At 63.7% G+C, this 56,331-nt stretch carries 57 protein-coding genes and 1 pseudogene (1 of these 58 only partly in view); 39 read left to right on the forward strand and 19 right to left on the reverse strand.

Features of this window, described 5'->3' with window-relative positions:
* From AC1DMA_RS19020 to AC1DMA_RS19030, 3 genes and pseudogenes are all read right to left on the reverse strand, one after another.
* Positions 1-1,877: autotransporter-associated beta strand repeat-containing protein (locus tag AC1DMA_RS19020; protein ID WP_478145394.1), on the reverse strand; the 1,877-nt coding region annotated here is incomplete at its 3' end.
* 459 nt (positions 1,878-2,336) lie between these two features.
* Positions 2,337-2,465, reverse strand: a pseudogene (locus AC1DMA_RS19025) (ESPR-type extended signal peptide-containing protein); the annotation flags it as partial.
* Between the two features lie 343 nt (positions 2,466-2,808).
* Entirely contained in the window at positions 2,809-3,477 is a 669-nt protein-coding gene (locus AC1DMA_RS19030; RefSeq protein WP_478145202.1) for a Crp/Fnr family transcriptional regulator, read from the reverse strand.
* Positions 3,478-3,709: 232 nt separating this feature from the next.
* Here AC1DMA_RS19030 and AC1DMA_RS19035 point away from each other — a divergent pair, with 232 nt between their 5' ends.
* From AC1DMA_RS19035 to AC1DMA_RS19115, 17 genes are all read left to right on the forward strand, one after another.
* A complete protein-coding gene (locus tag AC1DMA_RS19035; RefSeq protein WP_478145203.1) occupies positions 3,710-5,005 on the forward strand; it encodes an aromatic ring-hydroxylating oxygenase subunit alpha in 1,296 nt (431 codons plus the stop codon).
* Positions 5,006-5,019: 14 nt separating this feature from the next.
* Complete coding sequence (locus AC1DMA_RS19040; protein WP_478145204.1) at positions 5,020-5,718, forward strand: aromatic-ring-hydroxylating dioxygenase subunit beta; 699 nt, start codon at positions 5,020-5,022, stop codon at positions 5,716-5,718.
* 115 nt (positions 5,719-5,833) lie between these two features.
* Entirely contained in the window at positions 5,834-6,880 is a 1,047-nt protein-coding gene (locus tag AC1DMA_RS19045; protein ID WP_478145205.1) for an AI-2E family transporter, read from the forward strand.
* Between the two features lie 105 nt (positions 6,881-6,985).
* Positions 6,986-8,341, forward strand: a complete 1,356-nt coding sequence (locus tag AC1DMA_RS19050; RefSeq protein WP_478145206.1) for a tetratricopeptide repeat protein — start codon at positions 6,986-6,988, stop codon at positions 8,339-8,341.
* Positions 8,342-8,450: 109 nt separating this feature from the next.
* On the forward strand, positions 8,451-9,563 hold the full coding sequence (locus AC1DMA_RS19055; RefSeq protein ID WP_478145207.1) for an efflux RND transporter periplasmic adaptor subunit: 1,113 nt from the start codon (positions 8,451-8,453) through the stop codon (positions 9,561-9,563).
* Complete coding sequence (locus AC1DMA_RS19060) at positions 9,560-12,649, forward strand: efflux RND transporter permease subunit (protein ID WP_478145208.1); 3,090 nt, start codon at positions 9,560-9,562, stop codon at positions 12,647-12,649. Before AC1DMA_RS19055 ends, AC1DMA_RS19060 begins: the two co-directional genes overlap by 4 nt.
* 16 nt (positions 12,650-12,665) lie before the next feature.
* Positions 12,666-13,193 (forward strand): Na+/H+ antiporter subunit E, encoded by a 528-nt coding sequence (locus AC1DMA_RS19065; protein WP_478128854.1) that lies wholly within the window; start codon positions 12,666-12,668, stop codon positions 13,191-13,193.
* A complete protein-coding gene (locus tag AC1DMA_RS19070) occupies positions 13,186-13,515 on the forward strand; it encodes an MrpF/PhaF family protein (protein WP_478128855.1) in 330 nt (109 codons plus the stop codon). Before AC1DMA_RS19065 ends, AC1DMA_RS19070 begins: the two co-directional genes overlap by 8 nt.
* A complete protein-coding gene (gene mnhG, locus AC1DMA_RS19075; protein WP_478145209.1) occupies positions 13,512-13,841 on the forward strand; it encodes a monovalent cation/H(+) antiporter subunit G in 330 nt (109 codons plus the stop codon). The genes AC1DMA_RS19070 and mnhG overlap by 4 nt, the downstream gene beginning before the upstream one ends.
* A complete protein-coding gene (locus tag AC1DMA_RS19080; protein WP_478145210.1) occupies positions 13,838-14,779 on the forward strand; it encodes a hydrogenase subunit MbhD domain-containing protein in 942 nt (313 codons plus the stop codon). Before mnhG ends, AC1DMA_RS19080 begins: the two co-directional genes overlap by 4 nt.
* Positions 14,776-15,120, forward strand: coding sequence for an NADH-quinone oxidoreductase subunit K (locus tag AC1DMA_RS19085; protein WP_478145211.1), 345 nt, complete (start codon positions 14,776-14,778; stop codon positions 15,118-15,120). The genes AC1DMA_RS19080 and AC1DMA_RS19085 overlap by 4 nt, the downstream gene beginning before the upstream one ends.
* Positions 15,121-16,668, forward strand: a complete 1,548-nt coding sequence (locus AC1DMA_RS19090; RefSeq protein ID WP_478145212.1) for a complex I subunit 5 family protein — start codon at positions 15,121-15,123, stop codon at positions 16,666-16,668.
* Entirely contained in the window at positions 16,665-18,323 is a 1,659-nt protein-coding gene (locus tag AC1DMA_RS19095; protein WP_478145213.1) for a proton-conducting transporter transmembrane domain-containing protein, read from the forward strand. The genes AC1DMA_RS19090 and AC1DMA_RS19095 overlap by 4 nt, the downstream gene beginning before the upstream one ends.
* A 52-nt stretch (positions 18,324-18,375) precedes the next feature.
* Complete coding sequence (locus tag AC1DMA_RS19100) at positions 18,376-19,833, forward strand: efflux transporter outer membrane subunit (protein ID WP_478145214.1); 1,458 nt, start codon at positions 18,376-18,378, stop codon at positions 19,831-19,833.
* A gap of 158 nt (positions 19,834-19,991) precedes the next feature.
* A complete protein-coding gene (locus AC1DMA_RS19105; protein ID WP_478145215.1) occupies positions 19,992-21,437 on the forward strand; it encodes an NAD-dependent succinate-semialdehyde dehydrogenase in 1,446 nt (481 codons plus the stop codon).
* A 108-nt stretch (positions 21,438-21,545) separates the two neighbouring features.
* Positions 21,546-22,409 (forward strand): hypothetical protein, encoded by an 864-nt coding sequence (locus tag AC1DMA_RS19110; protein WP_478128863.1) that lies wholly within the window; start codon positions 21,546-21,548, stop codon positions 22,407-22,409.
* An 84-nt stretch (positions 22,410-22,493) separates the two neighbouring features.
* Entirely contained in the window at positions 22,494-22,829 is a 336-nt protein-coding gene (locus tag AC1DMA_RS19115) for a hypothetical protein (protein ID WP_478128864.1), read from the forward strand.
* Positions 22,830-22,849: 20 nt separating this feature from the next.
* On the opposite strand, the gene AC1DMA_RS19120 is transcribed toward AC1DMA_RS19115, so the two are convergent.
* Complete coding sequence (locus AC1DMA_RS19120; protein ID WP_478145216.1) at positions 22,850-23,242, reverse strand: hypothetical protein; 393 nt, start codon at positions 23,240-23,242, stop codon at positions 22,850-22,852.
* A 387-nt stretch (positions 23,243-23,629) separates the two neighbouring features.
* Between AC1DMA_RS19120 and AC1DMA_RS19125 the strand changes: the two genes are divergently transcribed.
* The 4 genes from AC1DMA_RS19125 to AC1DMA_RS19140 are packed head-to-tail and all read left to right on the forward strand — an operon-like array spanning position 23,630 to position 25,768.
* Positions 23,630-24,031, forward strand: a complete 402-nt coding sequence (locus AC1DMA_RS19125) for a hypothetical protein (RefSeq protein ID WP_478145217.1) — start codon at positions 23,630-23,632, stop codon at positions 24,029-24,031.
* Positions 24,032-24,061: 30 nt separating this feature from the next.
* The gene (locus AC1DMA_RS19130; protein WP_478145218.1) at positions 24,062-24,700 is read left to right on the forward strand and encodes a hypothetical protein; all 639 of its coding nucleotides are present in this window, start codon (positions 24,062-24,064) and stop codon (positions 24,698-24,700) included.
* 49 nt (positions 24,701-24,749) lie between these two features.
* Positions 24,750-25,325 (forward strand): hypothetical protein, encoded by a 576-nt coding sequence (locus AC1DMA_RS19135; protein ID WP_478128868.1) that lies wholly within the window; start codon positions 24,750-24,752, stop codon positions 25,323-25,325.
* On the forward strand, positions 25,325-25,768 hold the full coding sequence (locus tag AC1DMA_RS19140; protein ID WP_478128869.1) for a glycine zipper 2TM domain-containing protein: 444 nt from the start codon (positions 25,325-25,327) through the stop codon (positions 25,766-25,768). Before AC1DMA_RS19135 ends, AC1DMA_RS19140 begins: the two co-directional genes overlap by 1 nt.
* Before the next feature lie 46 nt (positions 25,769-25,814).
* Here the strand turns inward: AC1DMA_RS19140 and AC1DMA_RS19145 are convergent, their stop codons facing one another.
* The gene (locus AC1DMA_RS19145) at positions 25,815-26,540 is read right to left on the reverse strand and encodes a MarC family protein (protein WP_478145219.1); all 726 of its coding nucleotides are present in this window, start codon (positions 26,538-26,540) and stop codon (positions 25,815-25,817) included.
* Positions 26,541-26,568: 28 nt separating this feature from the next.
* The gene (locus AC1DMA_RS19150; protein WP_478128871.1) at positions 26,569-26,937 is read right to left on the reverse strand and encodes a DUF1622 domain-containing protein; all 369 of its coding nucleotides are present in this window, start codon (positions 26,935-26,937) and stop codon (positions 26,569-26,571) included.
* 125 nt (positions 26,938-27,062) lie between these two features.
* Between AC1DMA_RS19150 and AC1DMA_RS19155 the strand changes: the two genes are divergently transcribed.
* On the forward strand, positions 27,063-27,533 hold the full coding sequence (locus AC1DMA_RS19155; protein WP_478128872.1) for a YidH family protein: 471 nt from the start codon (positions 27,063-27,065) through the stop codon (positions 27,531-27,533).
* 33 nt (positions 27,534-27,566) lie between these two features.
* On the opposite strand, the gene AC1DMA_RS19160 is transcribed toward AC1DMA_RS19155, so the two are convergent.
* From AC1DMA_RS19160 to AC1DMA_RS19170, 3 genes are all read right to left on the reverse strand, one after another.
* Positions 27,567-28,499, reverse strand: coding sequence for a formylglycine-generating enzyme family protein (locus AC1DMA_RS19160; RefSeq protein ID WP_478128873.1), 933 nt, complete (start codon positions 28,497-28,499; stop codon positions 27,567-27,569).
* A 39-nt stretch (positions 28,500-28,538) separates the two neighbouring features.
* Positions 28,539-29,210, reverse strand: coding sequence for a response regulator transcription factor (locus AC1DMA_RS19165; RefSeq protein ID WP_478128874.1), 672 nt, complete (start codon positions 29,208-29,210; stop codon positions 28,539-28,541).
* A gap of 165 nt (positions 29,211-29,375) precedes the next feature.
* Positions 29,376-30,272, reverse strand: coding sequence for an SMP-30/gluconolactonase/LRE family protein (locus AC1DMA_RS19170; protein ID WP_478145220.1), 897 nt, complete (start codon positions 30,270-30,272; stop codon positions 29,376-29,378).
* A gap of 56 nt (positions 30,273-30,328) precedes the next feature.
* Here AC1DMA_RS19170 and AC1DMA_RS19175 point away from each other — a divergent pair, with 56 nt between their 5' ends.
* The 5 genes from AC1DMA_RS19175 to AC1DMA_RS19195 all read left to right on the forward strand — a co-directional run bounded on the left by AC1DMA_RS19175 (position 30,329) and on the right by AC1DMA_RS19195 (position 34,783).
* Positions 30,329-30,718: a YkvA family protein gene (locus AC1DMA_RS19175; protein WP_478128876.1), complete on the forward strand. Its 390-nt coding sequence runs from the start codon at positions 30,329-30,331 to the stop codon at positions 30,716-30,718.
* Positions 30,719-30,838: 120 nt separating this feature from the next.
* Complete coding sequence (locus tag AC1DMA_RS19180) at positions 30,839-32,311, forward strand: DUF1254 domain-containing protein (protein ID WP_478145221.1); 1,473 nt, start codon at positions 30,839-30,841, stop codon at positions 32,309-32,311.
* A 951-nt stretch (positions 32,312-33,262) separates the two neighbouring features.
* Positions 33,263-33,613: a hypothetical protein gene (locus AC1DMA_RS19185; protein WP_478125295.1), complete on the forward strand. Its 351-nt coding sequence runs from the start codon at positions 33,263-33,265 to the stop codon at positions 33,611-33,613.
* An 81-nt stretch (positions 33,614-33,694) separates the two neighbouring features.
* Positions 33,695-34,282 (forward strand): hypothetical protein, encoded by a 588-nt coding sequence (locus tag AC1DMA_RS19190; protein ID WP_478125296.1) that lies wholly within the window; start codon positions 33,695-33,697, stop codon positions 34,280-34,282.
* 63 nt (positions 34,283-34,345) lie between these two features.
* Entirely contained in the window at positions 34,346-34,783 is a 438-nt protein-coding gene (locus AC1DMA_RS19195; RefSeq protein WP_478145222.1) for a VOC family protein, read from the forward strand.
* A gap of 54 nt (positions 34,784-34,837) precedes the next feature.
* On the opposite strand, the gene AC1DMA_RS19200 is transcribed toward AC1DMA_RS19195, so the two are convergent.
* Positions 34,838-35,719 carry a LysR family transcriptional regulator gene (locus tag AC1DMA_RS19200; protein WP_478145223.1) on the reverse strand — a complete coding sequence of 294 codons (882 nt, stop codon included), beginning with the start codon at positions 35,717-35,719 and terminating at the stop codon, positions 34,838-34,840.
* A 150-nt stretch (positions 35,720-35,869) separates the two neighbouring features.
* Between AC1DMA_RS19200 and AC1DMA_RS19205 the strand changes: the two genes are divergently transcribed.
* Complete coding sequence (locus AC1DMA_RS19205; protein WP_478145224.1) at positions 35,870-36,256, forward strand: carboxymuconolactone decarboxylase family protein; 387 nt, start codon at positions 35,870-35,872, stop codon at positions 36,254-36,256.
* 85 nt (positions 36,257-36,341) lie between these two features.
* On the opposite strand, the gene AC1DMA_RS19210 is transcribed toward AC1DMA_RS19205, so the two are convergent.
* On the reverse strand, positions 36,342-37,247 hold the full coding sequence (locus AC1DMA_RS19210; RefSeq protein ID WP_478145225.1) for a LysR substrate-binding domain-containing protein: 906 nt from the start codon (positions 37,245-37,247) through the stop codon (positions 36,342-36,344).
* A gap of 87 nt (positions 37,248-37,334) precedes the next feature.
* Between AC1DMA_RS19210 and AC1DMA_RS19215 the strand changes: the two genes are divergently transcribed.
* Genes AC1DMA_RS19215 through AC1DMA_RS19240 form a run of 6 tightly spaced genes read left to right on the forward strand, consistent with a single transcriptional unit; the run spans position 37,335 to position 43,430 of the window.
* Positions 37,335-38,141, forward strand: a complete 807-nt coding sequence (locus AC1DMA_RS19215; protein ID WP_478145226.1) for a hydroxypyruvate isomerase family protein — start codon at positions 37,335-37,337, stop codon at positions 38,139-38,141.
* A gap of 9 nt (positions 38,142-38,150) precedes the next feature.
* Positions 38,151-39,485, forward strand: a complete 1,335-nt coding sequence (locus AC1DMA_RS19220; protein WP_478145227.1) for a Rieske 2Fe-2S domain-containing protein — start codon at positions 38,151-38,153, stop codon at positions 39,483-39,485.
* A gap of 24 nt (positions 39,486-39,509) precedes the next feature.
* Positions 39,510-40,493: a Bug family tripartite tricarboxylate transporter substrate binding protein gene (locus AC1DMA_RS19225; protein WP_478145228.1), complete on the forward strand. Its 984-nt coding sequence runs from the start codon at positions 39,510-39,512 to the stop codon at positions 40,491-40,493.
* 28 nt (positions 40,494-40,521) lie between these two features.
* On the forward strand, positions 40,522-41,370 hold the full coding sequence (locus tag AC1DMA_RS19230) for a fumarylacetoacetate hydrolase family protein (protein ID WP_478145229.1): 849 nt from the start codon (positions 40,522-40,524) through the stop codon (positions 41,368-41,370).
* Entirely contained in the window at positions 41,367-42,329 is a 963-nt protein-coding gene (locus AC1DMA_RS19235; protein ID WP_478145230.1) for a PDR/VanB family oxidoreductase, read from the forward strand. Before AC1DMA_RS19230 ends, AC1DMA_RS19235 begins: the two co-directional genes overlap by 4 nt.
* A 24-nt stretch (positions 42,330-42,353) precedes the next feature.
* On the forward strand, positions 42,354-43,430 hold the full coding sequence (locus AC1DMA_RS19240) for a tartrate dehydrogenase (protein WP_478145231.1): 1,077 nt from the start codon (positions 42,354-42,356) through the stop codon (positions 43,428-43,430).
* 46 nt (positions 43,431-43,476) lie between these two features.
* On the opposite strand, the gene AC1DMA_RS19245 is transcribed toward AC1DMA_RS19240, so the two are convergent.
* The gene (locus AC1DMA_RS19245) at positions 43,477-43,914 is read right to left on the reverse strand and encodes a GlcG/HbpS family heme-binding protein (protein WP_478145232.1); all 438 of its coding nucleotides are present in this window, start codon (positions 43,912-43,914) and stop codon (positions 43,477-43,479) included.
* Between the two features lie 54 nt (positions 43,915-43,968).
* On the opposite strand from AC1DMA_RS19245, the gene AC1DMA_RS19250 reads away from it, so the two are divergent.
* Positions 43,969-44,919: a LysR family transcriptional regulator gene (locus AC1DMA_RS19250; RefSeq protein ID WP_478145233.1), complete on the forward strand. Its 951-nt coding sequence runs from the start codon at positions 43,969-43,971 to the stop codon at positions 44,917-44,919.
* 17 nt (positions 44,920-44,936) lie between these two features.
* Here AC1DMA_RS19250 and AC1DMA_RS19255 read toward each other — a convergent pair whose 3' ends face one another.
* Positions 44,937-45,329 carry a nuclear transport factor 2 family protein gene (locus AC1DMA_RS19255; protein ID WP_478145234.1) on the reverse strand — a complete coding sequence of 131 codons (393 nt, stop codon included), beginning with the start codon at positions 45,327-45,329 and terminating at the stop codon, positions 44,937-44,939.
* Entirely contained in the window at positions 45,326-46,219 is an 894-nt protein-coding gene (locus tag AC1DMA_RS19260; protein ID WP_478145235.1) for an SDR family oxidoreductase, read from the reverse strand. The genes AC1DMA_RS19255 and AC1DMA_RS19260 overlap by 4 nt, the downstream gene beginning before the upstream one ends.
* Positions 46,220-46,347: 128 nt before the next feature.
* Between AC1DMA_RS19260 and AC1DMA_RS19265 the strand changes: the two genes are divergently transcribed.
* Both AC1DMA_RS19265 and AC1DMA_RS19270 read left to right on the forward strand, forming a co-directional pair.
* Positions 46,348-47,223, forward strand: coding sequence for an RNA polymerase sigma-70 factor (locus AC1DMA_RS19265; protein ID WP_478145236.1), 876 nt, complete (start codon positions 46,348-46,350; stop codon positions 47,221-47,223).
* A gap of 98 nt (positions 47,224-47,321) precedes the next feature.
* On the forward strand, positions 47,322-47,753 hold the full coding sequence (locus AC1DMA_RS19270) for a glycine zipper 2TM domain-containing protein (protein ID WP_478125312.1): 432 nt from the start codon (positions 47,322-47,324) through the stop codon (positions 47,751-47,753).
* Positions 47,754-47,756: 3 nt separating this feature from the next.
* On the opposite strand, the gene AC1DMA_RS19275 is transcribed toward AC1DMA_RS19270, so the two are convergent.
* The 4 genes from AC1DMA_RS19275 to AC1DMA_RS19290 all read right to left on the reverse strand — a co-directional run bounded on the left by AC1DMA_RS19275 (position 47,757) and on the right by AC1DMA_RS19290 (position 53,672).
* Complete coding sequence (locus AC1DMA_RS19275; protein ID WP_478125313.1) at positions 47,757-48,548, reverse strand: SDR family NAD(P)-dependent oxidoreductase; 792 nt, start codon at positions 48,546-48,548, stop codon at positions 47,757-47,759.
* A gap of 18 nt (positions 48,549-48,566) precedes the next feature.
* Positions 48,567-49,925, reverse strand: coding sequence for an alpha/beta fold hydrolase (locus AC1DMA_RS19280; RefSeq protein ID WP_478145237.1), 1,359 nt, complete (start codon positions 49,923-49,925; stop codon positions 48,567-48,569).
* 45 nt (positions 49,926-49,970) lie between these two features.
* Positions 49,971-50,708 carry a response regulator transcription factor gene (locus AC1DMA_RS19285; RefSeq protein ID WP_478145238.1) on the reverse strand — a complete coding sequence of 246 codons (738 nt, stop codon included), beginning with the start codon at positions 50,706-50,708 and terminating at the stop codon, positions 49,971-49,973.
* 177 nt (positions 50,709-50,885) lie between these two features.
* Entirely contained in the window at positions 50,886-53,672 is a 2,787-nt protein-coding gene (locus AC1DMA_RS19290) for an ATP-binding protein (RefSeq protein ID WP_478145239.1), read from the reverse strand.
* Between the two features lie 190 nt (positions 53,673-53,862).
* Between AC1DMA_RS19290 and AC1DMA_RS19295 the strand changes: the two genes are divergently transcribed.
* Positions 53,863-54,627 (forward strand): SDR family oxidoreductase, encoded by a 765-nt coding sequence (locus tag AC1DMA_RS19295; RefSeq protein WP_478145240.1) that lies wholly within the window; start codon positions 53,863-53,865, stop codon positions 54,625-54,627.
* A gap of 18 nt (positions 54,628-54,645) precedes the next feature.
* On the opposite strand, the gene AC1DMA_RS19300 is transcribed toward AC1DMA_RS19295, so the two are convergent.
* Complete coding sequence (locus tag AC1DMA_RS19300; protein WP_478125318.1) at positions 54,646-55,605, reverse strand: LysR family transcriptional regulator; 960 nt, start codon at positions 55,603-55,605, stop codon at positions 54,646-54,648.
* Positions 55,606-55,693: 88 nt separating this feature from the next.
* Between AC1DMA_RS19300 and AC1DMA_RS19305 the strand changes: the two genes are divergently transcribed.
* Positions 55,694-56,331: the start of an aldehyde dehydrogenase family protein gene (locus AC1DMA_RS19305; protein WP_478125319.1), read on the forward strand. Its footprint extends 814 nt past the window's final position; only the first 638 of its 1,452 coding nucleotides appear in the window; its start codon is at positions 55,694-55,696; the stop codon falls past the right edge of the window.

Genomic DNA, 56,331 nt, shown 5'->3' on the forward strand with positions numbered 1-56,331 from the left:
TTGGTCTGTGTGCCGATCAGCGCACTGGCCGAGGTCGGCGCGCTCGCACCGAAGCCGGTGATGTTGAGCGTGCCGCCCAGATCAGCCGTCGCCGCCGAGATGACGGGCTGCGCGCTACCGAGCGCGACATCGAGCGTGCTGGTGGCCGCTTGCGTGAATGCACCACCTACGGACAGACTGGAATCGGCGGCGATCTGCGTGGTCGCACCCGCGGCCGTCGTGTAGGCGCCCGTGGTCGTGAAGGCGCCGGCGTGCGCCAGATCGAGAGTGCCGACCGCGACGTTCACGCTGCCTACTGAAGAGCCGGTGCCGGTCAGCGTGGTCGTTCCCGTGCCGGCCTGCGTGAGCGAACCACTGCCGGTGATCGTGCCCGCGAAGGTCAGCGCATCGCTGCGGTTAAATGCCAGCGTGCCGTTGTCCACCACATCGCCAACGATTGAACCGCTGGTGCCGCCATTGCCCAGCTGCAGTGCGCCCGCCGAGATCGTCGTGCCGCCGGTGTAGGTGTTGTCGGCCGTCAGCGTCGTCGTCCCTGCGCCGATCTGGTTGACTGCGCCGGTGCCCGTGATCATGCCCGCAAAAGTCGAGGCATCGCTGCGGTTGAACGACAGCGTGCCGTTGTCCGTAACATTCCCGACGATGCTACCGGTGGCGCCCCCATTCCCCATCTGCAGGGTACCGGCGTTGATCGTCGTGCCACCCGTGTAGGTGCTGTCGCCCGTCAGCGTAGTGGTGCCGAAGCCGATCTGCGTGACGGTCCCGGTGCCGCTGATCGCCCCTGGGAGAGTCCAGGGACCTCCGTGACCCAAAGCCAGCGTGCCGTTATTCGTGACGTCGCCCGCAATCGAGCCGGTGAGGCCACTGACGGTGCCCAGTTGCAGGGTGCCCGCCAAGATCGTCGTGCCACCGGTATAGGTGTTGTTGCCGACGAGCGTCAATGTGCCAGTGCCCTGGTGCGCGACAAACCCGCTGCCGCTGATAGTTCCGGAATAGGTGATGTCGTCGCTATGGTCGAATCCCAGGACGGCGTCGTTGGCAACGTTGCCACTGATGTAGCCGCCGGTGCCGACGCCGCCATCACCCACCAGAAGAACCCCGCCCGTGATCGCCACGTTGTTGGGGAACGGTGTAGGGCCTGTCAGATAGGTCGCCCCATCCGTCTGGAGCAACGTGCGGCTTCCGAAGGTTGCACCTGAGTCCAGAATCAGCGAGTTTGCATTGAACGGGCTCGACAAGGTGACGCCTACTCCGGTGCCTACCAGCGCGCCCGAGATCCGAATCGTCACGAGGCCTGTGGCATCGGACGCGCTCTCGATCGCGCTGCCCTGCTGCAACGATGCGCCGCTTGCGAGTTGCAGTGTTCCTTGCAACACCCGCCAGTTCTGCGCTTGGGAACTGCTGCTTCCAGTGAGTGTCCAGGTGCCCGCTTCCCGCTTCTCGAAGTTCTCGATGGCGCGGTACTGCTGTGTCGGCCCCACGGCGCCGAGATCGAAGCTGCCGTTCCCAGCCCCTGCCAGCGCCAACGTGTCTGTACCTGCGCCCGCATCGACATAGCCTGTGATCACGGAGGTAGGCTCCAGAATGAGCGTGTCCGCGTTGCCGCCGAAGGTGATCGCCGCCCCGCTGACGCCTCCGCCTCCGGAGATCGTGCCGCTGTTGCGGACCGTGTTGACTCCGCTGCTGTTGATCGCGGCGCCGCCGGACAAGTTCTGGATAGCGCCTTCATTCGTGAGATTCAGAACGCCGGCTCCCACCTCGATGGCCGGCACCACGGATGACGCGATCGTGCCTGAGGGCCGGTTATCGATGGTGAATGTGCCTCCGCCTGCGAGGTTGACGGCTGCGCTCGCATTGGCAGATATGTTTCCGTTGTTCATAAGCTGAACATTGGTACCGGCCGCGACACTTTCGATCGCGCTTGATCCAGCAGTTAGCGAAGTCGTAATGATGGAACCGTTGTTAACGAGAGAGTAGTTCCCGGCCGTGCGGATCCCGACGAGGTCCCAACCGTTTTCGAGTGCCTCCGAAATCGTCCCTTCATTGGTAAGGCTCCAACCGGATCCACCGGCAGTGATAACACTAAAGGTCACGTTTCCCGGAACAGTATCGGAGGCGATGAATTGCCCTCCTGAATAGATGATCAAAGAGGAATCGATTCCGGTGAAATTCAGCCATCCCTCGTATATTCCCGAGCCCAGAACGGTGACTGTGCTGCCCGCGCCCGTCACAGTGCATCCGTAATTGACAGGGCTACCAATCGTCCCACCTGTTGCCGACAGACTGCATTGCGCAAACGCCTGAGATATGAACATGGGCGAAAGCACGATCGCGGCGACTGCGATGGACCGCCTCGAGCGCACTGCGCGTTGCGCGCTCTTGGACTTGCCGCGGGCAGTGGTCCGCTCGCTGACGGCGACGCACGTTTGAGAGACCTCATCCCAGATGGAACAAAACACTTGATTCATACGCGTCTCCGCTTCGCCAATTTGGCCGGGGGGGCTCGGGGCGAGCCTCCTAACTCGACTTCTAAGTGGGGCAAAGTGGTGGAGTCAATCTGAACGTTTATGAGTCGCGGCGTGATCGGCCAGTCTCCCCGCCTTGAGACAGAGGCCAATCCGGAGACCATGCTGTCCATTCAAGTTAGCTGGACATCTAAGGACGCGCTCTTGCTTATGCGCGCACTGTTCGAAGAGTCAACGCCTGCTCCAACTCCCCGGTACGTTGCCCGAAGAAGTCCGCAAGCACCGCACCAAAGGCGTCAGCTGTCGACGACCCGGCACCACCAGCTGGAGAACTGGGGCTGAAGCATCAGGCAGCGGGGGGAGCGGCGGCGAGCCGTTCCTCCAGCCGCTGCCGATCGGCCAGCAGCCGTCCGGCGACCATCGTCACAACCTCGAAGCCGAACGCCGGGTTCTGGTAGTACAGCTGCCTGAACGTCGTCTCGTCGATCCGCAGCACGAGGCAATCCGTGGCGCAGCGCGCGGTGAGGGTGCGGCGCTTGTTCGGCGCAAAGAAGGCGATCTCGCCAAACAACCGGCCGGGTTCCATCGTCTCGCCGATCTCGACGAAATCGATGCGGCCCTCGGCAAGAAAATACAGGTGAGTCGCCGCGTCGCCCTTGCGGAACAGCACCTCATGCGCCTTCAGGCGCTGTTTGCGCATGTAGGGTCGAAGCCACACGCCGGACAGGTCGCTCGACTCGGACGCCGCTCGCACACGGCGCGTCAGGCGCACCATCTCCGCCGTCCGATAGATGTTGATGGGCAGCAGCGTGCCGTGCAGCAGCACCATGATCAGCGAAGGATGCAGCGCGCCGTAGATCAGGAAGCCCAGGTTGCCGCCGACCGCCAGGCAGCGCAGCGGGATCATCGTCTTGACGAACGAACTGACGATCACCAGCGCCCCCGCGACAGCGGCCGAGCAGACGGCGATGATGCCCGCCGGGGTCGACAAGCTCGAGCTCAGCGCGGCGGTCACGGAGTCGAACAGTGCAAGCGATGCCGATGCCATGGAGGCTCCTAGAAGGGTCTGCGCCACATTGCCGGAATGATCGCCGAGCATCGCAGGTTCGGGGCCACTGGACAAACAGGTCGTGCGGGTAAATCTGAGACCTTCCTTCCCTCGGCCGGGAGCAAACTGCGCCCAGGAAGCCGCGCGCAAGCCAAAGTCATGGTGCGGCGATCCTCGCCCCAAGAATGAAGGGAAGCCGATGATGAACCTCAATTCGCTGGTCGAACCCGACCGGGTCCACAAGACCGTCTACACCGACCCGGAGATCTTCAATGCCGAAATGGAGAAGATCTGGGAACGCATCTGGGTCTACTGCGGCCATGTGTCGCAGGTGCCGAATCCGGGCGACTACTACGCCGTGACGATCGGCCGTCAGCCGATGATCATGGTCCGCCAGGCCGACGGCTCGGTGCAGGTGCTCTACAACCGATGCCCTCACCGCGGCGTTCAACTGGTGGGCAACCTCAAGGGCAACACCGGCAGCAGCTTTGTCTGTTCGTACCATGCGTGGAGTTTTCATCTTGACGGCAAGGTGCGTGCCATTCCATTGGCGCAGGGCTACGAGGGCACGCGCATGACCCGCGACAACCCCGATTGCAGCGTGAAGCGCGCAGCCCGCGTCGACAGCTACCGCGGCTTCGTCTTTGCGAGTCTGGTCGGCGAAGGGCCATCGCTGGTCGATTTTCTTGGCGAAGCACGAATTGCCTTCGACGACATGTGCGACCGCTCGCCCGTGGGCGAGGTGGAGGTCGTGCCGATCTGCCATCGCGTGATCCAGCAATCGAACTGGAAGTTCTTCATGGAGAACCAGCTCGACGCGCTGCACCCGTCCGTGACGCACCAGTCGACCGGCATCGCCGCCGGCAGGGTCGAGAAGCGCCTCAAGGCCGAGCGGGGTTCCGCGCCGCTTTACTACCACTACCTGTCGACCTTCGCGTCGAGCTTCGACCAGTGGAATTCGGTGCAGACCATCAACTTCCCGCATGGGCACGGCATTCTCAAGGCCTACATGGGATTGCGTCCCCAGGACCCGGACACGCTCGAATACGAGGCGCTGCTCAAGCAAGCCTATGGTGAACAACGCACCGAGGAATACCTTTCCCGCAGCATTCATCATGTGCTGATCTATCCCTACCTGTCGGTGCAATCGCCGCTGCAGCAGTTGCGATGCCTGCGGCCGATCTCGGCGGACAAGACGCTGTCGGAGATCTGGCACTTCCGCCTCAAGGGCGCGCCGGAAGCCATCTACCGCCGCAGCCTCTGGTACTACAACCTCGTGAATTCGCCCGCCACGATGATCAATGCCGATGATCTCGAGAACTGGACGAAAGGCCAATGGGGACTGGGATCGAACGGCGGTGACTGGGTCAGCTTTCATCGCTATTTCGGCGATGACCGGGAGGAGGGCGGCGTGACCTACTCCAACCACGGTACGTCAGAAGCGGTAATGCGCAGCCAGTTTCGTGCATGGTCGGCCTATATGCTGGCCGCATAGCGCAGGAGTACGCCATGAGCACACAGCGCCCACAGGGCACACGAGACCCAGCCATTCCCAACGCCGGCCCCGACTTCGAGCACCTTCTCGCACAGGAGGTCGTGATCGAGGCGACCGCAGGGGAAGCGCACACCGGCGCCCAAGTGATCGCGCCGGATCATTCGCCGCGCATGCCTTCGAATAACAACGCCGCCGCTTTGCCGCGCGCGGGTCTCCTCACCGCTACCGGCGCGAGCGTTGAACTGCAGCGAGAGGTCGAGCAGTTGCTCTACCTGCAATCCGAGCTGCTGGATGGCAAGCACTGGCAGGCATGGATGGACCTGTTCGACGACCGCGGCGTCTACTGGATGCCTGCATCGCCGGAGCAAACCGATTGGGAAGGCTCGCCATCGATCTTTGCCGAAGACAAGCTGATGATGGAAATTCGCAAGGGTCGCGTGTCGCACCCCAATGCGTGGTCGCAGGCGCCGATGTGGGAGACGAGTCATGTCGTCGGCAATGTCGCGCTCGAATCCGTTGACGGCGCGACGATCCAGGTGCGCTCGCGCTTCCAGATGATGGAGTTGCGGCGCGACACCATCCGGCACTTCGGCGGCACCTACCGGCACACGCTGGTGCGCGATGCGGGCGGTGCGCTGCGCATTGCACTGCAGCGCGTGGACCTGTTCAACGGACAGGCACCTTTCGACTACGTGCTGCAGATCTGGGTCTAGCAAGAAGCAAAGAAGCAGCTTTGCCGCGTTTGCGTTGGGGTGGCGGGATGGATCGCGGGCCGCATAAGATCGGCGCGCCGTCGTTTCCGATCCATTCCACGGAGTTGCATTCAAGATGAACCACCGGTTCCAAACGTTCGTGTATGGCACAGCCATTGCGTTGATGATCGGTTGGGTGTTCTACATCGGCCGGGATGTGTTCGTCCCGATCATGTTCAGCGTCTTCGTCGTCTACGTGGTCCTTGGGCTTTCAAGGCTCATCAGCAGAATCCCCCTGCTGGGGCGCGTGCTGCCGCAGACGGCCGTTTCACTCCTGTCGGTGCTGATCATCACTTTCGGCCTGTGCATGGTGGTCTACACGATCCTCGCGAGCAAAGACAGCGTGATCGCCCAGGCACCGCGCTATCAGGAGTCGCTCCTCGCCGGGGTCCAGAAAGTGGCCGTGTTCCTGCGCTTCGAGGGGGAACCCACGTGGACTACGCTGCGACGGGACTTCCTCGCGCAGGTGAGCCTTCAAAGAGTCGTGGGCTCCGCGCTGTCGTCGGTGTCCTCGCTCTTCGCGAGCGTGGGCGTGGTGGCGCTCTATGCCTGTTTTCTGCTGGTCGAGCGGACCCATCTGGACGCGAAGATCGCCGGGATCGCCCGCAGTCCGCAGCATGCGCTGCGCATCAAGCAGGTCATCTCGGACATCAACGCGCGGGTCGGCGCTTATCTGGCGCTCAAGACTTTCCTCGGCGTGCTGCTGGGCGCGCTGAGCTGGGTGGTCATGCGGTACAAGGGACTGGAGTTCGCGCCGTTCTGGGCCGTCACGATCGTGCTGCTCAACTTCGTGCCTTACGTCGGTTCGGTCCTGAGCATCCTGTTGCCGAGCGCCATGGCAATGGCACAGTTCGGCGCGACGGGCGACGTCGTCTCAATTGCACTGTGGCTCACTGTCATCCAGTTCGTGATCGGCAACTTCCTCGACCCGATCGTCATGGGAAGCTCGCTCAATCTGAGCCCCTTTGCCATACTGGTCAGCCTCGCGGTTTGGGTGGCACTCTGGGGTGTTCCCGGTGCGTTTCTTGCCGTGCCGATCACGGCCATGATGACGATCATCTTCTCGGAGTTTTCGGGGACGCGGCCTTTCGCGGTACTGCTGTCGCGCAACGGCAAGCCCTAGCATCCGCGCCTTTCGGCCCCGCGACCGTTCACGTTGCGCATGATGTATACGACGTGTTAAATGCCCTCCACCCGCGAAGAGGTTCGCTGGAGGAGACGTTCGACCATGACCGAGTTTCGTGCCGAGGGTCGCGGCAACGCGCATCCACCGTGGCGCCTTGCCTGCCGGATATGGGTGGCTTCCATCGCCGTGCTGTTCGCGAGCGCCGCGTTCGCGGCCGATCCGGACGTTGCACGCGCTCGGCAGCTCGTGGGCGAGGCCAGGTACCAGGAGGCCTATGACCTGCTCGCGCCCTTCGAAGCCGCTGCTGCGGGCGATGCCGATGTCGGGTATCTGCTTGGCCGCGCCGCACTTGGCCTGCAGCAGGGCGAGAGGGCGAAGGTGCTTTTCGAGCGCAGCCTGGCAACGCGCCCCGACTTTCCGGCGGCGCATCTTGGCTTGGGCCGCGCCTATTCAATGCTTGGGCGCTATGCGGAAGCGAAGATCGAATTCGAGACCGTGCTGCGTTTCGACAACGTGCCGCAAGATGTTCTCTCGCAAGTCCAGATCTATGACCAGGCGGCACGGCAGTCGCTCGACCAGAACGAGGCGCTGACGCACTTCGGCTATGCGGAGACGGGCGTCGGCCAATACCGCGTGAACAACACCGTGGGCACCAACGCGCTCGGCGGCGGCGACCGCCGTGACACCTTCTTCAACGCGCGGGCGGGCGGCGGTGTGAACTACGCCCTGGACAAGGGCTATTCGGTCGACGGCACGCTGGACTATCGCTACCGCAACTACGACAACTCCAACAGCAGGAACGACTCCGACCTGCGGTGGAACCTGGCCGGCAGCAAGTCCTTCGGCGAAAACAATCTCGCCGCCGGCTTCAGGGGCCGCACCAGCTATCGCGGCGATGGCGACTACCGCAACGATGTGTCCATCTACACCAACTACCGCATGCGCTACGACCCGGACAATCAGTTCAACGTCGGGGCGGACATCCGCCGGCGGCGTTACCCGGAAGGTCCTTTGCGCGACTTGAGCCGCACCACCGCGCTCGTTTCCGCGGGCTGGGTCCGCTCGTTCATGGAGGGAGACGGAAGTCTGTCGGTGACCGGGCACGCAGGCCGCAACTACGCAACGAGCCGGCCCGACGGCGATTCGGACGTCTTCGGTGCGACCGTGGCGCTGGACTTCACCGTCAGCAGCAAGCTCGCTTGGGGCACATTCCTGTGGTGGGAGCGAGATCAGTTCAATGCCGACAACATCGAGCACTTTCACCCGGACACGCTCGACAACACCGTGCTCCTGCGTCGCCGCGACAACCTGTACGAAGTCGGCGCTTATCTGGTCTGGGACTTCGCGCCGAGTTGGTCGCTGCGGCCGGAGATTCTCTGGATCCGCGACCAGAGCAACTCGATCGGCTTCAACTACAGCTCGACCGAATACTGGATCAACGTGCGCAAGAGCTTCTAGCTGCCTTGTGTCGACTTGACAAACATTCGAGTGCCCCGGATGCTGACTCAAGCACTCGCAGGTCCGCCTGCAGTTGTCGGTCTCAACCGCATCCATAGGACGTCACCTCGTGCCAGCGAAATTCGCATTTCAAGACCTTGGTCGCATCCCTGGAACGACGACGTTCCTCTCACTCACCGCATTGCTCCTGTTGTCCGCGTGCAAGCGCGCCGAGGAGGCGCCAGCCCCGGAGATCCGGCCAGTGCGCGTGATGAAGATAGAGACGCGGGTCGCAGGCGACACGGTCACCCTGACGGGCAGCGTCCAGGCGCAGACCGAGATCAACCAGTCGTTCCGCATCGACGGAAGGCTCATCGAGCGCCGGGTCGAGGTCGGTGATCTCGTCAAGCCCGGTCAGCTTCTGGCACGCCTCGATCCGCTGAACGAGGAAACAGCCCTGCAGGCGGCGCGCTCGCAGTTGGCGGCAGCGCAGGCGCAGAACGTCGAAGCCCGTACCCAACAGGGGCGACTGCGCGATTTGCTCAAGGAAAACGCGGTGTCACGCGCCTCTTTCGACCAGGCCGATGCGTTGTTCAAGGTCACGCAGTCGCAAGTCGAGACGGCGCAATCGCAAGTGACGCTGGCGCAGAACAGGGTGAACTACACACGCCTCAGTGCCGATGTCGCGGGCGTGGTGACAGCCCGGGGCCCGGAGCCCGGCGAAGTGGTGCAAGCAGGCCGGATGGTCGTCCAGGTCGCGCGGGAAGGCGCACGCGACGCGGTCTTCGACGTGCCTGCGGCGGTGAAGAACAGTGCGCCTTCGAATCCCTCCATCACAGTTTGGCTGACCAGCGACCCGAGCACCACGGCCACAGGCCAGGTGCGCGAAGTGTCGCCGCGTGCCGATCCCGTGACGGGCACTTTCAGTGTCAGAGTCCGGCTCGTCAACCCGCCTGCGGCGATGCGGCTGGGCTCGACGGTCACCGGGCGCATGAAGCTCGACACGGCACCGGCGATCGATATCCCTGCATCGGCCTTGAATCGTTCCGGCAAGAGCGCTTCGGTGTGGGTGGTGGACTCGAAGACCGGCACCGTCTCGGCGCGCCCGATCGAGGTCCGCGCTTATGACGCGGCGCGCGTCCAGGTCACGTCCGGCCTGTCGCCGGGCGACCTCGTCGTCACCGCGGGCGTGCAGGCACTGCGGCCGGGGCAGCAGGTCCGCATGCTCGAGGCCACGCAGTGATCGGCCCGAATCTGTCGGAGTGGGCGCTTTCCAAGCGCTCGCTGGTGCTGTTCCTGATGATCATCGCGGTCGTGGCCGGAACGCTGTCGTTCCTTCGCCTCGGCCGCGGCGAAGATCCGGCATTCACTTTTCGCACGATGGTCGTGGCCGCCGGTTGGCCGGGCGCGTCTGTCGATGAAACCATCAAGCAGGTCACCGAGCGGCTCGAACGCACGCTGCAGGAGACCAACCACCTCGACCGCATCCGCAGCTACACGGTCGCTGGCCAGACGACGATCTTCGTCGACCTGAAGCAGTCGACGCCGCCCGCCGAGGTGCCGGACGTCTGGTACCAGGTGCGCAGGAACATCGGCGACATGCGGCAGACGCTGCCCTCGGGCGTGGTGGGCCCTTTCTTCAACGACGACTTCGGCAGCACCTTCGGGATCATCTACGCGTTCACGGCCGATGGCTTTACGTTCCGCGAACTGCGCGACTACGTCGAAGCGGCGCGATCGCGTTTGCTCCAGGTTCCGGACGTCTCCAAGATCGAAGTGCTCGGTGCGCAGGACGAGCAGATCTACATCGAGTTCTCGACCGAACGCCTCGCCGGGCTGCGGCTCGACTATCCAACGATCGTCAACGCGCTGCAGGCGCAGAACGTGATCCGGCCGGCCGGCACCATCCAGACCGAGCAGGAGCGCGTCTTCGTGCGCGTGACCGGCTCCTTTGACTCCGAGCGCGACATCGAGGCCGTCAATCTCGTGCTCGGCAATCGCATGATCCGGCTGGGAGACATCGCCACCGTGCGGCGCGGCTTCGTCGATCCGCCGCAGCCGATGTTCAGGGTCAACGGCAAGCCCGCGATCGGCCTGGCCATCGCGATGCGCGACGCGGGCGACATCCTCGCGCTCGGACGCAACATCAAGCACGAGATGGACGACATCACGGCCAACCTGCCGCACGGCATCGAGCCGACGCTGGTTGCCGACCAGGCCGTGACGGTCGACGTCGCGATCAACGACTTCATGGCCTCCTTGTGGCAGGCGATCATCATCATTCTGGTGTGCAGCTTCGTGAGCCTGGGCGTGCGGCCCGGCGCGGTGGTTGCGTTGTCGATTCCGCTGACGCTGGCGGTCGTGTTCGCAATCATGGATCTCCTGCACATCGACCTGCACCGGGTCTCGCTGGGGGCGCTGATCATTGCGCTGACGCTGTTGGTGGACGATGCGATGACCACGGTGGACGCGATGATCAACCGGCTCGCCGCGGGCGACACCAAGGACCAGGCCGCGACCTTCGCGTACAAGACTCTCGCAGCGCCGATGCTGGTCGGCACGCTGGTCTCCATATCGAGCTTCGTGCCGATCGGCTTTGCGCGGAGCTCGGCGGGCGAATACACGTTCTCGATCTTTGCGGTCGTCGCCATTGCGCTTCTGGTGTCGTGGCTCGGTGCCGTGATCTTTTCGCCGCTGGTGGGCAAGGCGATCCTCAAGGCTCCCAAGCGGGACACCGCGCCGGCCAAGCCGGGCAAGATGCTGGTGCTCTACGGGCGCTTCCTTGAGGCAGCGATTCGCGCGAGGTGGATCACCATCGCGGTCACGCTGGCAGCTTTCGTGGCCACCATCTTTCTGCTTCGCCTGGTACCGCAGCAGTTCTTTCCGGCATCGGACCGGCCCGAGCTGACCATCGACATGACCTTGCGGCAGAACGCGTCGATTCATGCGACCGAGGCGCAAGCCGAACGCTTCGAGGCGCTGCTCAAGGACGATCCGGACGTGGACCACTTCAGCACCTACGTCGGGCGTGGTGCCGTCCGCTTCATCCTCACGCTCAACGTGCAGTTGGCCAACCCCTTCTTCGCGCAGTTCGTGGTGGTCGCCAAGGACATCGACGCGCGCGACAGGCTCCAGAACAAGCTGGAGAAGGCGCTGGCGGAGCAGTTTCCCGACGTGGTCGCTCGCGTGTCGCCGCTCGAACTCGGCCCGCCGGTGGGATGGCCCCTGCAATACCGGGTGAGCGGCCCCGACCAGAACGAGGTGCGCAAGCACGCGCTCGAGTTCGCCGAAATCCTCGGGTCCGACGCGCGTGTTCGGCACGTCAACTTCGACTGGATGGAGCCGGCGCGCCAAGTCAAGGTGCGCATCAATCAGGACGAGGCGCGGCAGCTCGGTGTCAGCACCGCGACCTTGTCGGGCATCCTCAACGCAGCGATCACCGGATCGGCCGTGACGCAGGTGCGCGATGACATCTACCTCGTCAACGTGGTGGCCCGCGCGACGGATGAACAGCGGGTGTCCTTCCAGACCTTGAGTTCGCTGCAGGTGCCGACGCCCACGGGCCGGATGGTGCCTCTGAGCCAGTTCGCCACCTTCACCGAAGAGCAAGAGTTGCCGCTCATCTGGCGGCGCGACCGTGTGCCGACGCTCACCGTGCGCGCGGACGTCCTGCACGGCGTGTTGCCTGACACCGTGGTCGAAACGCTGGCGCCGCGGATCAAGGAATTCAACGCGAAGCTGCCGAGGGGCTACAGGGTGGAGACCGGCGGCCTCTTCGAGGAAAGCGCCGCGTCGAGCGCATCGGTGTTTGCCGTGGTGCCCTTGATGATCGTGCTCATGCTCGTGAGCATGATGCTCTTGCTGGTGAGCTTCCGGCGCTTGGCGATGGTGGTCTGCATCATGCCGCTGGGGCTCATCGGCGTGGTCATCACACTGCTGATCTTCAACCGCCCGCTGGGCTTTGTCGCGATCCTGGGCATCCTGGCGCTGATCGGCATGATCGCGAAGAACGCCGTGATTCTCATCGTGCAGATCGAGACTTACCGCTCCGAGGGGCAGAGCGTCTACGACGCCGTGGTCGCCGCGGGCACCTCGCGATTGCGGCCGATGATGCTGACTTCGATCTCGACCGTGCTGGGCCTCATACCGATCGCGCCGACTGTGTTCTGGGGTTCGATGGCCTTTGCCATCATGGGCGGCCTGCTGGTGGCGACGCTGCTGACGCTGGTGTTCCTGCCGACGGTGTACGTGGCGGTATTCGGCAAGGAAAAGCCGACGCCACTGGACGAGCCCGCCGAGCCCGCGAACCCCATTGCCGAGACCGCCTGATCGCCGGAGGCTTTGCGTGACTCCCGATTCACCTGATCGCATCGAGGCCCGCACGCCGACGCTGGCGCGCGCGGCATTGGAGCGCGGCATGATGTTCCTCGCGATGTGGGTGGTGCTGATGCCGAGCGCGAAGCCGGGCGATCTCGCCATCGGACTGGTCGCCACCATTGCGGCAACCTGGACGAGCGTGCGGCTTCTGCCGCGCGAGGCCGGGCACGTGCGCTTTCGCTCGCTGCTTGTCTTCATTCCGCACTTTCTCTGGCAGTCGGTGGTCGCGGGCGTCGACGTGGCGCGCCGCGCACTTGACCCACGCATGCCGCTCAAGCCGGGGTTCGTGGACTGCCCGGTGAGCTTCCCGCCCGGTCTGGCGCGAAACGAATTCGCTTCCATCATGAGCCTCATGCCGGGGTCCGTGCCTGTCGGAGAATCCGATTTCGCGATCGTCTTCCATTGCCTGGACGTCACGCAGCCCCTCGCACAGCAGATGGCCGAGGAAGAAGAACTTCTCACGGATGCCCTTGTGACGGGGGAGAGCCATGGATGACTTCCTTCTCGGCGCTTGCGCCTTCGTCTTCCTGATGGTGGCGGCCGGGCTGGTGTGCGTCCTTCGCGGCCCGGGCAATGCCGACCGCATGATGGCGGCGCAACTCTTCGGCACAGGCGGCATCGCGGCGCTGCTGTTGCTGGGTGCGTTGCACGACATCGAGGATGTCGTCAACGTGGTGCTGACGCTGTCGATCCTGGCTGCCTTCAGTGCCATCGCGTTCGTGAAGGCGGGGTCCGTGCTTGTGGACGCGGATGCGGATGCGGATGCGGATGCGCAGTCGCACGCAGATGCAAGGGCCGCTGCGGGGGACAAGCCTTGAGCATCGTCGCCGACATCTTCACCGTCGTTGCCATTTCGGTCGGCGCTTTCTTCTTCTTTGCCGGCACGGTCGGACTGGTGCGCTTTCCAGATTCATACACGCGCCTGCATGCGCTGACCAAGGCCGACAACCTGGGCTTGGGCCTTGTGGTGCTGGGCTTGCTTCCGCAAGTGGGCAGTGCGCTGCTCGGATTCAAGCTGATCCTCATCTGGTTCCTCGTCCTGCTGGCGTCGGCGGTGTCGTCGCAGCTGATCGCGCGAGCGATTCAACGCAGCGAACAAAGCGGCGCTCCGCGGACGGCCGAATCGCGACAGGTGCCGCCATGAGCCTGACATTGAACATCGCGCTGGTGCTGCTCTTTCTCGGACTCGCGACGTGGACCGTCTTTGTGCGCGACACGTTTTCAGCGGTCGCCGGTTTCATTCCGTACGGATTGCTGCTGACCTCGGTGTGGCTGCGGTTGTCGGCGGTCGACGTCGCGATGACGGAGGCAGCGATCGGCGCTGGCCTCACGGGCGCGCTGCTCGTCGGTGCGGCGGCGCGTCTGCGCGCGAGCGAAGCACAGTCCGCCGCACGACAGCCTGGGGTGTTGACGCGTGTCGTGGCCGCGATCGTCTCCATTGCAGTAGCCGCCGCGATCGCCGCTTGCGTGCTGCTGCTGCCCGAGCCGGCGCCCACGCTCGCGCAGGAAGTCGCGGACAACATCGCATCGACAGGCGTGGGCAACCCGATCACCGCCGTTCTGCTGTCGTTTCGCGCGATGGACACGCTGCTGGAAGCTGTCGTGCTGCTGTTCGCGCTGGTCGGCGTGTGGTCGCTCGCGCCCGACCGCGCATGGGGCGGCCGGCCCGGGCCGGTGCCTGCCTCCGATCCCAACGGCATCCTGGCGTACTTCGCGCGCGTGCTGCCGCCGATCGGCATCGTCATCGCGGTCTACATCCTGTGGGTCGGCGCGGACAACCCGGGCGGCAAGTTCCAAGGTGCGACCATCCTCGCCGCAATGTGGTTGCTGGTGATGATGGCCGGCCTGGTCGACGCGCCACCGGTGGGTAGCAGATCGCTGCGGATCGGGCTGTCCGTGGGGCCGGTGGTGTTCATCCTCATCGGCTTGGCGGGCGTTGGCGCTGCCGGTGCGTTCCTCGGCTATCCAGAAGGCCATGCCAAGCCATGGATCCTCGTGATCGAGTTCGCGCTGCTGCCGTCACTCGCGCTCACGCTGGGCTTGCTGTTGGCGGGCGCACCGCAACGGGCGGAGCCGAAATGAGCGCGGCGACGCTCTTCGGACTTTGCGCCGCGGTGCTCGTCGGGCTCGGGCTCTACGGATTGATCGTGAGTCCGCAGCCGTTGCGCAAGATCCTGTCCTTCAACCTCATCGGCAATGGCATCTTCCTGGTGTGCGCGGTGATCGCGCGCCGCGGTGCAGGCGCGGGGATGGGTGGCGATCCGGTGCCGCAGGCCCTGCTCATCACGGCGATCGTCGTGGCCTTCGCCGCTTCGGCGCTGGCCGTGGCCTTGCTGCTGCGCCTGTTCGAGGAGACGGGGTCGGCAACACTGACCGTCGAGGATCCCGAGCCCGGCGGGCCGGACGCCCACGGAGCCCACTAGGTGCAGGTTTCCCCCGCAATCGACCCGACCACGCCCGCCGGCCTGTTGCTCGTGCTGGCAGTGCTCGTGCCCTTTGTCGGCGTGCTGCTCGGACTCGTGCTCGGCGGGCGCAATGCGCAACGGGTGACGATGGCGACGCTCCTCATCGGACTGGGCATTGCGATCGCCATCGCCGATGCGCTGGTGGAATCGGGCGGTGCGCTGGTGTATCCGCTGGGCGGGTGGAGCCCGCCGCTCGGCGTCGCTCTGCGCGCCGACGGCCTCTCGGTGGTGATGCTGGTTGCTGTGGCGGTGGTCATCGGCGTCATCGGCATCTACGCGCGCGGCGATTTCGGCACGCCGTCCGGCGCGAAGGAGGCACGCGCGCCGTTCATGTTCTGGTTGCTGCTGCTCGCCGTCTGGGGCTCGCTCAATCTCGTCTTCGTCAGCGGCGATGTGTTCACCCTCTATGTCGCGCTTGAACTGCTGACCTTTGCGGGCGTTCCGCTGGTCAGCCTCGACGGACGCGGCGAGACGTTGCAAGCGGCGCTGCGCTATTTGCTGTTTGCACTCCTGGGTTCAATGTTCTATCTGCTGGGCGCGTTTCTGCTCTACGGCGCCTACGGCACGCTGGACATTGCGCTCCTGGCATCGCGCATCCAGCCCGAGCCCATCGCGTGGGCCGCGGCCGCGTTGATGACAGTCGGGCTGATCGCCAAGACCGCGCTCTTCCCGCTGCACCTGTGGTTGCCGCCCGCGCATGCCGGCGCGCCCGCGGCGGCCAGCGCCGTGCTTTCCGCGCTGGTGATCAAGGGCGCGTGGTTTCTGGTGGTTCGCCTGTGGCTCGACGTCTTTGCCGGTGTCGTGACGCTGCCGTCGACGCAACTGCTCGCGACACTGGGTGCCGCGGCGATCCTGGTCGGCAATGTCGTGGCGCTGCGCCAGGCCCGGCTGAAGCTGCTGATCGCCTATTCGACAGTCGCGCAGATCGGCTACTTGTTCCTGATGTTTCCCCTCGTCGCCGGGCTGGAGGCTGCGCAGATCGACAGCGCTTCGGCCGTGTCCGGCGGCATGCTCCAGGCCATCTCCCATGCGACGGCGAAGGCCGCGATGTTCCTGGCGGCGGGGTTGATCTATTCCACTCTCGGCCACGACCGCATGGCGGACCTCCGCGGCATCGGACGTGCATTGCCAATGACGCTGACCGCTTTCGCACTCGGTGGCGCATCGTTGATCGGGCTTCCGCCGTCCGGTGGCTTCCTTGCCAAGTGGCTGCTCCTTTCCGCGGCCATCGCGACGGCGCAATGGTGGTGGGTGCTTGTCATGCTCGTCGGCGGGCTTCTGACAAGCGCGTATGTGTTCATGGTGGTCGTTCGTGCGATGGCGCCCGCGGACGCCGGTTGGATGCCGAAGAAGCTGGTGCCGCGCTACCAGCAAGTCGCCGTGCTGGTGGTGGCCCTTTGCTCGTTCCTGCTGGGTCTCTCGGCGATGTGTCCGGTCGACGTGGCGCAGATCGGCCGGCCCGGGCTGTCGCCGATTGGCGCGATCGGCGCCGTGGGGGCGCGATGATCATCGGCTCGGTCACCTTCCTCGCGATCCTGCTGGGCGTGCAGGTGATGGTGCCGCTCGCGATGGGTGTGCCGCTCCTGCTGTTGATCGCGAGCGCCTGGAAGCCGCTGCGCCGCCGCCTGCCGCTCCTGTTCGTGTTTGCGCCGGTCCCGGCGCTGCTGGCCGCGCTGTTCGACAACGACGGAACGAGCTTCGTCATGGGCAACGCAGCGTTCTCGCTCAGCTTCGCTGTCGATGCGCCCGGCGCCATGCTGCTCGGGGTCGCAGCGCTGCTGTGGATCGTGGCCGGCGCCTATGCCGCACGCTTTCTGCGCGACAGGGCCGAGCCTGACGGATTCATCGTCTGCTGGCTGATGGCACTGACCGGCTGCGTCGGGGTGTTCCTGGCGGCGGATCTCATCAGTTTCTATTTCCTGCTCGCGGTGCTGAGCGTTGGGGCCAGCGGACTCGTGCTTCAGGGCAAAGGACCCGATGCGTTGCGCGCGGGAGCGCTCTACCTGGGGCTGGCACTCCTGGCCGAAGCCTTCCTGCTGGCCGGCCTCATCCTGATGGCGAATTCGACACCCGGCGACAGCCTGCTGATCAGCGATGCCGTTGCGGCGCTACCCACTTCACCGACGCGCGACCTCACGCTGACATTGCTGCTCATCGGGCTCGGCATGAAGGCGGGCCTCGTGCCGATTCATTTCTGGATGCCGCTGGCCTACGGTGCGGCGCCGATCCCGGCCGCCGCGGTGATGAGCGGCGCGGTGGTCAAGGCGAGCGTCATCGCGATGGTGCGTTTCCTGCCGCTGGATGCCGCGCTGCCCGACTTCGGCTATCCGCTCGCCACGGTCGGATGGATTGGCGCTTTGTATGGCGTGCTCATCGGCATCACGCAGACGCGGCCCAAGACAGTGCTTGCCTATTCGAGTGTGAGCCAGATGGGCTTCGTCGTGGCCGTCATCGGCATGGGCCTGGCTGCGGGCGACGGCAGCACGGCGATGGCCGCTGCCTTCTACGCTGCGCACCATCTGCTGGTGAAGGGCGGCTTGTTCCTCGCGGTGGGCGTGATCGGTCTCACGGGGCGGCGGCATTTGTGGCCCATGTTGGTTCCAGCCGCGGTGATCGCGCTGGGTCTGGGTGGTCTGCCGCTGACGGGCGGCTCGCTCGCCAAGTACGCGGCCAAGGATCTGCTTGGCGATGGCCTGGCCGGCAGCGTGGCGGTCGTGTCGTCGATTGCGTCGACGCTGCTCATGATCCACTTCCTGCGTTGCTTGAGCGGCAACACGGCGCCGGACGCGGACGCACGCGCCCCATGGGTGCTGACTGGCGCATGGCTCGCGATGGCATTGGCTTCTCTCGTGGTGCCGTGGGTGCTGTACCTCCAGTTTCCGGTCGACGAACTGCCCAAGGCCCTCGCGCCCGTTGCGTTGTGGTCAGCGCTGTGGCCGGTGCTCGTGGGCGCTGCGCTTGCTGTCGTGCTGGACCGATCGAGGCAGCTTCTTCCGCGCATTCCTGCTGGCGACATCGGCATTGCGCTGGGCGGCCTGAAGGGCGCGAGCTTCGCAACCGGCGCGGGCTTCGAGCGCGCAGACAGCTTCCTGCGGCGCTGGCCCATCGCGTGCATCGCGTTGCTCGTGGTCACGCTGCTCTTCATCTGGATGCTCTCCTGATGCTTCAAACGATATCGATCTCCCTGCTGAACATTCGAGCGAGGAAAGCCCCATGAAGACGTTTGCGCTGGCAGCGCTGGCTGCCCTCTCCGTTGTCGTCGCCGGCTGCACCGTCGGACCCAACTACGTTCGCCCTGAAGTGCAGGCACCCGCGGCATGGCGGATCGACTACCCGAAGGCCGCCGATGTTGCCAACACCAAATGGTGGGAGCAGTTCGGCGATCCGGTGCTCAACGAGTTGATCGAATCCGCGCTGCGGGGCAATCTCGACGTTCGTGTCGCCGCCGCGCGCGTGGACCAGTTCATCGGCACCCTTGGTTCGGCCAAGTCGCAAGCCTATCCGCAGCTTGCCTACAGTGGCGGCGCCAGCCGATCGCGTGCAAGCCGCGTGGGCCAGCCGCCGATACCGGAGCCCGCCGATCCCTATTTCTCGCTCTACCAGGCAGCGCTCGGTGCCACCTGGCAGGTCGATCTCTTCGGGCGGGTGCGGCGCCTGAGCGAAGCCGCCCAGGCGCAGGTCTATGCCAGCGAGCAGGCACAGCGCGGCGTTGTCCTCACGCTCGTGACGGGTGTCGCGACCAGCTACTTCGCGCTGCGCGGCCTCGACCGCCAGCGCGAAATCGCCATGGCGACGGCCAGCAATTTCGGCGAAACGGCGCGCATCTTCGATCTTCGCTTCAAGTCCGGCATCGTGTCGAAGACCGAAGTCTCGCAGGTGCGCTCGCAGTACCAGCAGGCGCTGGCGTCGATCCCCGTCATCGAACAGCAGATCGCGGCGGTCGAGGGCCGCATCTCGATCTTGCTCGGGCGTGATCCGGGTCCGATTCCGCGCGGCAAGACCATCGACGAACTCGCGGCGCCGCTCATCCCGGCCGACCTCCCATCGGCATTGCTCGAACGCCGGCCGGACATCCTCGCGGCCGAGCAAAACCTCGTGGCCGCGAACGCCAGCATCGGCGCGGCGCGGGCGCTTTATTACCCGACCATTTCGCTGACGGGCGCGTTCGGCTCGACCAGCACCGCCGCCGGCAGCTTCCTTACGGGCCCTGCGACCGCGTGGCAAGCGGCGGCGGGGGTGGCCGGTCCGATCTTCACTTTCGGCGCCATCCAGGGGCAGGTGCAATCGGCCGAAGCGCAGAAGACGCAGGCTGAGTTGGTTTATCAGTCCGCCATCCTCAATGCCTTCCGCGACACCAATGACGCGCTCATCGGCACGCAGAAGACGATCGAAGGCGTAGGCTTCCAGCGCGAGCGCGTGGTTCAACTGCGTGAGTTCGCCCGGCTCTCGAGACTCAAATTCGAAAGCGGCCTCATCGGCTACCTTGAAGTGCTCGTTGCCGACACCGAACTCTTTGCGGCCGAACTCACGCTCGCATCGTTGACGACCGACCGCTACACGCAGGTGGTGAACGTCTACCAGGCGATGGGCGGCGGCTGGGTCGACATCGCGGATTCGATGACGCCGCGGCCGGTCGGGATGGTCGAGGCCAAGGACAAGAAGCAGCCTTGAAGGATGCCGCCCCCAGTGCCCATGCCGCACGGACTGGCTTCAAAGGGCGCTAGGATCGGTGCTGCGCCCATGCCCATCCGGCACACGGCCTTCGTCGCATTCGTCCCGCACGAATCGACACACCCCTCTTTCCTCTTTCACGGATTCAAGGACCCAGCATGACCACTTCCAGCTATCCCGACACGCGCCTGCTCATCGACAACGAGTGGTGCGACGCCGCCAGCGGCAAGACTCTGAACGTCGTCAATCCTGCAACCGGCAAGACCATCGGCAAGGTCGCCCATGCGGGCATCGCCGACCTGGATCGTGCGCTCGACTCGGCGCAGCGCGGCTTCGAAGCCTGGCGCAAGATCCCGGCGAACGAGCGGGCGGCCACCATGCGCAAGGCAGCCGCGCTGGTGCGCGAACGCGCCGCCGACATCGCCCGCGTGCTCACGCAAGAGCAGGGCAAGCCCTTCGTCGAAGCCCGCGGTGAAGTGCTCGCCGGCGCCGACATCATCGAGTGGTTCGCGGACGAAGGCCGGCGTGTCTATGGCCGCATCGTGCCCTCGCGCAACCTCGCCGCGCAGCAGTTGGTGCTCAAGGAGCCGATCGGGCCAGTCGCCGCCTTTACGCCCTGGAATTTCCCCATCAACCAGATCGTTCGCAAGCTCGGTGCCGCACTGGCCAGTGGCTGCTCGTTCCTGGTCAAGGCGCCTGAAGAAACGCCCGCATCGCCCGCTGCGCTGCTGCAGGCTTTCGTCGATGCCGGCGTGCCCAAGGGCACCGTCGGGCTGGTGTTCGGCGATCCGGCGGAGATTTCGAGCTATCTCATTCCGCATCCGATCATCCGCAAGGTGACCTTCACGGGTTCGACACCGGTGGGCAAGCAGCTTGCAGCGCTGGCTGGCGCGCACATGAAGCGCGCCACGATGGAACTGGGCGGACATGCGCCGGTGATCGTGGCCGAAGACGCCGATGTGGTGCTGGCGGTCAAGTCCGCGGGTGCCGCGAAGTTCCGCAACGCCGGGCAGGTCTGCATCTCGCCGACCCGCTTCCTGGTGCACAACAGCATCCGCGATGAATTCGCTCAAGCGATGGTCAAGCACGCCGAGGGCCTGAAGCTGGGCGACGGCCTCGCCGAAGGCACCACGCTCGGCCCGCTGGCCAACGCCCGTCGCCTGACCGCGATGGCCAAGGTGGTCGACGACGCACGCGCGACCGGCGCCAAGGTCGCAACCGGCGGCGAGCGCGTCGGCTCGGAGGGCAACTTCTTCGCGCCCACGGTGCTGACCGATGTTTCACTGACGTCGGACGTGTTCAACAACGAACCTTTCGGCCCCATCGCGGCCATCCGCGGCTTCGACACGATCGAAGAGGCGATCACCGAAGCCAACCGCCTGCCTTACGGCCTGGCCGGCTACGCCTTCACCAGGTCGATCAAGAACGCGCACCTGTTGTCGCAGCGGCTCGAACTCGGCATGCTGTGGATCAACCAGCCGGCGGCGCCCACGCCTGAAATGCCTTTTGGCGGCGTGAAGGATTCGGGCTATGGTTCGGAAGGTGGACCCGAAGCCATGGAAGGCTACCTGGTGACCAAGGCCGTGTCGATCATGGCGGTATAACCCGACGGGACAGGCAAGCTGCGCTTTGCGCGGCGCGCAGCTTGCCGCTCCGTCAGCAGGGTCACCTGCAAGCCGAGCTCCCGCCGCGCGGAAAGAATGCGATTCATCATGAAGCACTCGATGTTCCGCCGATTGGCGCTCTGGCTTTTCATTCTTTTCCTGCCGGCCGTCGCGCTGGCCCAAAGACAGCTCGGCAGCGCCGAAGCCCTCCAGGCGAAATACGGCGCGGTCCAATCCCAACTCACGCAGAACGTCTTCGGACGGCCATTGGTGCTCGAATCCGCAGAGTCCTCAGGCCAGTTGAGCGGCAACATCTTTGCGGTACTGAACCACCCCTTCAGCGAGGTGAGCACTCAGTTGAGCCAGCCGGGCGTCTGGTGCGAAGTGCTCATGCTCCACCTGAACACCAAGGGCTGCACGGTGAGTTCGAAGAGCGACATAAAAACTGTGACGGTCTTTGCCGGCCGCAAGTTCGACCAACCCCTGTCCGAGGCCCAGCGCATCGATTTCGTCTGGCAACCCGCCACGGTCGGAGCGGACTATCTCAGTGTCGGCCTCGGCGCAGACAAGGGGCCGCTGTCGACCCGCGACTATCGGATCGAGCTCGAGGCCACGCCGACGCCGGACGGCAAGACATTCATGCATCTCGGCTACTCGTATGGCTACGGCACCGCGGCGCGCATCGCCATGCAGGGCTATCTCAAGACGATCGGCAGCGACAAGGTCGGCTTCACCTCCACCGGCAAGGACGCCTACGTGGGCGGCGTGCTCGGCGTGGTGGAGCGCAACACCATGCGCTACTACCTCGCGATCGATGCCTTCATGGAACATCCGACCCGGGCGCAATTGCAGGATCGGCTCGCCCTCTGGTTCGACAGCACCGAGCGCTATGCCCGGCAGCTTCACGAAGTCGAACGGGACGATTACCTCGCCATGAAGCGCAATGAATACAAACGAATGAGTTCGCAATAGCGCGTGAAAACCCCGACTAACACCCTTGCGTAAGATTCAGATACACATGTATCGTCTTGTGTCTGAAAAAAGCAGGGTGTTGTCATGGACCTCGAATTCCATCTCCAGAAGATTTCGGCGCTCAGCCCCATGGCGGCGAAGATTGCCTTGCGAACGTTGGATCGCGATCCGCGCTTCCCCACCGACTGGGTCATGGCGTTGCGGCCGGCGCTCGTCGATCGAAGCGGGGAAGCTCCGTCTTTCGGCGGTACGGACTGGATGACCATCGCTGCGATCGAACGTCCCGCCATCCGGCGCTTTGCAGAGCGATTTGAAAGCCGCGAACAACGCCACGCGCGGCTCTGGGTGCTGAGCTTGCGCAGCGCATCCAAGCGGCATGACCGGGCAGAGCCTGACGCGAGCGTCTACGGCGAGCTGTAGCGGCCGAACCGATCCACGATCTACTTACCCACGGCCTTGCGTGCTCTTGAAGTCCTGATGACTTCGCTGCGGCTTTTCTGAAGATCGGCCAGCTGCTTCAACTGGGCCGGGCAGTCCGCTTGTACCGCGACCAGCACGAACGGGCTGCGCCGCAGGGCGGTGACTGTCTTTTCCACGTCGGCTGGCGGGCGGTTCCTGTTGACCAGCCCCGCAGCAACCGCGGCCCTCGACTGGTTGTAGAAGGTTTTCTCGAACGCCGGGGTGCCGCAGCGTGCGGCAATCACTCGATAGTCAGCTTCTTGTTGTTCTGCCGGTACGGGCGCGGAAATCGGCTGGGCGTGCACCGTCATCGGAACGATGATGGCGACCGCCGTCGCCGCGACGATGGACTCGATGTCGAAACGCGTTTTCACCCGGGCCTCCCTGATTGCCTGTGATGTGTGTCGATGCTCGCTTCATCCTAATGCGGGGCTTGCGGGAGACGCCATCCCCCAAGCGAACTATTGCGAGATGTGCGTGCGTCTGTTGTGAATGCGTGACGCTCTGCGCATTGCCCCAAGGGGCAATGACTCTTGCCCCTTCGGTCTATTTCCAGCTTCCGCGGGCGCCCGTCAAGATGAGGCGCGTGGCTGCGGCGAAGCACGACGGCCGCCGGACGGAGCTATGCCCCAATGGATTTTGTTGCCGGGCCGAGCTACAACGTCATCCAGCCTGCAATGCCTCGAAGGGGTTCGCGCGCTGCCGGGTGAGGTTCACCCGGGTGAAATTCGTTTTCTCAAATAAGGACAAGGAGGACCACCATGCAAGGTATCCACACATTGAGGCTTCTGGCGATTGCCGCGGTCCTGCTGGCGACGACCGTCGCCGGAGCGCAGCCGCTGCAGCGCTACAACGCCATCCGTGACACACCGATCACGAGATTCAAGCAGGCCGACATCGACCTGATGACGAAAACCATCGACGGCGCGCTCGAGAGCGGAAAGGACGGCGCCACCGTGACATGGGCGAGCCCCGGCACGCAAAACAGCGGCAGCGTTACGCCTGCGGAAGACCCCAAGGGGCGCCCGGGGTGCAGGATGGCACGCATCGAAAACAAGGCCGGATCGCTGCAGAACGCCGGGGACTACATCTTTTGCAGGAACAAGAACAAGGGCGACAAGGCGGTGCCTTGGCAGTTGGTCAGCCCGTGGTCGCCCAGCTAGGTTCTTTCCGACGCACCCGGACTCCTCTTCATGAACAAGCGCATTTCCGGCATGGCGATAGCGACGACGGTGGTGACTGTGTTGGCGACGACCCTGGCGCTTCCGGCATGGTCGCAGGACAAGCCGGCGGTGCCGGCGTCCGGCCAGGAAGAGGTCGTGATTGGAAGGGAGCCCGGCGAGGCGCAGGCGGTTGCGGGGCGTGTGCGCGCTCGCACGGCCACCATCCTCGCCATCGATCCGGCAACGCGCGACATCACGCTGTCGCGCCCCGATGGCCCGGACACCGTCATCCACGCCAGCGAAGCCGTGAAGAACTTCGATCAACTCAAAGTCGGCGATCGCGTGACCCTGAAGCAAGGCGAGGCACTCTTGCTCGGCCTTCGAAAGACGACCGGTGGGATCCGCGAGCGTACCGATTGGCTCCAGGTGCACGTGGCACAACCCGGCGACCGGCCCGGTGTCGTGGTGAAGCACAGGATCCAGGCCGTTGCGAACGTGACCGCCATCGACCGAAAGGCCGGGAAGCTCACGCTCCGTGGCGTGAGGGAAATCCGCAAGTTCGACGTCAACGACCCGAAGCTTCTCGCCTCTCTCAAGGTGGGCGACCAGGTGGAAGCGACGCTGCTCCAGGGCGAAGCGCTGGTCGTGCAGCCGGCGAGCGCGCCATGACGAATACCTTTAGCCTGAATACCTTGCACACCTTTCGAGAAAGCCACTCATGAGCCTGCGAACAGTCTTGCTGCTGCGGGGCGCTGTGAGCGTGCTCTTCGCCGCGTACCTGATGTCGATGTCCCCGGCCGGCCCTCAGGCAGGCGGCCAGTACGGCCACAACGGCTACTTCGCGTTGCTCGACGGCGTGCTGGGCCTCGTGCTCTGGTTCGCGCTGTCGAAGCATCCGGCGGCGCGATGGCTGTCCGGGCTCGCGTTGGCGGACGGTGCCTTGCGGCTCGCCATCGGCGTGGTGACCTTCCTCGCTCCGAACATCCAGTCGCGAGTGCTTGGCGCCGTCGTCTACCTTGGCGCGATCGTCGTCGCATGCATCGCGCTCGGGATCGTCGGGCTGATCTATGTGTCGATGAACAGGCGGAGGCTGACCGGCGGCCTTCGCATCGGCGCACTGCCGGCGATCATTGCAAGTGCATGCACCTTGCTTTTCGGGATCGCGCTGGTGCTTGGTTTTTCCACGGACGACGGCCGACGTTCGCTCGTGGCGGTGTTGACGCTGGCGCTGGGTGTGACTTACCTTGTCGCCGGTATTCGTGCGAAGCCTCTATCCACTCAAGGAGCAATCTGATGACCAAACTCTTCTCTCGTATCGGCGCCGTCGTGCTGACGCTGTTGATGGCCGCCTGCGCGGCGCCCGGATCCCAGGCCCCGGGGTCCATGGAGGTGCGCCAGGGGGTGATCGAACAGATCACGCCGACGGACCTGCAGAGTCCGCAGCACACGGGCGTGGGCGCGGTGGTTGGCGGTCTCACGGGTGTGGGCCTCGGCAGCCTCATCGGCGGAGGAACAGGTCGGGATGTGGCGATGGTCGCCGGTGCCATCGGCGGCGCATTCGCGGGCTCGGAGGTCGCGAAGCGCTACGACCGGCCGCAGCCAGGCCAGCAGATCGTCGTGCGGATCAGGAACGGCGTTCTGGTGTCTGTGAGCCAGCCCATCAACCCGTCGCTGCGCGTGGGGCAGCAGGTCTACATTGAAGGCAGCGGCGAGAACGCTCGCGTATTGCCGCGCTGAGTTCCAAGCGCCCGATCGCCGCGCTGCGGCCCTGTGGCGGCCGCATTCACGAAGCGGCTCCCACGAGGCCGAGCACGCGCAAGGCGCCCAGCATGATCGTGATCGAAAGCGCCACCTGCATGACGCCGAGGACCGCGGCAAGCACCTGCAACACACCCACCACCGCGGGCCGCATGATCTCGCGCACGAAGATCATCCCGAGCAGGTTCAGCAGCATCACGAGCACCAGCATCGCCATCGTCAGCTCTGTGCGCTCGGCATCACCGCTCATCGAAAGCAGCAGGATCACGGCGGCAACGCCATAGGGCGTCACCAGCATCGGGAATGCAATCTTCATCGCGTCGGGCTGGACCGGCAATGCATCGGCGGGTGGGTGAACCTGCACCTCGTACTGTGCCAATACGCCCTGGAGCGCGACCACAAAAAATATCAGGCCCCCGGTAAGTTGGAGCGCACCGGGCGGCACCATCCACTTCGCGGCGAGCCAGCGACCGACAAAGCCTCCCCCGGTCAGCGCGACGATGCCGATGAGCGCGGCCTTCAATGCCAGTGCGCGCAAAGCCTTTGTACCCAGATTGCGCGTGGACCGCGCGAATGGCCCCAGCAGCTTGAGCGGCCCGAGCGTAATGAAGAACACGGTGAAGAGTTGAGCGGTATCGAGCGCGTAGCTTCCGCCGGCGGCGGACGCGGCGAGGGCCGTCAGAGGCAGCACAAGGCAAGCACCTGCGATGGCGGTGCAGCGAATGAAAGTGTGCAATCCGTTTTTGATCATGGGGCGTGCTGCGTTGGCTTGGCGGACGTCATCGCGTCTTGTTCAATTCGGCGTTCTCGCGGGCGATCCTTCGAGCTGACTCGAGATCGCGTCCCAGAAAAAAGCCGAGCAAAGTCCGGATGGCTGCGATGGCGCCCAGGCGACCGAGTTCGTCCCAACTGGGCGACACCACGGTCGCGGCGAGGTCCGCCGCGAGGAGAAACTCCAGGCCCACCATGATCCAGCGCGAGAGGCCCTGCCACACATCCAGCGCGACATCGGCGGGCGGACGGCGCGCGAGAAGACCTGCAATCAGGTTCTTCAACGCCAGCAGCGCGCCGAGCGCGAGCAGAACGAGCGTCGCGGCTTCGAAGAACTGCGACAGCGCGCGCGCCAGAGTGTGTAGCACYTCGTCCATGTGATTGAGGCTGCCCTGATCTTGTTTGCGATGTCAAATGCCGGAGCGGGCGGATTTGACGCTGTGACTACGCGCCTTTAGGATTCTCGACTCTCCAACAACGAGCATCTTGTGCTCCTTTGCGAATGACCGGAGACTCCATCGAGCGCAAGAAGGGAATGACTGCCGAGGAGATCTCCGTCGAGTTGTCTTCGCGCCGCACGGGGATGTCCTTCCAGCGGACCCGGATGAGTGCGGACCGAACGCTGATGTCGGTCATTCGAACCGCGCTGTCCCTGATCGGCTTTGGATTCACCGTCTTCCAGGTGTTCCAGAAGCTCAACGAGTCGCAGCTGTTGAAGAGCGGCGAGTTTCCTCGGCAATTCGGCGAGGCGCTCGTACTCATCGGCATCGCGATGCTGATTTCCGGCATCACCTATCACTCCAGCTTCATGCTTCAACTGCGCAGGGAGCGTGCGGCCTTGAAGGCGCAGGGCCTTATTCATGGAGAAAGCGGCTTCCCGCATTCGTTCACGCTCCTGGTGGCCGTCCTGCTGCTGGCGCTGGGATGCTTCGTGATCGTGAGCATGATCTTTCATGTGGGGCCGTTCGGCTGATCCCCTGAACGCAGCCACGCCGGCCGTCAAGATCTACGCCCCGCGCACGATGCACCGAAACCCGAGGTGACTTGTCGAGGTGTCGATCGGCTGGGGCATGCGCGCGGCCGGCCGATAGCGGCGGCAGTAGTTCGGCGCGCACAGGTGCGAGCCTCCCTTCATCACGCGTCGAGGGATGCGCACCTGCGGCGTGCGCGGATCGAAGCTGTCGTCCTTGTTGCCGCCGCGCGGGTTCTCCAGCGTGCAGCAGGCATGCGTGATCTTTCCGTGTTCCTGGTACCAATCGGTGGTCCATTCCCAGACGTTGCCGGCCATCTCGTAGAGCCCATAGCCATTGGGCGGGAACGAGCCGACGGGTGCCGTGCCCTCGAACCCGTCTTCGAGCAGGTTCTGCCAGGGGAATTCGCCTTGCCAGGTGTTGGCCATGGATTTGCCGTCGGGCGTGAGCTCGTCGCCCCAGCAATATTCCTTGCCTTCGAGGCCGCCGCGGGCGGCGTACTCCCATTCGGCTTCGGTGGGGAGCTCCTTGCCAGCCCACTTGGCATAGGCCTCGGCGTCCTCGAACCCCACGTGCACGACCGGATGCGCCCACAAGCCTTGCAGCGAACTGCCGGGTCCGCGTGGATGTCGCCAGTTGGCGCCCGCCTGATAGGTCCACCAGTTGTGCGGATTGCGGAGGTCGACCGGCCCTGGTGTCTTGCGGAAGACGACGGAGGAGGGTACGAGCATCGCCGGGTCGGCGCCGGGGTAGTCGTCCGGGTTCGCCGGGCGCTCGGCGAGCGTGACGTGGCCCGTGGCCTCGACAAAGCGCTTGAACTCGGCGTTGGTGACGGTGTGGGTGTCGATCCAGAAGCCCTTGACTGAGACCTTGTGCGCAGGAGCCTCTTCCGGGTAGTGGTGGTCCGACCCCATGAGGAAGGCCCCATCGGGAATCCAGGCCATGCCTGCGCGAGAGGGTTTGTTCACGATGGCTGTGATGGGTAGTGGGTGATGGGTGGCGGGGTATCAGGCGCCGACACGGCCAAGCTCGCCGGCGGTTGCGCCCAGTTGACCAGCGGCGCGCACGAGATCGGCCAGCGAAGTCACTTCCATTTTTTCCATGACGTGCGCGCGGTGGGCCTTGACCGTGCGTTCCGCCGCACCGAGTTCAGCGCCGATCTGCTTGTTGAGGGCGCCATTGACCACCATGTCGAGCACTTGCCGTTCACGGGGGCTGAGTCGCGAGTAGCGATTCTGCAGATCGTTGAGGCGACGCCGGGCCCGGCGTCGGGTGGCATCTTCGGCGATGGCCTTGTTCACTGCCGCCAGCAGCGCTTCGCCGTCAACCGGCTTGAAAAGAAAATCAGACGCGCCGGCTTTCATGGCGCGCAGGGTTTCGTGCACGGTGGCCTCGGCCGTCGCAAAAATCACGGGCAGCGGCTCCGGCTGCGTGGCGATCATTTCCTGGAGGTCCAGGCCAGTGGGGCCGGGCATGTGGATGTCGAGCACCAGGCATCCTGGCGCGGAGCCAATGCCTTCGAGCAGCATCGCGCCGACCGAGTTGTATTCCGCGACGCGGTGTCCGGCTGCGCGAAAGAGGCGCTGGACGGCGCGCCGGAAGGACGCGTCGTCATCAATCAAGCGGACGATCGGTGTTTCGTCCACGGGGTTCGGATTCAGGTCGGTCAGATCACTCATTCCACATCTCCAGGGCCACTGTCTGCCGGTGGCTATTAAGGTTTTGGGTGATTCGGCTGGAACCGAGGTGCATTGAACACGCAGCCCAAGTGCATGGCAACCTGCCCTTTGGTGTAAGGGGCTTGAAAATTAACGCCTTTGTTTTAAGAATGGAGGTTTTTTTCTTCAGCCCCGAAACGCGAATGTCGGCGATCCGGCGACGTCCAGGCGAACGGAGAAGAGGCCGCCTGCCTCGGGCTCGGCTTCTCGCTGGGCAGGAGTGAGTTCGCTGGTGGCGCTGGTGATGAAGAGAATGTCCAGATCAGGTCCGCCGAATGCGCAGTTGGTGATGTGGCTCGTCGGCAGTGCGATGCGGCAGAGTTCCTCGGCATTTGAGGGGTCATGGCAGGTGACACAGGCACCGCCCCAATGCGCGATCCAAAGTCTGCCGGCGGCATCGGTGGTCATGCCGTCCGGATAGCCGTCACCTCGAGCAAAGCGATGCCATTCGCGTTTGTTGGAGAGGGTGCCGCTGGCCGGCTCGAAGTCGTAGGCGTAGATGCGGGCGGTGACGGTGTCGTTGAAGTACATCGTTTTCCCGTCGGCCGACCACGTAGGACCATTGGTGACGGCGAAGCCTTCGTCATGCCTGGTGCAATTTCCGTCGGGATCGAAGCGGTAGAGCGAGCCTGTCGGCGCCTTGCAGGCGAAGTCCATCGTGCCACCCCAGAACCTGCCTTGCGAATCGCATTTGCCGTCGTTGAATCGGTTGTTCTCGAGTTCGGGCTCGGGCTGATGGAGGTACTCGGGCTTTGCGTCCGGCGCAGCGGGGTCGAAGAAGGCGAAGCCTCTGCGCAAGGTGACGATCAAGCCGGGTGCTGTCGCGCGTTCGGCGATGGCGGAGATCTCTTCGTCGAACTGCCAGATGGCGCGGGCATTCGTGACGGGGTCCAAGCGAAAGAGGCGGTGTCCGAGAATGTCTACCCAATAGAGCGCTTGCTCTTTCTGGGACCAGAGGGTGCCTTCGCCTAATGTCGCGGCGGCGGGCCAGATGCAGGTTGGTGCTTGCAGGATGGTTGGCATGTGGTTTCCTTGACTTGCCGCGGGATGGTAGCCAACGGGCTGGCATGCTTGCGCTCATGAGCATCGGCAGCAACTTGAAGAGCTGGGCCAAGCGAATCAAACGCGACGCAGTGACGCTTTGGTTCGCAGCCAAAAATCCTCGCACGCCTTGGTATGCGAAGGCATTGGGCATGTTCGTCGTGGCCTACGCGCTGAGTCCCATCGACCTGATTCCAGACTTTATCCCTGTGCTGGGCTATGTCGACGATGTCCTGCTGCTCCCTGTTCTGATCTGGCTGACCATCAAACTGCTACCGTCTGAAGTCCTGGCGGAATGTCGCACCCAGGCAGAAGAGTGGATGCAAACGAAGGGCGCCAAACCAAGCAGCCGGGCCGGCGCGCTCCTCGTCGTCGTCCTGTGGCTGGCCGTGGGCGTAGCGGTTTGGCTTTGGCTTGAGCCGCATTGACCTCCCCGGTCGTCTACTGCCCTTTAGGGAAGTTGTTGGCCGCCGACTTTCCCTTCATCATGAGCTGATCGTCCGTCCCTGACCGGTGGCGCACGGCTCAACACAATTTGGAGGACAGTGATGGCGAAGAGCGGTTTCGAGTCAATTCTCACTTGTGCCGTCGCGACGGCCTTTTTGCTGGCGGGCTGCGCCAGCAAGAACGATCCGGTGTCGCAAGGCGCAAAGGCCGATGCAGCCGCCGGCATCCCGGCCCCCAGCCTCGCTGAGACCAAGGCCATTGCCGAGGAGGCCTTCATCTACGGGCTGCCAATCGTGATGAACTACGCGGTGATGAACGAGTACGCCGTGGACAAGGGCGGCCCGCAGTTCAAGGCCCCCTTCAACCAGATCAAGAACGAACCCCGCGTCTTCACCTATCAAGACACGGCGGTCATCACGCCGAACAGCGACACACCCTACTCCACGGTCTGGCTGGACCTGCGGGCCGAGCCGATGGTTCTCACCGTGCCTGCGGTTGACAAGAGGCGCTACTACTCGGTGATGCTCAACGATGGCAACACCTACAACTACGGCTACATCGGCAGCCGGGCCACCGGCTCTGGGCCCGGCAGCTACATGGTGGTCGGACCCGACTGGAAGGGCGCCACGCCGCCGGGCATCAAGAAGGTATTTACTTCGACCACACCCTTCACGCTGGCTGCATACAGGACGCAGCTTTTCGATCAGAAGGACATGCCGAATGTTGTGAAGGTCCAAGCGGGCTACAAGGTGCAGCCGCTGTCCGCCTTCCTTGGGCAAACCGCGCCTCCACCTGCAGCGGCCATCAACTTCCTTCCCGCGACGACCAAGGGCATCAAGGCGAACTACTTCGAGTACCTGGACGCGGCGCTCCAATACGTTCCCACCACGGCGGAAGACAGAGACGTGCGAGCACGCATCGCGCGCATCGGCATCGGCCCGGGCAAGACTTTCCAGTTCAAGGACCTGTCGCTGGAGCACAAGGCCGCTGTCGGCCTCGGCATGAAGGAAGGCGACGCGAAAATCGACAAATTCCTGGCGAGCGGACAAAAGGATGTGAACGGGTGGAACATCGGATCGCTCTTCGGCGATCGCAACTTCTACAAGGGCGATTGGCTGAAGCGTGCTGCGGCTGCCAAGGGGGGCATCTATGGAAACGATGCGGTGGAAGCTGTCTATCCATTCACCCGCGTCGATGAGAAGGGCGAGCCGCTCGACGGTAGCAAGCACCGCTACGCGATCACGTTCCCGGCCGGACAGTTGCCGCCGGTCGATGCGTTCTGGTCAGTGACGATGTATGACGCCAACACTCAATTGCTGATCAAGAATCCGATCAACCGGTATCTCATCAACTCGCCGATGCTGCCTGGCATGAAGCGCAACCCAGACGGTTCGGTGACCCTCCATGTGCAGAAGGACTCGCCGGGCAAGGCGCTGGAATCCAACTGGCTGCCTGCTCCGGACGGTCCGATCTATCTGGTGATGCGGCTGTATTGGCCCAAGGAAACGCCGCCGTCTGTGTTGCCACCGGGCGGTGGAAGCTGGAAGCCGCCGGGGATCGTGGCTTTGAAGTAGCGGATTGGGGGTTTGCCCTTTTGTTGGGGCCGCCCGGTATGCGGTGCGGGCTGTGCGACCCCGCTGCGCCGGCCCTTCGGGCTTCCCTGCAGTGCTCGACTCAGGCGGGGTCCGCGTGAAACTCGCTGCGCTCAGACACACGCGGCCCTGATCCGCCTGAGTCTGCGCGCTTCGGCGGCGCAGAAGGGTCGCACAGCCCGCACAGCATACCGGGCTCTTTGGGTGTTCGGCGGGTCTGGGCGTCTCTGGCGCTGTCTCTCCGTCGCTGATGGTGAGAGGCTGCGCATGGATCACGATGGGGCTGGTGTGGAATGGGCCGCCGTGTGGACGATCTGCCACCGGCGTTCGACTTCCGAATCTACGACTGCATGCAATGCAGCCAGTTCGGTGCGGGTGAAGCAGCGATGGCTTTCGCGCACGTTCTCCACTTGCACGAGTAGACAGCGCAGGCATGAGGCGGCGTGATATGCCTCTTGCAAATTGTCCAGGGCAGCCGCAGCTTGCGTGGGCGGACCGGTGCGATGAGTTGAGGGTGCGTCTGGAGAGCGCGCGAGCGCGCAAGTGGGGTGTGCCATTGAATGGCCTCCGAAGTTGCGTCGCAAAGATGGCAATGGGCTGCTAAACCCGATCACGCCTTCACGTGATCGCGGGGAGTATATCGGCGGCACTTGCGCGGCCTTCAACGCAGAGTCATTGGCATCTTCAAAAGTGGTGGATGAAGTCTGTTGTCGCGCCGCGCGAGCTACAGATTCGGTTGAGATGCGAGCGCCAAACTGCCGAAGACGTAGACGCTGCTCGCAGGGACGGGCCCCTTGGATTGCGCTTTCGCGCGCGAGCGTTGGTCGAACTTATGCTCCGGTACTACTTAGTCGGCAGAATCCGCAATGCAGAGTCATCAAAAAATTGCCGACGAACTCTTGATCTTCAGACCTTCTCATTGCACGAATACCTATGAAACTAGCCCTATTCACGCGCCAACCAGAAAACCTGCCACAGCGTTATGAATGGGAAGGGCAATGGGTGGAGACGAATGCAGGCATAGCGTTCTGCCAGCCGTTCTCCAAAGACCGGCAAAAGACCGTCAGCACAATCGTGGTTGCTTTCAAGGCCTTGCAAGGCGGCTCGTCCGAAAGCTACGAGATGGCCTGGGAGGCTGACATCGTGGCCGTTGCGCAAAGCGCGCCTCCATATGAGATCTGGAGCAACGCTCCTCGGTTCGACATCTTCTACGCAAACGCGCGGAAGCTTGACGAAGTGCCGGAGAGAGCGCCGGGGCCGGGATTCATCCGGTACATCGAGTGACACACGTTGGGCCAACTCCGGACGTTGGCGGCTCAGGCGCGTCGGAGCGCTATCGACAACTGGTTGAGCATGGGAGGAATCATGGGCGATTGGGACTTTCTCTATGAAATGAACGAGCGTGGCTATAGCGCAGAGGAAATTGCCGATGCTGCCGGCTCTGGCGTAGCTCCTTGGCAGTGGGAGTACGTAAGCACCGAATGGATCGACGCTCAACTTGAAAATGAGTCAGAAGATGACGCCTACTCAATTGAGCCTTTTCAGAGCAGAGAGGGTTTTCCGTTCAGCGTCCTAGAGCAAACAGAGATCTTCCAAGACTTAGTCGACTGCGCGGCACGCCACTTCGAGAACACGGGCAGATACTTGCAGGTCTGGGGCGAACTGGGAGAAATCTACGCTGAGATCAAGTTTGGGCTTCGCCGCCACGCAACGCACTCGCCGGGCTCTGATGGCACGATCGCGGGCAAGCTTGTCGAGGTGAAGACCATCTCGCCTGAGAAGGGCAGCGATCGTGTACTCGTCAAGAGTCAAGGAAACTTTGAGCAGTTGCTCATCATCCGTATTGATCGAGATTTCCAATTCCAAGGCAGGCTCTTTGAAAGAACCGAGCTTAAGGGTGGTCTTGGCAAGTTCCTTCAAGGGCGACTCAAGAATGACAGGAGCAATTGTTAGCCGCTGGCGATCTCGGAGGGCCGCAGCCTCGCACGCAACTGATTAGATCCCAAGGAGACATGAATGACGGTCAAGCGCATGGACAACCTCGGCATCGTCGTGGAAGACCTCGATGCGGCCGTTGAGTTCTTCATTGAACTGGGTCTCGAACTTGAGGGGCGCGCCCCGATCGAAGGGGACTGGGCAGATGGCGTGACTGGATTGCGCGGTATGCGCGTCGAGATTGCCATGATGCGTACGCCCGATGGCCATAGCCGGCTGGAGTTGTCCCGCTTCGTCGCGCCGTCTGTGGTCGCAGACCATCGCAGCGCCCCAGTGAACGCTCTCGGCTACCTCCGCATCATGTTCGCCGTGGAGGACATCGACGATACGCTGGCCCGGCTCGTTGGCCGCGGCGCGACGCTCGTCGGCGAAGTCGTCCAGTATCAGGACATTTATCGGCTCTGCTATATCCGCGGGCCCGAAGGCATTCTCATTGGGCTCGCGCAGCAACTCGGCTAGCAGATCTCCCGAGAGAGTGGGTCCCTGCGCGAGCGCCTGGTCCCGTGGCGAGGGTCAGCAAACTAGGGCCACTGCGGTCAGTATGTCGCGTATTCCTGGCCGGTCCCCGCGCGTAACAAGCCCGATGCCGACAGCCAGTTCTTCGCCCTCGACCAAAGACCTGTAGACGACGCCCGCCCGTCTCAATCCAGTGAAAGACTTGGGCAGTAGCGCCACACCACGCCCGCTGGCCACTTCACCCAACAAGACGTGATGGTCCGTAGGCTCCCTGAGCTTTGAGGGGGCGAAGCCATGCCGGGAGAAGACCTTCTGGCAGTGGTCGTAGAAAGCGGGCTGTCGCGCCCGCTCAAACCAGAAGACCGATTCACCCGCCAGGTCTGCCAGACGAACCGCCTTTCGCTTGGCCAAGCGATTGGAAGACTGCATCGCTACCACCATCGGAAGGCGGTCGAATTCCAAGACATTCAACCCCTGCACATCTGTAGGCAATGCGACGAAGGCCGCATCGAGTTTCCCACCATGAAGACGGCGTACGAGCCGCGGTGAGGTATCGGACAGGATTGATACGACAGTTCCCGGGTGAGTTGCTTGAATTCGTTCTGCCAGTCCACGGAACCAGGTCGGCTCCGCTGCGCTAGTAAGGCCAAGCCTGAGGATTGCCGGCAAGTTCTGAGTCGCGAGCTCCGCTTCTGCCTCGCGGAGCAACCTCCCGATTTTGCGCGCATAGGGCAGCAGTCTCTGCCCGGCGTCCGTGAGGTTGACGCCCTTCGTGGTCCGGTCGAAAAGCCGAATTCCCAATCGTTCCTCGAGCTCGCGAATCGCCCGACTCAGCGGCGGCTGGGAGAGGTGAAGCGTCTCAGCTGCCTGGCGAAAGCTCAGTGCGTCTGCGACGGCAAGGAATAGCGCCAGTGCACGGGAATCCAAAAGACTCGACATATCAAAAAGGTATCACGAACTTGGTCATTCCACGTTCCCGGCGTCACCTCTAGAGTGAACGTCGTCAATTTTTTCAGAGGACTTCATGATGTTTTTCCGCCATGCCACAGCAACTGACAATTTTCGACGACATGAAAGAGGAGGTGCGCAATGAACCGGTACGAACGCGGTTCACGCATGCTGACCGCAGTGGATGGCCCAGCGGGCCTGGATGTGGTTCAGACGCTCGCAAAGTCATTTCCGGATTTCGCGCGCTATGTGCTCGAATTTCCGTTCGGCGACATCTACGCACGAGAAGGCCTGGGCTTGCGCGAACGTGAGCTGGCGACGGTCGCGGCGCTGTGCGCACTGGGTCATGTGCAGCCCCAACTCCGTGTGCATGTGCATGCAGCATTGCACGTTGGCTGCAAGCCTGCAGAAATCGTCGAAGTTGTAATGCAGATGGCGGTCTACGCGGGATTTCCGGCAGCGCTCAACGGGCTGTCTGTCGTGCGCGAAGTTTTCGCAGAAGCTGAAATTGAGCTTCCACTGACCTGAAGTCACACCGTCATGAACGACGCTCACGCCGGACTCCCGCATGTCTGCGGACTTGTGGGACGACGACCTCTCCGTGCGGGCCTGGTCATGCCGGCTCACCCAGGTTCTCCAGTAGAAATGTACGAAGGCTGTCCGCCGCGGGCGAAAGGTCTCTGCCTTTCAGGAAAAAGAGAGACAAGTGGCGATCCACCACTGGGGAAATCAGGGGACGCGCGACGAGGCCGAATGCGGGCAGCAGCGAAAGGGAGCGACTAGGCTGAGCCGTGATCCCGAATCCGCTTTGAACCATCCCCAGCGCAGTGGTGATGAATGACACTTCCAGGGCTGGATTGAGCACCAGTGCGGAAGAGTGCTGGAACAAGTCCGCTTGCAAGCGCCGGGTGAAGTCAGGTGTGAGGCTCACAAAAGGGTACTTGAGGGTCTGCGCCCAATTCACCCGCTTGTGCACAGCAAGAGGATGGTCGGGTCGACAGACCATCCACACCCGATCCTGCATGAGGCTTTGCTGCATGAGCTCGGGTGCGGCCTGCCGCTGAGGGGCGACTCCGAAGTCGGCCTCGCCACTGGCTACACGCGCGAGCGCTTGCTGGTTCAATGAGTCGAGGACGTAAACCGTCACCGCCGGAAATCTCTCCCGGTATCGACGGAGCACTTCAGGAAGGGTGGCGGCAGCATAGAGCGGAGTGCATGCGACGCGCACCGTCCCTCGCCGCTTTTGCTGCAAGTCCTGGGTGCTGACCAGCGCCTGCTCAAGGTCGGTCAGCACTTTGCGGGCTAGCGGATAGAACTCGGTGCCCGCGATCGACAGCTCCGTAGTGCGTGTGCTTCGGTCGAAGAGGCGCACTTCGATGTTTGACTCGAGCTCCTTGATGAGAAGACTCAGCGCCGAAGGCGTGAGGTGCAGCTTGCGTGCGGCGGCAGCAAATCCTCCAGCGTCCGCCACAGCGACGAATGCGCGGACCTKGCGCAATGAAACGTTGCCAATATTCATGAGAAAAACTCAACGCCCGCTAAAAATTGCTGGCTTGCCTCAACAATAAGGCAATCCTACGATTGGCCGCAACAAGGAGACCTCACGATGTTGCGATTCGATCCCAATCTGCGCTGGCTGTTCACGGAAGTGCCGATGCTCGAACGGTACGAGTCTGCGGCGAAGGCTGGATTCAAGGGCGTCGAAGTCGCCTTTCCGTACGAATATCCGGCGCAGGAAATTGCCGCGCGCCTTGCCGACAACGGGCTTTCGATGGTTCAGATCCTCTCGCCTTTCGACTGGAACGGCGGAGAGCGCGGGCTTGCCGCGCTGCCTGGCAGAGAGAAGGATTTCAGGTCCAGCATTCATGCTGCGATCGACTACGCGACGCAGGTGGGCGGGCCGATGATCCATGTCATGCCGGGCAACATGGGCCCCGAACTGGATCGGGTGCGCTGCATGGACTTGTTCCTGGAGAACATCGCCTGGGCGGCGGACCAAGCGGGCTCGCACGGCTTGACGCTGATCCTCGAGCCGTGCTGTCGCGCCCGGTTTCCCGATTTCCTGTACCACCGCATCGACGAGGGCGTCGAAGTCGTCAAGACCCTTGGGCGTGCCAACGTGAAGCTTTGCTTCGACACCTTCCACATCCAGATGGAGGAGGGGTCCATTGCCGACCGGATGCGCGCGGCCTGGCCCTACATCGGACATATCCAGGTCGGGAACGTGCCTGGGCGGCACGAGCCCGGTACGGGCGAGATCCATTTCCCGTACCTCTTCGACCTCATTGAAGAGCTGGGTTGGAAGGGCTGGGTCGGCTGCGAGTACGCACCCTCGCGCGAGACCCTGGACACGATCGCCTGGGGTGCGCCATACGGCATTCGAGACCCCCGGCATTCCATCGCAACCGCATAGGAGACAAACATGCTGAGTGCTTCCGACAACGAGATGCTGACCCGCACTGGCGCAGACACGCCGATGGGACAGTTCTTCCGTCGCTTCTGGCAGCCCATTGCGCTTTCGCGCGAGTTGCCTGAGCGCGATGGTGCGCCAATGCGCGTCAACATCATGGGTGAGCGGCTGGTGGCCTTTCGGAACAGTGAGGGGGTGGTGGGCCTTGTTGCCTCCAAATGCCCGCACCGGGGCGCCGACCTGTACTTTGGCCGCAACGAGAACTGCGCCATTCGCTGCGTGTTCCATGGCTGGCAGTTTGATGTGCAGGGCCGACCGATGGAGCTTCCCAATGTGCCTCCTGACGCGAGCTATCACGAGTCTCTCCGCCTGAAGGCGTATCCGACGCGCGAATACGGTGACATCGTTTGGGCCTACCTGGGTCCCGATCCTTGGGAGAGAACGCTGCCGGAAGTGCCGAGGCTTGAGTTTGGTGCGTTGCCGGCGTCGCACCGGTTCGTGACGAAGAAGCTCCAGGAGTGCAACTGGGCACAGTCCATCGAAGGTGCATTGGACACCTCACACTTCTCGTTCCTGCATATGCCGGCGCCGGGCGTTCCCTCCAACTCGAATCCGGATGCGCCAGCGGACGAGAAGCGCCTGCGCTGGATACGCGAGGACCCATTGCCGAAGTTTTCCATCCTCGAGCACGAGGTTGGCTTCGTGGTCGGAGGAGCTCGACGCGCCGACGACGGTGTTCGCTACTGGCGCAGCGCGCAGTACGCGGTGCCTTCACACAGCACCACGCCTTCAACGCTGCCGGGCGAAACTCACTTCGGTTACACCTGGGTGCCGATCGACGATGAGAACTGCTGGATCTACACCTATGCCTGGAATCCCGACCGGCCACTCACGGAGGACGAGGTCAGCAAGTTCGGCAGCGGACATGGCGTTGTTGCGGAGGTCGATGCGAATTTCATCCCGATCCGTAATCGATCGAACGAATACCTGATCGACCGGCACCAACAAAAGCACATCAGCTTCACGGGTGTTCGCGGCGTTGCTGAACAGGACGCCATGATCCAGGACAGTCAAGGACGGATCGCGGACCGGACGCAGGAGCATCTTTCCGCCTCGGACGCCGCAGTGGTGCGATTCCGCCGAACGGTCCTGACTGCGGCCAAGGCGCTTGCAGCCGGGATCGAGCCCAAGGCTCCGATGAACCATGAGGCCTACAGGCTGCGTTCGGGCAGCTGGTTTGCCTCGGAAGGCGTGTCCTTCGAGCAAGTCATGCTGGAGCGCTTTGGCGACCCAGTCGGGCGGATCGCCCCCGAAAAGGCGGCCGGCAATCTCGCGACCGCGAAGTAAACAGAATCGACAGGAGACTCCACGATGATTTCGACCTATTTCCGCTGGCGGCGTGCCTTGGCGCTTGCCGCCTGCGCCTTGATCGGAGCAACTGGCGCATTCGCCCAGAACTACCCGGCCAAGCCCATCAAGCTGATTGTTCCGTACGCCGCCGGCGGCTCGACTGACGCGACTGCGCGCCTGCTGGCCAAGTCGCTGACCGAGCGGCTCGGTCAGCCCATCGTGGTCGAGAACCGGGCTGGTGCCGGAGGAAGCATCGGACACGAATACGTGGCAAAGGCTCCGGCGGACGGCTACACGCTGCTGTTCAGCGCGGCCGGGCCCCTCACGGTGACCCCCCATACCTACCCCAAACTCGCGTACGAGCCCGTGAAGGGTTTCGAGCCGATCACGCTGGTGGCAACCCAACCGCTTCTGCTGGTCGTGAACCCGGCGCTGAAGATCACCAAGGTCGACGACCTGGTGCGGGAGGCCAAGGCTCACCCGGGCAAGGTGACGTACGGCTCGTTTGGCAACGGCAGTGCGGCGCACCTCGCAGGCGAATACTTCAAGAGTCTCGCCCACGTCGACATGGTCCACGTGCCTTACAAGGGAAGCGGACCCGCATTGGTGGACTTGGTGGCCGGCCAGATCGATGTCATGTTCGACGTTTTCTCGACTTCGGCGCCGTTGGTGAAGGCTGGAAAGTTGCGCGCAGTCGCGATCACGTCCACAGAGCGTTCGCCCCAATTCCCACAGGTCCCGACCATGCAAGAGGCGGGCATCGAAGGGTTCGAGGCGGGCACATGGTTCGGATTGCTTGCGCCAGCGAACACGCCTCAGCCCATCATCGACACCCTTTCCAACGCGACGAAAGCGGCGCTGAAGGAGAAAGACCTTCGCGACGTCCTCTCGTCTCAAGGCGCCTCCGTGGCGGGTGGAACGCCCGATCAATTCAAGCGCTTCTTTCTCTCCGAATACGACAAGTGGGGAAAGATCGTGAAGTCGGCAGGCATCACCGTCGATTGACGCAATCAGCAAGTCCAACCGAGTTCATATGAAGCTTCTGAGCTATTTCCATGGAGGCGCCTCGAGCTGGGGTGCCATCTTCGACCAGCGTATCGTCGACCTGCAGGCAGCTGCGAACGGGCGCTTTCCGACGCTTCGAAGCGCCCTGGCCAAGATGAGCCTGAGTGAGATCGAGGACCTCGCGAGATCCCGCCCCGCGACCATCCCTCTCGATCAAATCGAGTACCTGCCTGTGGTTCCCGATGCGCCTCGAATCTTCTGCATAGGTTTGAACTACGACGAGCACCGAATCGAAGCCAAACGGGAGACGACCACGCAACCAACGGTATTCCTGCGCGTGACCTCGTCGCAACTCGGGCACCAGCAGCCGATCGTCCTCCCCAGAGAGTCGACTTCGCTCGACTACGAAGGAGAGATCGCCGTTGTCGTTGGCAAGGGTGGCCGGCGAATCGATGAGAGCGCGGCTTGGGAGCACGTGGCGGGCTACGCGCCTTACAACGACGGCTCGATTCGCGACTGGCAATCGCACACGACGCAATGGACTCCCGGAAAGAACTTTCCCGACACTGGCGCGTTCGGCCCATGGCTCGTGACGCGCGGCGAAATCGGCGACGGTCAGGAGCTCAGTCTGACCACCCGCCTGAACGGAACGGTGGTGCAGCACGCGACAACCGCACAACTGATCTTTCCGATTCCGCGGCTGATCAGCTACATCTCGACCTTTACCGCGCTGGAGCCGGGTGACGTCATTGTCACGGGCACACCCGGAGGCGTCGGCTTCAAACGCCAGCCGCCCCTGTTCATGCGGCCGGGTGACCGCGTGGAGGTCGAGGTCGAGGGCGTTGGCACGTTGATCAACCCTGTGCAAGCGGAATGAGCAACTCGTCGCTTCTGGATGTTCGCGTCGCGCGACGGAACCTGGTTGCCGAGGACATCTGTGCGCTCGAACTGGAGCGCCCCTCGGGTGGCGCGCTCCCGCCGTTCGAGCCAGGTGCGCATATCGACGTGCACCTGGACGGACTGGTGCGGCAATACTCTCTGCTCAACCACCCGTCCGAGCGCTTCAAATACAAGATCGCTGTGCTGCGCGCAATCGATTCTCGCGGTGGTTCGATCAAGGTGCACGAGCGTTTGAACGAGGGCCAATGCTTCAAGATCAGCGCCCCTCGAAACCACTTTCAATTGCAGCCTTCGCCCTTTGCTCTTCTGATTGCGGGCGGCATAGGTATCACGCCGCTCATGGCCATGTCGGCCGAGCTTGCGGCTGCGGGGTCGCGATTCGCCTTGCACTATTGCGCGCGATCGCGAGCCAGAATGGCGTTTGCCGAAGAGCTTCTAGGCGCACCGTTTTCAAGCTCGGTGTCCTTGCACCTCGATGACGAAGCCGGGACGAAGTTCGACGCCCGTGCAGTCTTGAGCGAGGCGCCTGCCGGTGCGCGCCTGTATGTATGCGGACCGCGTGGCTTCATGAAGCATGTTCTCGATACGGCCCGCGACTTGGGGTGGGGCGAGGACCGGGTGCATTTCGAGCACTTCCAGCCGGTCGCTGCACCGGACAACAGCAAGGAAGCGGCATTTGAAATCCTGGCTGCGCGAACAGGAAAGCGCGTGACAGTCGCGGCCACTGAGACCGCCTTGAGCGCGCTTGCCCGGATCGGAATCGTCGTGCCGACATCCTGCGAGCAGGGCGTATGCGGCACGTGCCTGACGGACGTACTCGAAGGCGTTCCAGATCATCGGGACATGTTTCTCACTCCCGAGGAGCGAACCCTGAACAACCAGTTTCTTCCGTGCTGCTCGCGTGCGTGCAGCGACAGCTTGACCCTTGACCTTTGATTTCCGGATTCGAGAGACTCGCCCATGACCAAGACCCACCGCAGAACGCTCAAGATCGCCAGCATCCCCGGTGACGGCATCGGCAGGGAAGTGATGCCCGAGGGTCATCGCGTGCTCGAAAAGATTGCGAGCCGGTTCGACCTCGATCTGCAGTTCACGCACATCGAATGGGCCAGCTGCGACTACTACCAACGCCATGGCGACATGATGCCGCCCGACTGGAAAGCCCAGCTCGAAGCGCAGGATGCCATCCTGTTCGGTGCTGTAGGCTGGCCCGATACGGTTCCGGACCACGTCTCGTTGTGGGGGTCTCTTCTGAAGTTCCGACGTGAGTTCGATCAATACATCAATCTCCGACCGGCACGATTGTTCGAAGGTGTACCGTGCCCTCTGGCCGGCCGCAAGGTAGGTGATATCGACATCTACATCGTGCGCGAGAACACGGAGGGCGAGTACACCAATCTCGGCGGTGTGATGTATGCCGGCACCGAGCGCGAAATCGTGGTTCAGGAGACTGTGATGAGCCGCTTCGGAGCCGACCGTGTGCTCAGGTATGCCTACGAACTGGCCCAGTCACGGCCTCGCAAGCGGCTGACGGTGGCTACCAAGAGCAACGGGATCGCGATCAGCATGCCGTGGTGGGACAGCCGCGCCGATGCAGTCGGGGCGGACTACCCGGAGGTTCAGGTCGACAAACAGCACATCGACATCCTCACTGCGCGCTTCGTGCTGCAGCCGCAGCGATTCGATGTGGTGGTGGCAAGCAACCTGTTCGGTGACATCCTTTCGGACCTGGGGCCCGCGTGCACTGGCACCATCGGCCTGGCGCCGTCAGCCAACTTGAATCCGGAGCGCAGCTTTCCCTCTCTTTTCGAACCTGTGCACGGCTCCGCTCCGGACATCTACGGAAAGGGCGTAGCCAATCCGATCGCTATGATCTGGTCGGCCGCTTTGATGCTGGATTTCCTTGGACAGCGTGAAGCACATGACGCAATCTTGAGGGCGATCGAGCATGTACTGCGTGAAGGGCCACGCACGGCAGATCTTGGAGGCAACGCGAGCACCAAGGAACTCGGACAAGCGATTGCGGCGTTGATCTAAGAACAGGCGGTGCAGAAGGCGACCGGCTGCTCCAGCGCCTGGCGAATCAACCGGCGTCCGCCATCGCCTTGGCCCCTGCGGCGGCAACCTGCGCGTCTTGCGTCGATTGCATGCCCGATACGCCGATCGCTCCGACCAACTGGCCTCCCAACAACAGCGGCAGCCCTCCTTCGAGTGGGCATGCGCCCTGCGTAGCCAACAGCCTGAGATTGATGCCGCCGGCGGTCAATGCTTCCTCGAACACCTTGGTCGGGCGCTTGAACCGCACGGTGCTTTCTGCCTTGGCCTGCGCAATGGGGACGCTCCCGGTCTGGGCTTGATCCATCTTGTGCAAGACGACGAGATTGGCGCCGCTGTCCATGACCGCGATGACCATGGGCCAGCCGTTGACCTTCGCTTCGGCCTCTGCAGCAGAGGCGATCATCCGCGCAGTGTCGAGCGACAGGGGCGGGCCGTATGGAATGATGTGTGAAACCGAGCTCATGTCGAGATCCGTGCAAGTGAATGAAGCACGCGATGCTAGGGGCCGGACGATCTCATGCCTATTCCTCATTCCTTCGCATCTGCTGTGCACAAATCACCCGATCAACGCATTTCCTCGGCGCAGACGGCGTCTGCATTGGACGACGTTCGCTTCTTCCTGGCGGTGGCTCGCGAAGGGAGCTTGTCCGGCGCCGCGCGAACATTGAATGTCGAGCACTCCACGGTCGCGCGGCGTGTCGGTGCACTGGAGGCGAGTCTCGGCGTGCGCTTGTTCGACCGGCTTCAGAGGAGCTGGACGTTGACGAGCGAAGGCGAAGCGCTCATCGCTCCGGCGGAGCGTCTGGAGCACGAAGCCTTGGCGTTCACCCGGGCAGCCGCGGCGGCCACGAGCCTTGAAGGAACAGTCCGGATATCCGCCCCGCCGGTGTTCGCGAGCCAGTTCCTCGTGCCTCACCTGTCACGCTGCGCCGACCGCTGGAAGGGGATCGAGCTGGATCTCGTCGGCGAGGCTCGAACGGCCAATCTCCACCGGCGCGAAGCCGACGTTTCGCTTCGCTTCATGCGGCCTGACGAACCCGGCTTGGCCGCACGCAAGTTGGGAGAATTGAGCTTTCGGCTCTATGCGACGCCGGCGTGGCTCGCCGGGGCCGAGTCGGAATGGACCTTCATTGGCTATGGCGAGCCGATGAGCGAAGTGCCTCACCAGCAGTTGCTTGCGCGCATTGCCGGGGACCGACCCTTCGTCCTGCGAAGCAACGATCTTGCGGCGGTCCACCAGGCGTGCCGAGCCGGCATGGGGCTTGCGATGCTCCCCACTTTCATCGCAAGGCCGGACAACGGCCTGATCGAAGTGCCATGCCCACCAGGCCCACCAGGCCCGGAGCGCCCCTTGCTGCGAGAGATATGGTGCGTCGTGCACCCCGACGTTCGTCGTTCGCCGCGTGTCAGGTTGATGGTGGACCTGCTTGGGCAACTGATCCAGGAGAGTTCCGCGGCGCTGGTTTGAAGCATGCGCGGCAAGTCTCACTTGCCTGCCTCGAGCCTCGCGGTCATCTTCTGCTGCACCACGCCGATGGCCTTCAGTGGCCTGACCATCACCTTGAAGTCGACGACCTGGCCGGCGTCATTCCATCTGACGATGTCCACCGCGTTGACGGTCACGCCGTCGATGACGCTCTCGAACTCAAGCATCGCATCCCTGTCGCCGAAGAGCTTGCGAACGACGTGGAAGGTCGGATTGAAGAAAGCGTGCAGCGCGGCCTCCAGGTAACGCGCTGCAAGTTCCCTGCCGCGTTGCGGCGAGTGAACGATAGGAGAGTGGAACACCACGTCATCGGCGAGCAGATCTCGCAGACCGCTCGGGTCTTGCGTAACGACCATGCGATGCCACGCGTCGAGTGGGTTGGTAGCAGTCAATTTGCGCCCCTTTCATCGTGAGTGAATGCGGTTGCAGGCTTTGCCACACGCCTGACGGTGCCTTTGGGTTCGTCGATGTTGGCGGCGAGCCATTCATGCCAGGCGGTGGTCCCCTTGCGGCCGTGCGCTTCGGCAAAGCCCAGCCGGACCGCCGTCTGTGGAGCGACATCGAAGCCGATCACGCGCTTCTTCAGGCGGCGCGCTTGCAGATACTGGCGGGCAAGAACCGGGAGCGGCAGTGCTGCGGGCCCGCCGATCTCGTCACGCATACCGCGCCTGCCGTCGCCGACGCAATCGACGAGATACGACGCGACATCGGCGGTGTCCACCGCATCGACGACAACGTTTGGGAGGATCCACCAAGGCATCCACCGCATGCTGGCGAAGAGACGTGCAAGCAGGTAGTAGAACGGTCCGGCGCGCACCACGGACCAGGAAACATCCGATTCTCGGACCAGCATTTCGCCTTGCAGTTTTACCTTGCTGTAAGGCAGCGAAGCAGCCTCGCTGAGCCCGACGATGGACACGTGCAGAAAATGCTGCACCCTGGCGTTGCGGCATTCGCGCAGCAGCCGGCCCGTTCCGTCCACGTCCACCGCTGAAGGCGTGGCGAAGAGGTCCACCAGCCGGATCCGGCCGCGCTGGGCGATCGGGGAGAAGGTTGCAGCGTTGATGACCGTGGTCACGCCTTCAAGCGCTTCGCTCAGGCCGGCCCCGGTGGCGAGGTCGCCGCGGGCCCATTCGACGCGCGCGTCGCGGCCCGGCAGCCTGGCCAGGACTCGCACCCGTTTGCCCCGGGCCAGCAGTTGGCCCACGATGTCTCGACCGAGATGCCCGGTACCGCCTGTGACGAGAACGCGTTGTTCATCTGTGCTGGTGTGTTCAAGCATATTTCCTTCCAACGTCAATGGTTGATCGACTCGCTATACAAGACGTTTGAGGGTCCGGTTTCGTCACCACCGTGTGCCGGTTCGCCTCCCACGACTGTTCTCACTTCTCGCTTCTCACTTGTCACGCGATGGCGGATACCCAAGCTTTCTTGAACCTGCGGCCGMGCCTGTTCGGTATCGCTTATCGGATGTTGGGAACACGGCAGGAGGCGGAAGACGCCGTGCAGGAGGTCTACCTCAAGTGGCTCGAAGCCGAAACCAGCAGCGTGCGCTCGCCGGAAGCGTGGCTGGTGAGCGTGGCGACGCGCTGGTGCATCGATCGCCTGCGGACCTTGAAAGTGGAACGCGAGTCCTACGTCGGGCCGTGGCTGACGGAGCCGATCGTGGCGGACCTCGCCTCGCCAGAGACCGAACTGGAGAAGGCACAGCACTTGTCCATCGCCTTTCTGTTGACCCTCGAGCGGTTGAGCCCGGATGAACGCGCTTCATTCCTGCTTCACGAGGTGTTCGACTTCAACTACACCGAGATCGCCGAGGCCCTTCAACGCAGCGAGGGCGCATGCCGCCAGTTGATGTATCGGGCGAGGCAACGCTTGGGCGAACCGCGCGGACGCTTTGGAGCATCGCCCGCGCAGCATCGCTGGCTGGTGGAGCAGTTCGTGTCGGCGACGACGAGTGGCGACGTCGGGCGCATCGTTGCGCTGCTCTCCAGCGACGCCCAGGTTGTGGCAGACGGTGGCGGCAAGGCACGCGTCGTGCTGAAGCCCTTGCAAGGCGCAGAACGCATCGCCCGGCTCTTCCACGTGATTGCCCGTCAAGCTTCCGCCCATGACGCGCGCCTCGACTATCGTCCGGTGCGCGTCAATGGCGAACTGGGGCTGCTTCGGTTCTTCAACGGCACACTGCATTCGGTGCTGGCGTTCGAGACGAACGATGACCGGATCGCGTCAATCAGCATCGTGGCGAATCCCGCAAAGATGCGTGAGGCGGCCGAGTTGACGTGAGTCCACTTCGCTCCTCTTCGATGCGCTTGCGTGCGTGGCGACCCTGGTGCAGGATTCCGGACGGCAACGCATTGACATTGAAGATGAACGGAGGATTCATGGCATCGAGTTTCAGTTTCCAAGGGCGATGGGCAGCCGCCTGCCTGCTCGCCGCAATGGCCAGCATGGCGAGCCTGGCGCATGGCCAGACCACTGCAGGCACCTGCTCCGTCTGTGGCACCGTCGAATCGGTAAGCCCTGTGCAGGCCTCCGCATCCGCCTCCGGGCTCGGCGCGGTGGCCGGTGGCGTGGTGGGCGGCGTGGTCGGCAATCAGGTCGGCAGCGGCAGGGGGCGGACGCTCGCCACCGTTGCAGGCGCCGCCGGTGGTGCCATGGCCGGCAACGCGGTCGAAAGAAACCGCAACACGCACACTGTCTTCAGGGTCAACGTTCGGATGCAGGACGGGTCGCTGCGCACGATTGACTCCGGCATTTCGTTTGCCGTCGGCCAGCCGGTGACGGTCAAGGGAAACACGATCCTGAGGAACTGACGCTCACACCACGCTCTTCGTGCAGCCCCCATCCACCCTGAGCGCAGCGCCCGTCGTCCCGGATGAAAGCGGGCTCGCGATGTAAGTGACCATGGACGCGATCTCGGCCGTCGTCTCGAAGCGCTTGATCAACGAGGTGGGCCGCGCCTTCTCGAAGAAGTCCTTCTCGAATTCTTCGAAGGTCTGGTTGCCGGCTTTGGCGAGTGCGCCCACGAAGTCGTCGACGCCTCGGGACTTGGTGGGGCCGGGCAGAACGCTGTTCACCGTGATCCGGGTGCCGGCGAGGGATTCGGCCAAGCCTCGGGCAACCGCGAGCTGGGCGGTCTTCGTCATGCCGTAGTGAATCATCTCGGCCGGAATCTGCACGGCGCTTTCGCTGGAGATGAAGATGATCCGGCCCCAGTCGGCCTTTCGCATGGCCGGCAGGCAAAGGCGAGCCAGACGAACGCCGCTGAGCACGTTGACGTCGAAAAAGCGGATCCAGTCTTCGTCCGGAATGTCCTCGAAGGGCTTGGGTTCGAAGATGCCCAGGTTGTTCACCAGGATCTCGATGCCGGGGAACTTGCCCACGAGGTCTTCGGCGATGGCTCGCTTGCTCAGATCGCCGGCGAAGCCCTGAACCGAGCCTCCATCTCCCGCGACGATGCGGCCGACAGCTTCATCGACGGCCGCCTGCGTTCGCCCGTTCACGATGACGCGCGCGCCTTCCGCAGCGAGGCCGGCGGCGATGGCGTGGCCGATGCCCGCGGTGCTGCCGGACACCAGTGCGAGCTTGCCTGTGAGTTGCATGTCCATGATTTACATCCTTTGAGCCTACTTTTCGTAGGTGGTGTCGGAGGGCCCATATCCAGTGATCACGACCACCGCGCCCTCCGGACCCGTGGTGGCGAAATGCGCGACGCCCCCGGGCTCCGTATAGAAGCTGCCCGCGGGCAAGGACACTTCGGAAGCCGCGTCGTTGGCAGCGCCATAGCCGAAATGCCAAAGTCCTGAGACGACGGTGGCGGTACGTGCGTCCCGGTGGCGGTGAGCCTCGATCACCGTGTTGGGGGCCACCGACAGTTCGACACTGTACAGGCCGGGCTTGGCCGGATCGCCATACAAGAGCCGTGTGGAGACGCCGGCGACACCCGATGTCCCGGTTCCCGCGGTGGAGGCGGGCAATCCATCGATGTCCTTCGACGTGAGCCGCACCTGCGCTGTCCGCACGGGTGCCGATTCAATGAAGGGGATGAGGATTGCGAGCGCCTGCTCCGGCTGCTCTTCCATGATCCAGTGGCCGGAGTTGGCGATGACGGCGCCTCGCACATTCGTTGCCACGCTTTCCAGCTCTGGCGCCATCGATGCGCCGTAAGAGTGATCGCCGCCAATCGCCAGGACAGGCATCGTCAACTTTCCCGTCTTGGCGAACTGTGCCTGGTTGTCCGTTGCGTCAGTCGCGAATGCGGCGAACTGGCCGCCGAATGCGTTGTGGATGGCCCCCGGTCTCGCATAGAGGTTTGCGTAGTGGCGGCGTGTCTGTTCGTCGATGCCCGCGGGATTCGCTGAAAGCTCGTTGTAGAACCTGTCCAGCAGGATGCGTTCGCGGCCCGCGACGAGGCGTTCGACGTCTGGCCCGCGGAAGTTGAAGTGCCAGACCTTGGGATTGGTCAGTTGCTTGTCCCAGCTTCCCATGCCTGGCAGCGGCGCGTCCATGATGGCCCACGCATTCACGCGCGCGGGACTCTGCGCAGCGACGGCGTAGCCCACCATGTTGCCGATGTCATGAGTCACGAGCGTGAAGTCGCCGATCTGAAGACGATCGAGCATCCCGATCAGGTCGCGAGCCTGGGATGCCTTCGTGTAACCGTCCTTGGGGTGCGATGACAGCCCCATGCCACGAAGATCGGGCACGACGACCGTATGCGTCTTGGCGAGCGCGACCGCAAGCGGCTGCCACATGTCGCCAGTGTCCCCGAAGCCATGCAGGAGCACGACGGCGGGGCCGGTGCCACCGACCCGCACGTACTGCGTGCCGCCACTGACGGCCATCTGCTGCATCCGGAAGGTCTTTGGGTAAGGTTGGACTGCCGCCGAGACGGGGAGGGCATAGCCCGTGAGCGTGAGCAGAAGCAAAAGGCCCCAACGAATCCAATGGAAAGGTGACAGATGCTCTTTGGGTTTGAGTCGCATGCTATTTCTCCAGGTTGTGTGGTTGGTTGATCGGTGCCTCGCCGCCTATGAGCCCGCCGCCGCCCATCCGGCGAAAACCCGGGAGCTCGTGCCCGTGCCAGGCAGATGGCGAGGAACGGTTGCCAGCGGCCTGATCACGCGCCCGATGGCCTGCGTCGCCGGCGCCGGCTGCGCCGCGCGATCGAGCAGTCCCCGGCGTTCTGCCACCGTCACTGCTTCGGTTCGGCTGGTCGCGTCGAGCTTTCCGTAGATCGAGCGCAGGTGAGACTTCACCGTGCCGACCCCGATGCCCATTTCCCGTGCGATGACCTTGTTGCCAAGTCCCTCGACAAGGAGCCGAAGCACCTCTTCCTCACGGGAGGTCATGGCTTCCCGCGCAACGCTGTCGGCGAGGCGGCGTGCTGCGACGGCGCCGATATGGCGCACGCCGGTGCTGAGCGATCGCACCGCGGTGTTCAGCTCATCGATGGCGCATCCGATCAACAGGTATCCCCGCACCCCCGCCTGCAATGCGCGGCGTATTTCCCACTCCTTTTGCCGCTGCGTCACCACGAGCACGGCTGGAAGCGGGCCGGATCCGGCGGATCTCTGATGCAGGCCCCTGACGAGCTCGAGCCCCGCGTCGTAGTCCGTGACCACCACGTGCGCCGTTTCCGTTCGGCGAGGCTCGTCTGGACTGTGTTCCGTAACGCAGAAGTCAGCTTGCAGATGCAACGCACCGCTCAAGCCGACCGCGACGACGGGATCGACGTGCGACACATCGACGAAGATTTTTCTGTTCATCCGCATGACTCCTTTGATCAAGCCGCTCCATGCATTGGCGCGCTTTGCTGAGTCCGAAGAATGGTCGCAAGAGCCGGCGGTGACCAGTGAAGTCGTGAGAAGTCTCTGCAAGAAAAACGTAGCGGCGTGAATTGCCGCGAATTTCCGCGAAGCGAGCCGCGCTCGCGCGCACCGGCTCTAGGCTGACACGATATCCCGGGCCGAGCGCAGGTCGGGTGTGTCGAGGCCTTCTTCGAAGCGACTGTACAAAGGCGCAACCATCTCGCGCGCTTCCAGGAACCTGCCCTGTCGGATCCACGACCGGGCCAGGCTCATGGCCCCCCTGAGTTCCCAGGCCAGTGCGCCTTGGCGGCGCGCGAGGTCCATGGAGCGCCTGAATTCGCGTTCCGCTGCCTCGACCGCGCCGGGTTCCCCGCGTTGCAGCATGTACTCGCCCCGCTTGCGCATCACCTCGGGAGCGCACCAGCCGCACAAGCCCGAGCTCGCGCGCTCCAGGCTGACGGAGTGATGCCACCGGCTCGCCACGCTGGCGATGCAGTCCAGCTCTTTCGCGTTGAGGGTCTGTACGAAGGGCATGTGCATCGCCTCGCTCTGGCGGTCGTTCTCGGCCTCCAGTACCGCTTCGAACGAATGTGCCCACGACTCCCAGTACGGCGAATTGCTCTTGCGCGAGGTCGTGGCCAAACGGACGACAAGATGCTCGGCACGGTCGAATTCGCCACGCCAGAACGCCAGCGGAATCGCAGCCATCGCCAGCGTCTGCAAAAGCGCATGGTGATGGGCGTCACCGGCCACCGCGAGGCATTCCTCGACAGTGCGCATCGCGCTGTCGGGGCGGCCCTCGAGCCAAAGCATTCGTGTCAGCAGGATCCGCATCGAGACCTGGCGCGGCACGATGCTCGGATACTCCGGCCGCATGCTGTGTTCGTCGCGGGCGAGCGTCCGTTCGGCGTACTGGCGAGATGCGTGATGGTCCCCCATGAAGTGGCGGCACTGCGCGAGAAGCCGCTCCGACAGCACGACGCCCGCCTCGTCTTCGGACTTGATCGCCACATCCAGAGCGGACTCGGCAGCCGCTGTGGCGGAGACGTAGTCACCCGTGACGAAGCTGCCCAGCCACGTGCTGTACAGCGCGAGGATTCGCGATGTCGAATCCGCCATGCCTTGGGCAAGCTGGGAGGCGCGCGAAAGGATGGCGAGCGTTCGCTGTCCGCGCCAGCCGGGCTCGACGCTGGGCCATGCCAGCACGAGGTTCAGGCGCAGTTCCAGATCGGGTCGCGGCGGGTTCAGGAGGCGAAGGTGATTGAGCGCCCGCTCGATGCGATCCACCTGTTCGGCAAGCACCCCGAGTTCATGCAGCGGCATGGCGATTGCCATGATCTCGATGCCGATCTGCAGCTCGCCTCCGTCCGAAAAGCACCAGTCCAGCGCGGCGCGGACATCCTCGATGTGACCACCATGCGCGGCGAGTGACGTCGCGCGAAGCATCCCGTCGCGGCCAGCGTCCGCAGCGACCAGCTTGCCGTGCATCTCCAGCGCATGGCGCCTGAATACGGGGTCCACGGGCTCTGCCTCGCGCATCTTCTGCATCGCAAACGATCGGGTCGTGTCGAGCAGCCGGTAGCTCGCGAGTCCGCTTTGCACGTCGACGCTGACCAGCGATTTGCTGGTCAGGCTCACGAGTGCCTGCAGCACGTCCTCGGCCGTAATGCGGTCGCCGCTCGCGACGCCGGCCGCTGCTTTCAGGTCGAACGCACTCCGAAAGACCGACAAGCGACGCAGCACGATCTGCTCAGGCGTGGAGAGCAACTGGTAGCTCCAGTCCAGCATGGCCGCGAGCGTCTGATGCCGCGGGGCTGCCGTGCGACGGCCTCGAAACAGAAGCGAGAGGTGGTCGCCGACGCGCGACTTGAGTTCCACCACGCCCAGACTCGCGACCCGTGCGGCGACAAGCTCGACCGCCAGCGGCAGGCCGTCCAGCTGATGCGTGAGCGAGCAGACGTCGCCGACGTTGTCATCGGTCAGCACGAAAGGCAATCCCCCGATGGAAGCTCGTTCAACGAACAACTCGACGGCTGGGAACCGCATCGCCCCATCCCGGTCGAGCGGATTGTCGACCGGAGGCAGTCCGAGCGGCGCGAGCCGGTAGGTCCGTTCTCCTTCCACGTCCAGCGGTTCGCGGCTCGTGGCAAGGATGGTGACCCCGGTGCCTGCGAGCAGGCCGTCCGCAAGGCTTGCCGCAGCCTCGATGACGTGTTCGCAGTTGTCCAGCACGACCAGGACATCCATCGAAGCGAGCGACTGCAGCAACGAGGCGAGCGGTTCCTGGGGCGTCGCCGGAAGCTCCAGCGCGCTCGCCAGCGTGGCGGCCACGAGGCTGCCATCCGCCACGGGCGTGAGGTCGACGAATACCACGCCCTCCCGAAAATCGGATGCGCACGATTCGGCCAGGGCAAGTGCCAGCGTCGTCTTCCCGATGCCCCCTGGGCCGGCGATGGTCAGCAGGCGGTGCGTATCGAGCGCCTCCTTGAGAGTGGCGAGCGCGTCTGATCTTCCGATCATTCGCTTGGTGCGAGGCAAGGGCGCTTGCGCTCGGGTGCCGACCGGCGCAGCCGCTTGCACCGGCTCCCCGCGCACCAGGGTTCCGACAAAGCAGTAGCCCCGGCCAGGAATGTTCTCGATGTAGCGGACGCCGTCCAGTCCGTCGCCAATTGCGCGGCGCAGCGCAGACATGTGAACGCGCAGGCTCGTTTCCTCGACCACCGAACCTGGCCAGGCGCCCGCTTCCAGGTCGCGGCGGCTGACGACCTCGCCGGCTCGCTCGATGAGCGTCGTCAGGAGATCGAAGGCCCTGCTGCCGATTCGCACCGGAGTGTCGCCGTCGAGCAGGCTGCGCTTGTCCTTCAGCACGCGGTATCGGCCGAAAGCGAAATCACAGGGGGCCGGCTGGGATGGCAACGTCATGAGCGCGCTTCAGGGTTGTCGTGCGTCGGCAGTGTAAAGCCCGCGAACTGGGGCCGCGAGCCGGGTACACATGCGCCTCTTCCGATCGGAAGATGGCGGCCGGCTGTGCTTCGGCGAAACTTTCCGCACCCATACCCAAGGAGCAAATCATGTTCATGCGGCAGTGCGGAAACTTGCTGGGGAGTAGGCCATGAAGCGAATGGACGGGAAGGTCGTGGTCATCACGGGGGCGAGCGCCGGCATTGGCTGGGCAACGGCGCTGCTCTTCGCGCGTGAAGGCGCCAAACTGGTGCTGGGTGCTCGACGCGAGACTGAGCTGATCGCGCTCGCATCGGAGATCGCGGCGGCCGGAGGCTCCGCGGTCACTTTGGCAGGCGATGTGCGGGACGAAAGCTATGCCAAGGGCCTGGTGGAGCTCGCGGTCTCGCGGTACGGCCGCCTCGACGCTGCGTTCAACAATGCCGGGACGCTCGGCGAGTCGGGTCCGAGCACGGAAGTTTCCGAGGCAGGCTGGACCCACACGCTGGCCGTCAACCTGACGGGTTCGTTCCTGGGCGCGAAGCACCAGATCGCGCAGATGCTCCGAAATGGCGGAGGCTCTGTCATCTTCACTTCGACTTTCGTCGGCCACACCTTTGCATTTCCGGGGGTCGCTGCCTACGCGGCGAGCAAGGCGGGGCTCATCGGCCTGACCCAAACCCTGGCGGCGGAGTTCGGACCGAAGTCTGTGCGAGTGAACGCCATTCTTCCGGGCGCGGTCGACACCGACATGTATCGCGAAATGAACGACACCCCGGAGAAGACGGCTTTCATCACGAACCTGCACGCGCTCAAACGCATTGCGAGTCCCCAGGAGATTGCGCGCACGGTGCTCTACCTGGCGTCCGACGACTCCTCGTTCGTCACCGGCACGGCCTCGCTGGTGGATGGTGGTGCGTCGATTACTCGCACTTGATCCCGCACCTGATCCCCTTCAATCAGCCTCGAGCCGACGCCCGTAGGCCGCAAAGCTCTCCGCCTTCAGCGCCTTCATCATCACCTTCGCAGCCGGCGACAAGAGACGATCGGTGCGGGTAATGATGCCGAATGCATCCATGTGGCAGGGCATTTCCACGGGCAGCAGCGCAACGATGCCATGCGCCGCGTAGTACCGGGCCACATCGGTCGCCAGCACGGCCACCATGTCGCTCTGCTGCAGCATGCGCGTGATGAAGAGCAGCGCCGCTGTTTCGATGACGTTCAGCGGCGGCGCGAGTCCTTCCTCCTGGAACATCAGTTCGAACCGATGCCGCAACACGCTTCCGGCCGGCGGCACGATCCACCCCGCCGACACCAGATCGCGCAAGCCCAATCCGCTCATGCCCAGCAGCGGATGGCCGGGCCGAACCAGGGCGCACACCGGCTCTTCGGTGAGCGCCTCATAGCGTATGTTGGTCTTGTCGTGTTCCGCGAAGAGGCGCGCGACGAGCAGGTCGAGCTTGCCCTGTTCGAGCCGCTCCAGCAGCACCGGGCTGGTCTCTATCTCCAGCGACACGCGCAGGTTGGGATGCTCGCGCTTGACTGCGGCGACAGCTGGCGGCAGCAGCACGAGGCCGGGGGCCGTGATGGCGCCGATGTTCACTTGCCCGGCACCGCCGGCCTTCAATGCGGTGAGTTCGTCGTGCGCCTGGTTCAGGCTCGCGAGCGCGACGCGCGCGTGGCGGATCATGGTTTCCCCGTACCAGGTCGGCCGCATGCCGCGCGGCAGGCGATCGAACAGGGGCACTTCCAGGACGTCCTCCAGGTCCTTGAGCAGCTTCGAGGCCGCGGGCTGGGTCATGTTCAACACCTGTGCGGCGCGATGGATATTGCCCTCTTCGGCCAGCGCCACGATGAGCAGCAGTTGGCGGGTCTTGAGGCGCGCACGGATGAACCAGTGCGTGTAGTTGGTCATGGGGTTTACCTGAATGCTTCTTCTGGTATCGATTCGATCCAAATATTGATTGGAAAGATATTGGTGCGATTCCTACACTCGCCCCACTTTGAAGCGAAGCGATCTCCAGCAGAATGCACGGCAGCTCATCAACGGGCGCTGGGAGACTGGCGTGACCACGGGCGCCAGCCGCAACCCTTCCGACACCCGCGAGGTGGTCGCGGAGTATGCGCGTGCCGACCGCAGCCAGACGGAGCGCGCCATCCGCGCCGCCGCCGATGCCTTTCCTCACTGGAGCCTCACCACGCCGCAGCGCCGGGCCGACGTGCTCGACCAGATCGGCAGCGAGATCCTCGCGCGGCGCGACGAACTCGGCATGCTGCTGGCGCGCGAAGAAGGCAAGACCTTGCCCGAGGCCGTGGGCGAAGCGGCGCGTGCCGGCCACATCTTCAAGTTCTTTGCGGGCGAGGCTCTCAGGGGCGGCGGAGAGGCGATGGCGTCCGTGCAGCCGGACGTACTGGTCGACGTCACGCGCGAGCCGGTCGGCGTGGTCGGATTGATCGCGCCATGGAACTTTCCGCTTGCCATCCCTGCCTGGAAGATCGCACCGGCGCTGGCCTATGGCAACAGCGTCGTCTTCAAGCCGGCTGAACTGGTGCCGGCGTGCGGATGGGCGCTGGCTGAAATCATCAGCCGCGCGGCATTGCCCGCGGGCACTTTCAATCTCGTGATGGGCAGCGGCCGCGA

The sequence above is a fragment of the Variovorax sp. 05N34 genome, assembly GCF_056397405.1.

Coding starts and splice junctions, on each gene's coding strand:
- AC1DMA_RS19105 (WP_478145215.1), top strand. CDS start 19,992: ATGACCACTTCCAGCTATCCCGACACGCGCCTGCTCATCGACAACGAG.
- AC1DMA_RS19280 (WP_478145237.1), bottom strand. CDS start 49,925: ATGCGACTCAAACCCAAAGAGCATCTGTCACCTTTCCATTGGATTCGT.
- AC1DMA_RS19100 (WP_478145214.1), top strand. CDS start 18,376: ATGAAGACGTTTGCGCTGGCAGCGCTGGCTGCCCTCTCCGTTGTCGTC.
- AC1DMA_RS19200 (WP_478145223.1), bottom strand. CDS start 35,719: ATGTCGAGTCTTTTGGATTCCCGTGCACTGGCGCTATTCCTTGCCGTC.
- AC1DMA_RS19260 (WP_478145235.1), bottom strand. CDS start 46,219: ATGCTTGAACACACCAGCACAGATGAACAACGCGTTCTCGTCACAGGC.
- AC1DMA_RS19195 (WP_478145222.1), top strand. CDS start 34,346: ATGACGGTCAAGCGCATGGACAACCTCGGCATCGTCGTGGAAGACCTC.
- AC1DMA_RS19270 (WP_478125312.1), top strand. CDS start 47,322: ATGGCATCGAGTTTCAGTTTCCAAGGGCGATGGGCAGCCGCCTGCCTG.
- AC1DMA_RS19070 (WP_478128855.1), top strand. CDS start 13,186: ATGGATGACTTCCTTCTCGGCGCTTGCGCCTTCGTCTTCCTGATGGTG.
- AC1DMA_RS19110 (WP_478128863.1), top strand. CDS start 21,546: ATGAAGCACTCGATGTTCCGCCGATTGGCGCTCTGGCTTTTCATTCTT.
- AC1DMA_RS19125 (WP_478145217.1), top strand. CDS start 23,630: ATGCAAGGTATCCACACATTGAGGCTTCTGGCGATTGCCGCGGTCCTG.
- AC1DMA_RS19185 (WP_478125295.1), top strand. CDS start 33,263: ATGAAACTAGCCCTATTCACGCGCCAACCAGAAAACCTGCCACAGCGT.
- AC1DMA_RS19040 (WP_478145204.1), top strand. CDS start 5,020: ATGAGCACACAGCGCCCACAGGGCACACGAGACCCAGCCATTCCCAAC.
- AC1DMA_RS19250 (WP_478145233.1), top strand. CDS start 43,969: ATGCCTATTCCTCATTCCTTCGCATCTGCTGTGCACAAATCACCCGAT.
- AC1DMA_RS19095 (WP_478145213.1), top strand. CDS start 16,665: ATGATCATCGGCTCGGTCACCTTCCTCGCGATCCTGCTGGGCGTGCAG.
- AC1DMA_RS19155 (WP_478128872.1), top strand. CDS start 27,063: ATGACCGGAGACTCCATCGAGCGCAAGAAGGGAATGACTGCCGAGGAG.
- AC1DMA_RS19220 (WP_478145227.1), top strand. CDS start 38,151: ATGCTGAGTGCTTCCGACAACGAGATGCTGACCCGCACTGGCGCAGAC.
- AC1DMA_RS19135 (WP_478128868.1), top strand. CDS start 24,750: ATGAGCCTGCGAACAGTCTTGCTGCTGCGGGGCGCTGTGAGCGTGCTC.
- AC1DMA_RS19165 (WP_478128874.1), bottom strand. CDS start 29,210: ATGAGTGATCTGACCGACCTGAATCCGAACCCCGTGGACGAAACACCG.
- AC1DMA_RS19285 (WP_478145238.1), bottom strand. CDS start 50,708: ATGAACAGAAAAATCTTCGTCGATGTGTCGCACGTCGATCCCGTCGTC.
- AC1DMA_RS19115 (WP_478128864.1), top strand. CDS start 22,494: ATGGACCTCGAATTCCATCTCCAGAAGATTTCGGCGCTCAGCCCCATG.
- AC1DMA_RS19290 (WP_478145239.1), bottom strand. CDS start 53,672: ATGACGTTGCCATCCCAGCCGGCCCCCTGTGATTTCGCTTTCGGCCGA.
- AC1DMA_RS19205 (WP_478145224.1), top strand. CDS start 35,870: ATGAACCGGTACGAACGCGGTTCACGCATGCTGACCGCAGTGGATGGC.
- AC1DMA_RS19170 (WP_478145220.1), bottom strand. CDS start 30,272: ATGCCAACCATCCTGCAAGCACCAACCTGCATCTGGCCCGCCGCCGCG.
- AC1DMA_RS19300 (WP_478125318.1), bottom strand. CDS start 55,605: ATGACCAACTACACGCACTGGTTCATCCGTGCGCGCCTCAAGACCCGC.
- AC1DMA_RS19230 (WP_478145229.1), top strand. CDS start 40,522: ATGAAGCTTCTGAGCTATTTCCATGGAGGCGCCTCGAGCTGGGGTGCC.
- AC1DMA_RS19035 (WP_478145203.1), top strand. CDS start 3,710: ATGATGAACCTCAATTCGCTGGTCGAACCCGACCGGGTCCACAAGACC.
- AC1DMA_RS19050 (WP_478145206.1), top strand. CDS start 6,986: ATGACCGAGTTTCGTGCCGAGGGTCGCGGCAACGCGCATCCACCGTGG.
- AC1DMA_RS19175 (WP_478128876.1), top strand. CDS start 30,329: ATGAGCATCGGCAGCAACTTGAAGAGCTGGGCCAAGCGAATCAAACGC.
- AC1DMA_RS19180 (WP_478145221.1), top strand. CDS start 30,839: ATGGCGAAGAGCGGTTTCGAGTCAATTCTCACTTGTGCCGTCGCGACG.
- AC1DMA_RS19140 (WP_478128869.1), top strand. CDS start 25,325: ATGACCAAACTCTTCTCTCGTATCGGCGCCGTCGTGCTGACGCTGTTG.
- AC1DMA_RS19085 (WP_478145211.1), top strand. CDS start 14,776: ATGAGCGCGGCGACGCTCTTCGGACTTTGCGCCGCGGTGCTCGTCGGG.
- AC1DMA_RS19225 (WP_478145228.1), top strand. CDS start 39,510: ATGATTTCGACCTATTTCCGCTGGCGGCGTGCCTTGGCGCTTGCCGCC.
- AC1DMA_RS19215 (WP_478145226.1), top strand. CDS start 37,335: ATGTTGCGATTCGATCCCAATCTGCGCTGGCTGTTCACGGAAGTGCCG.
- AC1DMA_RS19295 (WP_478145240.1), top strand. CDS start 53,863: ATGAAGCGAATGGACGGGAAGGTCGTGGTCATCACGGGGGCGAGCGCC.
- AC1DMA_RS19235 (WP_478145230.1), top strand. CDS start 41,367: ATGAGCAACTCGTCGCTTCTGGATGTTCGCGTCGCGCGACGGAACCTG.
- AC1DMA_RS19045 (WP_478145205.1), top strand. CDS start 5,834: ATGAACCACCGGTTCCAAACGTTCGTGTATGGCACAGCCATTGCGTTG.
- AC1DMA_RS19275 (WP_478125313.1), bottom strand. CDS start 48,548: ATGGACATGCAACTCACAGGCAAGCTCGCACTGGTGTCCGGCAGCACC.
- AC1DMA_RS19190 (WP_478125296.1), top strand. CDS start 33,695: ATGGGCGATTGGGACTTTCTCTATGAAATGAACGAGCGTGGCTATAGC.
- AC1DMA_RS19130 (WP_478145218.1), top strand. CDS start 24,062: ATGAACAAGCGCATTTCCGGCATGGCGATAGCGACGACGGTGGTGACT.
- AC1DMA_RS19145 (WP_478145219.1), bottom strand. CDS start 26,540: ATGATCAAAAACGGATTGCACACTTTCATTCGCTGCACCGCCATCGCA.
- AC1DMA_RS19240 (WP_478145231.1), top strand. CDS start 42,354: ATGACCAAGACCCACCGCAGAACGCTCAAGATCGCCAGCATCCCCGGT.
- AC1DMA_RS19080 (WP_478145210.1), top strand. CDS start 13,838: ATGAGCCTGACATTGAACATCGCGCTGGTGCTGCTCTTTCTCGGACTC.
- AC1DMA_RS19245 (WP_478145232.1), bottom strand. CDS start 43,914: ATGAGCTCGGTTTCACACATCATTCCATACGGCCCGCCCCTGTCGCTC.